The sequence below is a fragment of the uncultured Bacteroides sp. genome (genome assembly GCF_902491285.1).
GTDB lineage: Bacteria > Bacteroidota > Bacteroidia > Bacteroidales > Bacteroidaceae > Bacteroides.
In genome coordinates this window covers 1-40,917 of the sequence record NZ_CABUHK010000052.1, presented here as the reverse complement: position 1 = coordinate 40,917, position 40,917 = coordinate 1, and the positions used below count along the sequence as shown (strand labels likewise).

At 45.4% G+C, this 40,917-nt stretch carries 27 protein-coding genes; 16 read left to right on the top strand and 11 right to left on the bottom strand.

The window, feature by feature from the left end; all coding sequences use genetic code 11:
* Window positions 1-29 precede the first annotated feature (29 nt).
* The 14 genes from RDN93_RS14015 to RDN93_RS13950 all read left to right on the top strand — a co-directional run bounded on the left by RDN93_RS14015 (window position 30) and on the right by RDN93_RS13950 (window position 23,806).
* Entirely contained in the window at window positions 30-572 is a 543-nt protein-coding gene (locus tag RDN93_RS14015; RefSeq protein ID WP_167964127.1) for a 2-oxoacid:acceptor oxidoreductase family protein, read from the top strand.
* A gap of 122 nt (window positions 573-694) precedes the next feature.
* Window positions 695-2,749 (top strand): putative porin, encoded by a 2,055-nt coding sequence (locus tag RDN93_RS14010; protein ID WP_308746082.1) that lies wholly within the window; start codon window positions 695-697, stop codon window positions 2,747-2,749.
* 17 nt (window positions 2,750-2,766) lie between these two features.
* The gene (locus RDN93_RS14005; RefSeq protein WP_308746081.1) at window positions 2,767-3,606 is read left to right on the top strand and encodes a transporter substrate-binding domain-containing protein; all 840 of its coding nucleotides are present in this window, start codon (window positions 2,767-2,769) and stop codon (window positions 3,604-3,606) included.
* The gene (locus RDN93_RS14000) at window positions 3,593-7,771 is read left to right on the top strand and encodes a two-component regulator propeller domain-containing protein (RefSeq protein WP_308746080.1); all 4,179 of its coding nucleotides are present in this window, start codon (window positions 3,593-3,595) and stop codon (window positions 7,769-7,771) included. The genes RDN93_RS14005 and RDN93_RS14000 overlap by 14 nt, the downstream gene beginning before the upstream one ends.
* Window positions 7,772-7,932: 161 nt before the next feature.
* A complete protein-coding gene (locus tag RDN93_RS13995; protein WP_308746079.1) occupies window positions 7,933-9,189 on the top strand; it encodes a glycoside hydrolase family 88 protein in 1,257 nt (418 codons plus the stop codon).
* Between the two features lie 21 nt (window positions 9,190-9,210).
* Window positions 9,211-11,688, top strand: coding sequence for a glycoside hydrolase family 2 TIM barrel-domain containing protein (locus RDN93_RS13990; protein WP_308746078.1), 2,478 nt, complete (start codon window positions 9,211-9,213; stop codon window positions 11,686-11,688).
* Window positions 11,685-12,857 (top strand): alginate lyase family protein, encoded by a 1,173-nt coding sequence (locus RDN93_RS13985; RefSeq protein WP_308746077.1) that lies wholly within the window; start codon window positions 11,685-11,687, stop codon window positions 12,855-12,857. Before RDN93_RS13990 ends, RDN93_RS13985 begins: the two co-directional genes overlap by 4 nt.
* Before the next feature lie 22 nt (window positions 12,858-12,879).
* Entirely contained in the window at window positions 12,880-14,082 is a 1,203-nt protein-coding gene (locus tag RDN93_RS13980) for an alginate lyase family protein (protein ID WP_308746076.1), read from the top strand.
* Window positions 14,083-14,104: 22 nt separating this feature from the next.
* On the top strand, window positions 14,105-17,212 hold the full coding sequence (locus RDN93_RS13975) for a TonB-dependent receptor (protein WP_308746075.1): 3,108 nt from the start codon (window positions 14,105-14,107) through the stop codon (window positions 17,210-17,212).
* Window positions 17,213-17,232: 20 nt separating this feature from the next.
* Window positions 17,233-18,723 carry a RagB/SusD family nutrient uptake outer membrane protein gene (locus tag RDN93_RS13970; protein ID WP_308746074.1) on the top strand — a complete coding sequence of 497 codons (1,491 nt, stop codon included), beginning with the start codon at window positions 17,233-17,235 and terminating at the stop codon, window positions 18,721-18,723.
* A 19-nt stretch (window positions 18,724-18,742) separates the two neighbouring features.
* Entirely contained in the window at window positions 18,743-20,275 is a 1,533-nt protein-coding gene (locus tag RDN93_RS13965) for an IPT/TIG domain-containing protein (RefSeq protein ID WP_308746073.1), read from the top strand.
* Window positions 20,276-20,288: 13 nt separating this feature from the next.
* A complete protein-coding gene (locus RDN93_RS13960) occupies window positions 20,289-21,764 on the top strand; it encodes a hypothetical protein (RefSeq protein WP_308746072.1) in 1,476 nt (491 codons plus the stop codon).
* A 433-nt stretch (window positions 21,765-22,197) separates the two neighbouring features.
* Window positions 22,198-23,184 (top strand): Gfo/Idh/MocA family oxidoreductase, encoded by a 987-nt coding sequence (locus tag RDN93_RS13955; protein ID WP_308746071.1) that lies wholly within the window; start codon window positions 22,198-22,200, stop codon window positions 23,182-23,184.
* A gap of 151 nt (window positions 23,185-23,335) precedes the next feature.
* Complete coding sequence (locus tag RDN93_RS13950) at window positions 23,336-23,806, top strand: nucleoside deaminase (protein WP_308746070.1); 471 nt, start codon at window positions 23,336-23,338, stop codon at window positions 23,804-23,806.
* A gap of 181 nt (window positions 23,807-23,987) precedes the next feature.
* On the opposite strand, the gene RDN93_RS13945 is transcribed toward RDN93_RS13950, so the two are convergent.
* A complete protein-coding gene (locus tag RDN93_RS13945) occupies window positions 23,988-25,640 on the bottom strand; it encodes an outer membrane protein transport protein (RefSeq protein ID WP_308746069.1) in 1,653 nt (550 codons plus the stop codon).
* Window positions 25,641-25,679: 39 nt separating this feature from the next.
* Entirely contained in the window at window positions 25,680-27,005 is a 1,326-nt protein-coding gene (locus RDN93_RS13940) for a hypothetical protein (RefSeq protein WP_308746068.1), read from the bottom strand.
* 154 nt (window positions 27,006-27,159) lie between these two features.
* Here RDN93_RS13940 and prmA point away from each other — a divergent pair, with 154 nt between their 5' ends.
* Window positions 27,160-28,008, top strand: coding sequence for a 50S ribosomal protein L11 methyltransferase (prmA, locus tag RDN93_RS13935; RefSeq protein ID WP_308746067.1), 849 nt, complete (start codon window positions 27,160-27,162; stop codon window positions 28,006-28,008).
* Between the two features lie 93 nt (window positions 28,009-28,101).
* On the opposite strand, the gene RDN93_RS13930 is transcribed toward prmA, so the two are convergent.
* The 9 genes from RDN93_RS13930 to RDN93_RS13890 all read right to left on the bottom strand — a co-directional run bounded on the left by RDN93_RS13930 (window position 28,102) and on the right by RDN93_RS13890 (window position 39,532).
* The gene (locus RDN93_RS13930; protein ID WP_308746066.1) at window positions 28,102-28,608 is read right to left on the bottom strand and encodes a flavodoxin; all 507 of its coding nucleotides are present in this window, start codon (window positions 28,606-28,608) and stop codon (window positions 28,102-28,104) included.
* 13 nt (window positions 28,609-28,621) lie between these two features.
* A complete protein-coding gene (locus RDN93_RS13925) occupies window positions 28,622-30,655 on the bottom strand; it encodes a thiamine pyrophosphate-dependent enzyme (protein WP_308746065.1) in 2,034 nt (677 codons plus the stop codon).
* Window positions 30,656-30,693: 38 nt separating this feature from the next.
* Window positions 30,694-32,034 (bottom strand): dihydrolipoamide acetyltransferase family protein, encoded by a 1,341-nt coding sequence (locus tag RDN93_RS13920; protein ID WP_308746064.1) that lies wholly within the window; start codon window positions 32,032-32,034, stop codon window positions 30,694-30,696.
* 109 nt (window positions 32,035-32,143) lie between these two features.
* On the bottom strand, window positions 32,144-32,866 hold the full coding sequence (locus tag RDN93_RS13915; protein ID WP_308746063.1) for a lipoate--protein ligase family protein: 723 nt from the start codon (window positions 32,864-32,866) through the stop codon (window positions 32,144-32,146).
* Window positions 32,867-32,885: 19 nt separating this feature from the next.
* Window positions 32,886-34,229, bottom strand: coding sequence for a dihydrolipoyl dehydrogenase (lpdA, locus tag RDN93_RS13910; protein WP_308746062.1), 1,344 nt, complete (start codon window positions 34,227-34,229; stop codon window positions 32,886-32,888).
* 76 nt (window positions 34,230-34,305) lie between these two features.
* A complete protein-coding gene (locus RDN93_RS13905) occupies window positions 34,306-35,202 on the bottom strand; it encodes a GH25 family lysozyme (protein WP_308746061.1) in 897 nt (298 codons plus the stop codon).
* A gap of 84 nt (window positions 35,203-35,286) precedes the next feature.
* The gene (locus RDN93_RS13900; RefSeq protein WP_308746060.1) at window positions 35,287-36,933 is read right to left on the bottom strand and encodes a diphosphate--fructose-6-phosphate 1-phosphotransferase; all 1,647 of its coding nucleotides are present in this window, start codon (window positions 36,931-36,933) and stop codon (window positions 35,287-35,289) included.
* Window positions 36,934-37,124: 191 nt separating this feature from the next.
* Window positions 37,125-38,681: an ATP-binding protein gene (locus RDN93_RS13895; protein WP_308746059.1), complete on the bottom strand. Its 1,557-nt coding sequence runs from the start codon at window positions 38,679-38,681 to the stop codon at window positions 37,125-37,127.
* Between the two features lie 377 nt (window positions 38,682-39,058).
* Window positions 39,059-39,532, bottom strand: a complete 474-nt coding sequence (locus RDN93_RS13890) for an HU family DNA-binding protein (protein WP_308746058.1) — start codon at window positions 39,530-39,532, stop codon at window positions 39,059-39,061.
* A gap of 406 nt (window positions 39,533-39,938) precedes the next feature.
* Between RDN93_RS13890 and RDN93_RS13885 the strand changes: the two genes are divergently transcribed.
* Complete coding sequence (locus tag RDN93_RS13885; protein WP_308746057.1) at window positions 39,939-40,874, top strand: hypothetical protein; 936 nt, start codon at window positions 39,939-39,941, stop codon at window positions 40,872-40,874.
* Window positions 40,875-40,917: the final 43 nt, after the last annotated feature.

The window sequence follows — 40,917 nt, the reverse complement described above, 5'->3', positions numbered from 1 at the left end:
AAAGAATAACGCTAAAAGTCAACAGAACAATGAAAGAAGAAATAATTATAGCAGGCTTCGGTGGACAAGGCGTATTGTCTATGGGTAAGATTCTGGCTTATTCGGGTCTGATGGAAGGCAAGGAAGTGAGCTGGATGCCGGCATATGGTCCTGAACAACGCGGTGGAACAGCCAACGTTACAGTAATTGTAAGCGATGACAAAGTTTCTTCGCCTATCTTGAGCAAATATGACACTGCCATCATTCTGAACCAGCCTTCACTAGAGAAGTTTGAAAGCAAGGTGAAGCCCGGCGGCATCCTGATTTACGATGGTTACGGAATCATCAACCCGCCTACCCGCAAGGATATCAAAGTATACCGTATCGACGCGATGGACGCAGCCAATGAGATGAATAATGCCAAAGCATTCAACATGATTGTGCTCGGCGGTTTATTGAAGCTCCGCCCGATTGTAACATTGGAAAATGTCATCAAAGGACTGAAGAAAACCCTGCCGGAACGCCACCACCACTTGATTCCCATGAATGAGGAAGCCATCAAGAAAGGTATGGAATTAATCCGTGAGGTTTAATTAACAGATAACAGGCAATGGATAATTGATAATTATTAGCTACCATATAGTATGGTTGCAACATAATTTTCAATTATCCATTATCATTAAATCAATTAAAGTAAGTATCTTTGTCCCCAATTATGAGACGAATCTTACTATTATATATATTACTTTCCGTTATCGGTTTGACAACTGTCCATGCACAGTTCGATAATGGTCGACAAAGAGTAGACGAAAACGGATACGACCAATATGGTAATCAGGTAGACCCTGCCATGATTCCGGACAGACTGGATAGTGCAAACGTTGAAGTACAGGGCTTGCCGCCTACATTATATATGTGGCGTATCAAAAATCAGTTGGGCGACCGGAGTATCATCCCGGCAGATACAGCCTACCATCATTTCCAGAACACGAATCTTACAGACGGGCTGACCGGACATTACAATTATCTGGCCAATATGGGCTCTCCCCGTATGTCACGCATCTTCTTTGACCGGCGTGACCCGGAACCGACTATTTTCATGGAGCCTTTCTCCAGTTTCTTTATCCGTCCCACGGAATTCAATTTTACAAACAGTAATGTGCCCTACACCAATCTGACCTATCATAAGGCAGGTAATAAAGTGAACGGTGAAGAACGTTTCAAATCATACTTCTCCGTCAATGTCAACAAGAAACTGGCTTTCGGTTTTAATATAGACTACCTATACGGACGAGGATACTATAACAATCAGAATACGGCATACTTCAATGCCGCGTTTTTCGGTAGCTATATCGGTGACAAATATCAGATGCAAGCCATCTACAGCAATAATTATCTGAAAACAAACGAGAACGGCGGTATTGAGGACGACCGGTACATCACCGCTCCCGAAGAGATGGCACAAGGACAAAGGGAATACGAATCAACCAACATCCCGACCAAGCTAAGTGCTACGACCAACCGTAACCACGACTTCTACGTATTCCTTACCCAACGTTATAATTTAGGATTCAAACGTGATATACCACAGGCCGAAAATGACACGACTCCTGCCAAACAGGAATTCGTGCCGGTCACCAGCTTCATACACACGATTCAAGTAGAACGTGCACGGCACACGTTTAACTCTAATGACGATATGCGGGAAAAAAAAGGTTATTATCAGAATACTTATCTTGATCCCGACAATCCGATTGCCCACGATAGTACCACTTATGTAGGAATCAAGAACACCGTCGGCATCGCCCTGCTCGAAGGTTTCAACAAATATGCCAAGGCCGGTCTGACCGCATTTGCTTCTTATAAAATCAGTAAGTACACACTGATGAACATGAATGGCAGCCCGTCTCCCGACAAATATAATGAAAACGAGATATTCGTGGGCGGTGAACTTTCCAAACGCGAAGGAAACGTGCTTCATTATCATGCTATCGGTGAAGTGGGACTGGCAGGAAAAGCTATCGGTCAATTCAACGTGAAAGGGGATATCGACCTTAACTTCCCTTTGTGGAAAGACACGGTAAGCCTCATAGCCCGTGGTGAAGTCAGCAATAAGCTCGCACCTTTCTATATGCGCCATTACCACTCCAAACATTTCTTGTGGGACAACGACATGGATAAAGAATTCCGTACCCGCATCGAAGGGGAACTGAGCATTGCCCGTTGGAGAACACGGTTGAAAGCAGGAGTTGAGAACATCAAGAACTATACTTACTTCAACCAACAGGCAACGCCCGAACAGAAAGGCGGAAGCCTGCAAGTATTATCGGCAAGCCTTAACCAAGACTTCAAGCTCGGAATATTCCATCTGGACAACGAAGTGACCTGGCAGAAGTCCAGTGACCAGACGGTGCTTCCCTTGCCCGACCTTTCACTGTATCACAACTTCTACATGCAGTTCAAACTGGCGAAGAAAGTACTTAGCGTACAATTAGGTGCCGATGTACGATATTTCTCCAAGTACAATGCCCCTGCATATACACCTGCCATTCAGAACTTTCACCTGCAACCGACAGACGACCAGGTAGAGATTGGAGGTTATCCGATTGTGAATGTTTACGCGAACCTGCATTTAAAGCGTACACGTTTCTATGTGATGATGTACCACGTGAACCAAGGCATGAGCAGGCCGAATTACTTCCTGTCTCCTCACTACCCTATCAACCCACGTGTACTGAAATTCGGTCTTTCGTGGAATTTCTATGATTAACAAAACCTTTACGGCTTATGGAGACACGCCCCAGATTAAGACTGTTCAGATATTTAGTACCTGTCGTTATTGTACTGGCAATCCTCTTTTCCGTCCGCCAATGCGGCAAAAAGGAAAAGCCGTCGGGACATCCGCGTGACTATGCAGGCATTGCCAAAGAAGGAATATTACGCATAGCAACCGAATACAATTCCATCAGTTTCTACGTAGACGGTGACACCGTTTCCGGTTTTCATTATGAACTGATAGAAGCCTTTGCCCGTGACAAAGGACTGCAAGCCGAGATTATACCTCTCATGAGTTTTGAAGAACGGTTGAAAGGATTGGCGGAAGGACGTTTCGATGTTATCGCTTTCGGTATATTAGCCACCAGCGAACTCAAAGACTCCCTGCTTCTCACCACGCCTATCGTACTTAACAAACAAGTGCTGGTGCAAAGGAAAGCAACCGAAGAAAGCGACTCGCTCTATATCCACAGCCAACTGGACTTGGCGCAACGTACACTTCATGTCGTGAAAGGCTCCCCTTCCATACTACGCATCCAAAATCTGGGAAATGAAATCGGAGACACTATCTATATAAAGGAAATAGAGAAATACGGCCCCGAACAATTAATTTCACTGGTAGCTCACGGAGACATCGACTATGCCGTTTGTGACGAAAGTATCGCACGGGCGGTCGCAGACTCTTTGCCACAGATAGACATCAATACAGCAATCAGCTTTACGCAGTTCTACTCATGGGCAGTCAGCAAACAATCACCCGTTTTACTCGATAGTTTGAATACATGGCTGGATAAGTTCCAAAAGGAAACGGAATATCAAAAGATTTATAAAAAATACTATGATAAAAAATAACCTTATCGCCCTATATACTAAAAGAAAACAACAATTCATTTTTTACATCTTACATCTCATCTTCCTATTGTCTTTTGGTAACTCCCATCTGTCTGCGGAAGAAAATCGGGCATTCAACTTTTCGACACTTAATCTGAACAACGGATTATCCCAATTGTCGGTGCTTGACATCTGTCAGGACACCAAAGGATATATGTGGTTTGCTACACGCAACGGTCTCAATAAATATGACGGTGCACATTTCACTGTCTATAAGCACAGTAACCGGGATGATAATTCCCTAACGGACAACCATATCACCAAACTACTGCCAGACAATGTCCATGACGGGCTTTGGATTGGTACGAACAACGGACTGAACTATCTGAATCAAAAGACAAACCTTATCACCAGATACCAAATCGCGGATTACCCGTCACTTCCCAGCAACAGCATCCTCTCACTCTGTCTCGACAAATCAGGCGAGTTGTGGATAGGAACCCGCCTTGGGCTCTGCCGATGGATAGCGGAAAGCAATACGTTCCAACCGATAACCTTTGACGGGCAACTGGAACGGGAGCCCATCACCTCTTTATATATTGACAAAGCGGAACGGCTTTACATAGGCACGCATAACAAAGGTTTGCTAATATGCGACAAAAGCCTCAACATCCTGCAAAAGCTAAACAAAGAGAGCACCCCTGCCCTTTCCGACAATGCCATCAGTTGCATTTACGAGGATTCGCACCAACAGATATGGATAGGCACGAACATGAAAGGACTGAATAAATGGAACCCGGAACAGCAGAGCATCTCCATCTTCCTGGAAGATAACAGCGGACTGACAGATAATTATATCCGTTGCATCCAAGAGCAAAACCAACGGCTGGTTATCGGAACATTCGACGGTTTGAGTGTTCTCGACCTTACGGACGATTCTATCACCAAGTACAATACGTTTGAAGCAAACCGCAATAACCTGAGCCATTTCTCAGTCCGCAGCCTATGCGTAGACCGTGCCGGAACTTTATGGGTAGGAACCTACTCCGGCGGTGTCAATTACTACAATCCGCTCAATAACCGCTTCGTATTCTATCATCCTTTAGGAAACAGCGAACAAAAGTTATATAATATTTTCGGGCCGATGGTGTACAGCGCCGGCTCCCTTTGGATAGCGACGGAAGGCGGCGGACTGTTGCAATTCAATCCGGCTACCAAAGAATACGCCAATTATCTATTGGAAGAACGCCCTGTCGGGATGTATAACAAGAACATCATCAAATCCCTGATGGCGGAAGGAGACAATATCTGGTGCGGCACGAACAACGGCGGTCTGTACCGCTTCCATATCCCGACAAGAAGTTTCTCGATTATCTACCAATTCAATGAGAAGAACTTGGGAATTTACACGATTTACCGTGACAGCAATGAAGACATATGGCTGGGAACTACTTCCCGCCAAGGACTGGTGAGAATCACTAAAGACGGAAAAGTAACCCGCAAGTTCCCTGTCGGAGACAAAGAGGACGCTATCAGCTTCTCCAGTATCCGGGCATTCCTGCCGCTTCGTGAGAATGTATATCTGATAGGCACACGTTCGTTCGGTCTTTACGAATATGATGTAGAAAAAAGAACCCTCATCCGGTATTCGACGGAAGCAGATAAACCGTCCCATAAACTGGAAAACAACTATATCACTGGCATCTTGAGAAAAAAGAACGGTGAGATATGGATAGGGACTTTCGGAGCAGGGATTTATCAGTATCAGGAAGGCCAAGGAATCATCCGCCATATCGGTACGGAAGAAGGACTGACCAATGAAGAAGTATATACCCTGGTAGAATATAATCAGAACATATGGGCAAGCATAGACAACGGCATTGCCGAGATAAACACAAAGACAGGACAGGTACATACTTATGATTGCTTCGCCGGACTGGAAACTTTGGAGTTCACACCACAAGGCGGTATCTGCCTACCCAATGGAGAAGTCTATTTCAGCGGAAGCAACGGTTTCCTCTCTTTCGCTCCCCGCTCATTGATTAAGAACAATATGATGCCGCCGGTAGTACTCACCCAGTTGACGGTAAACAACAAAGTGATACAACCGGGCGACAAGAGCCGTTTGTTGGAAGCCAATCCGGACGATGCGGCAACCGTCACCCTGGCTTACAACCAGAACAACTTTTCTGTTGCGTATTGCGCCTTGAACTATATCCTGCACGAGCAGAACCAATACGCCTACAAACTGGTGGGGCATGACGAGGACTGGAATTATGTAGGAACCCGTAAGGAAGCCTTCTATACCAATATTGCCCCCGGCAAATATACATTCCATGTGATTGCCTCCAACAATGACGATGTATGGAATACCCAGGGAAAGACACTGGAAATCATCATCCTATCCCCCTGGTGGAAAACACCCTGGGCTTACATCATTTATGCACTGTTATTTATAGGAATCACCTATACCATCGGGTATTATATGTACAGCAAGCACAAGCTGGAACTGAACCTGCGGATGCGACAGATGGAAAAACAACGGATGGAAGAGTTTCATCAAACCAAAATCCGGCTCTTCACCAACTTCTCGCACGAACTGCGCACACCGTTGACCCTGATCATCAGCCCTATTGACGAGTTGGTACGCCAAGCAGAAGTCCCCCAATTTATCAAAACCAAACTGGACTTGGTCTTGAAGAATGCCCGCCGCCTGCTGTTACTGGTGAACCAACTAATGGACTTGCAAAAGAACCAAAGCGGAAGTCTCACACTACGTTTAACCCATTCGGATTTGAACGCCTTCCTTCTTGAAATCTACTATACCTTCAAACAAATAGCGGAAAGCAAACAGATAACTTTCGGATACGAAGCTCCGGAAGGAGAGATTCCCGCCTATTTCGACCCAAGCCTGCTGGAAAAGGCGGTATTCAACCTGCTCTCAAACGCTTTCAAATTTACTTCTCCGGGAGAAACGGTTTCTCTGAAACTGACGGCTGTTCCCGATAAAGAAGCACTACAACAGAAGTTCGGCACAACAATATCCGGTGATCCGGCTTTCACCCTTCCTGCGGATTCGGATAAATATTTCATCATCCAGGTGGCAGACACCGGAAAAGGAATCCCCGAAGCTGCCCGCGCACATATTTTCGACCCGTTCTATCAAGTCAACACTCCGCAGGCAGCCAATGACAACATGAACGGAACTGGTATCGGGTTGAGTTTGACACAATCTGTCGTGCACTTGCACCACGGAGCTATCCGTGTCGGTTCCAACCGACCGAAAGGAAGCATCTTCACCATCGTGCTGCCGGACAACGAACATTCTCAGCCGGTGGAAGAAAGCATGAAGAACATCATATCCGAAAACGAACGGGAAGAACAGGCAGTTGTCGGACAAGTCCCGGAATCTGCCGAAGAGCTTCCTTACCTGGAAGGCAAAACCATCCTGTTGGTAGAAGACAACAAAGACATACGAAGCTACGTGAAAGAACATCTGGAACGCCATTACCGGGTGCTCGAAGCGGACAACGGTACCGAAGCCTTTAATATCGTACTGAAAGAATTCCCCGATTTGGTGGTGACGGACATTATGATGCCGGGCGTAGACGGACTGGAACTCTGCTCGATGATAAAGAACGACTTGCAGACAGGACATATCCCAGTGATCCTGCTCACAGCCCGCACGATGGTAATGCACGTCAAAGAAGGTTTCCTTTCGGGAGCAGATGATTACGTAGTGAAACCTTTCAATGTGGATGTGCTGCTGGTACGCATCTATAACCTGTTGTTGCAACGCGACAAACTGAAATCCATGTATGGCAAGAACTTCTCGCTCCAGTCGATGGGTATCGAAGCCAGTTCCGCTGATGATAAATTCATGCAGAAGTTATTTGAGATTATAAAGAGCCATCTTGACAATCCCGACTTGAAAGTAGACATGATATGCGACGAGATGGGATTCAGCCGGAGTAACTTCTATCGCAAACTCAAGGCAGTAACGGATTTATCCCTGAACGACCTGATTCGCCACAAGCGTCTTGAAGTAGCTGCACAGTTGCTTAAAGAAACAGACATGAATGTGACGGAAGTTTCAATCGCTACCGGGTTCAGCACCCTTGCCTATTTTACCAAATGCTTCAAGTCGGGCTACGGGGTTTCACCCACCGAATACATAAAAGGGTAAGTTTACAAAATCATCCCATGTTATAAAAATCGTTCCATAAACGGTGTAGCAGCGATTGTCCCACACATTTTGGGATGATTTTGCAAACTTACGGTACAACCAGACAAACCAATTTCGCCCTGTTTCCATACATTTGCAGCATCACGCTTAGAAATAATAATATGGAAACAAATATGAAACATTATCTTTTAGCCCTTAGTATCGGGGCCGCCACTTTAGCCGGCTGCCAATCTTCCAAAGAGCAAAATCCGGTTGCTTCTAATTTCGCTTTTGCCGAACAACAACTCAGGTATGCTTTCCCTAAAATAGAAGAAGCACGCGCGAACGAATCACAAGAAAGCAGAGACAAAAGAATCGCCAGGCAGTGGGGTGAACTGACGAACCCACGCAACACGGAACCGGACGGTTCCTTACGCCTCGTACCTTCCAAAGACTGGACGAGCGGATTCTTCCCGGGCGAGCTATGGTATGTATATGAATATACGCACGACCCTTTCTGGAAAGAAAAAGCCGAGAAACATACCGAAATGCTGGAACGTGAAAAGAAGAACGGCACCACCCACGACATGGGATTCAAAATGTATTGCAGCTACGGCAACGGCTACCGCCTGACCGGCAACCCTACCTATAAAGACATACTCATCGAATCGGCACGCACCCTAATCACCCGTTTCAAACCGAACGTAGGCTGCATCCGCTCCTGGGATCATCATGCCGACCAATGGGAATGTCCCGTCATCATCGACAATATGCTGAACCTGGAATTACTGTTCTGGGCTTCGCGCGAGACGAACGATTCCACCTTTTATAATATAGCAGTCAGCCACGCACGCACCACACTGAAGAATCACTTCCGTGACGACTTCAGCACGTACCACGTAGTGAACTACGACACCATCACCGGAAGCCCGATTTGCAAAGTCACCCATCAGGGTTACTCCGATGATTCGGCATGGGCGCGCGGACAGGCATGGGCGCTCTACGGCTACACCATGTGTTACCGTGAAACCGGACTCCCGGAATTCCTGGAACAGGCTAAACATGTCGAAAGATACATCTTCACCCATCCCAATCTGCCGGAAGACCTAATTCCTTACTGGGACTTCAACGCTCCCGAAATTCCCAATGAACCACGGGATGCGTCCGCTGCTACCTGCATCGCTTCCGCGCTCTATGAACTGAGCACCTACGTACCGGAACAGAAAGATCTCTACAAACAGGAAGCAGACCGGATAATAGAGAACCTGACCGCCAACTATCGCGCACAACAAAATGGCGACAATGGCTTCCTGCTTCTCCATAGCACCGGTTCCAAACCTCACGACAGCGAAATAGACGTCCCCATCGTCTATGCCGACTATTATTTCCTCGAAGCCCTGCTTCGTAAAAACAAACTGGAAAAAGGAGAGAAACTTTAATCGTCACAACTCATACAGACCATGAAAAAGCCAATTATCTATATACTGACAGCCCTTATCGCGCTTGCCCTTCCGGCAAGTGCCAGGATTCCCGCCAACCAGAGAATCCGCCTGACCGACCATTGGGAATACCTCAAAGGTGACCTCGGAAGTGTTTGGGAAGCTGTACGCGCAGCAGCTCCCGGTTCTTCGGAAGCCGTCCCCATCTGGCAGCCGGTGACACTACCCCACTGCTTCAACGCGGAAGATGCCGTAGACCCGGACGTCAACTATTACCAGGGACCGGGATGGTACCGCACCCTGCTCGATATTCAGACTCCGGCAGCCAACGGGCGCATCATCCTCGAATTTGAAGGAGCCGGACAGAAAACGGAAGTATATATCTACACACAGAAAGTCGGCAGCCACACCGGCGGTTACGACGAATGGAGCATTGACATCACAGACGCTGTCCGCCAAGCATTGTCCAATCCCGACTGCCGGAAACGTTTCAACGGCAAAGTTCCCCTGTCCGTCCGTTGCGACAACTCAAGAGACACGGAGATGATTCCTTCGGATTTATCGGATTTCAACGTATACGGTGGTCTTTACCGTTACGTCAACCTGATTTATCAACCTGCCCTTTCTTTCAGCAGCTTCAAACTGGAAACTCCCGTACAGAAAGACCTTAAAAGCGCAGCCCTGAAAGTACAAGCAAACTTCTACAATCCTGACGATATCCGCCAGGCCACGGTTCACCTCACTCTGAAAGACCCGAACGGCAAAATTATAGCCGAACAGACAGCTACGGATATCCTGCCGTTGGGAGAAGTGCAGCTATTCAACATCACCGTCAAGAACCCGATGCTTTGGAGCCCCGGACAGCCTCAACTATACACCTGCGAGTTCACCCTCAAGACAGCCGATGGCGAACAGACCGTAACCGAGCAAACCGGCTTCCGCCATTTCGAATTCGTTGATTACGGCCCCTTCAAGCTGAACGGCAAACGCCTGCTGCTGAAAGGTACTCACCGCCACGAAGACCATGCCGGCACAGGTGCCGCCATGACAGAGGAACAAATGGTGACGGAAATGAAACTGATGAAAGAGATGGGTGTCAACTTCATCCGCCTGGGACATTACCAGCAGTCGGACATCATTCTCCGCCTGTGCGACAAACTGGGTATTCTCGTCTGGGAAGAAATTCCCTGGTGCCGTGGCGGCCTGGGTGGAGAAACCTACAAGGCACAAGCCCGCAGGATGCTTACAAACATGATTAACCAGCATCACAACCACCCATCCGTCATCCTTTGGGGATTGGGGAATGAGAATGACTGGCCGAATGATTTCCCCACTTTCGAACAGTCGCAGATACGCGCCTTTATGAAAGAGCTGAATGACCTGGCACACCGCCTCGACCCGTCGCGCGTCACTTCCATCCGCCGATGCGACTTCTGCAAGGATATTGTCGATGTATATTCCCCTTCTATCTGGGCTGGCTGGTATCGCGGACAGTTCACCGACTACAAAGCTGTATCGGAAAAAGAGATGAAACGCGTGAAACACTTTCTTCATGTAGAATGGGGCGGAGACTCCCACGCAAGACGTCATTCAGAAGACCCGTTCAAATCCTTGGGCGGTATTCCTACCGGAGCCGGAGCGGACGAACGTGCGGGCGATTTCTCTCTTGTCGGTGGCGATGCCCGTGCTTCAAGAGACGGAGACTGGTCGGAATCCTACATAGTGAAACTCGTGGACTGGCACTTGAAAGAGCAAGAAACCATGCCCTGGCTGACTGGAACGGCCTACTGGCCTTTCAAAGACTTCTCCACTCCCCTGCGCCCGGAGAATCCGGTTCCTTATGTAAACCAAAAAGGAGTCATCGAACGGGATTTCACCAAGAAAGAAGTATTCTACGTATTCCAGTCTTACTGGACAGAAAAACCGATGATACATATTTACGGTCACACATGGCCGACACGCTGGGGAGCGGAAAACGAACCAAAAGAAATACTGGTTTACTCCAACTGCCCGGCAGTAGAGCTGTTTGTCAACGGAGTGAGCCAAGGCATCAAGCAACGGAACAGCCAGGATTTCCCGGCAGCCGGACTTCACTGGAAAAGCGTACTGCGCGAAGGGAAAAACCATCTGAAAGCAGTAGCCGTGAAAAGCAAGGAGGCCGTTTCCGATGAAATTACCGTTATGTATCAGACAGCGCAATGGGGAGAACCGAAGCTGCTGAAAGTGACACACTATCCGGAAGGGAACAATATCATCCGCGTAGAAGCACAGTTGACGGACGACAAAGGGATTCCCTGCCTAGATGCAGCCAATCTGGTTTCATTTGAAATAGCCGGAGACGGAGAGCTTCTTCAGAACCTGGGCACTTCGACCGGTTCGCGCAAGGTACAAGCCTGCAACGGGAAAGCAATGATACGCGCCAAAGTGACCGATGCCTGCTGTGTAGCCGTGCAATCAAAAGGAATTAAAACAGTTTATACCCAATTGAATGTACAATGAAAACACTAAGAATTTCAATAGGATTATTTATAGCACTCTTTAGCCTCACTACGGTGACGGCTAAAGGAAACGTAGCCGGACAAGTGCGCCAACTTCTGCAAGCGGAAACCCTGCAACGGGCAGAAGCCGCACTGGACTCCGTACCTGTGACCGTCACCGCCACCCGTGCCGAAAGAAGTGCTGGGGGTATCCACGACTTTTACTCCGAAGGCGACTACTGGTGGGCGAACCCGCAAGACCCGGAAGGGCCGTTCGTCCGTCGCGACGGAGAAACCAACCCGGACAACTTCACCGCCCACCGCCATGCCATGATAAGGTTCAGCCAGTTGGTCGGCGACCTGACTTCCGCCTGGGTACTGACAGGAGACAAGAAATACACAGATGCCGCCATGCGCCATATCCGCGCCTGGTTTATCAATCAGGAAACGATGATGAATCCGAACCTGCTGTATGCGCAAGCCATCAAAGGAATAGCCACCGGACGCGGAATCGGAATCATCGACACCATTCACTTGATTGAAGTCGTGCAGTCACTCCGGTTGATGGAAGCCGGGGGAATCATCGAAGAGAAAGAACTGAAAGTCGTCCGCCTGTGGTTCTCCGACTACCTGACCTGGATTTCCACCCACCGCTACGGCATCAACGAAATGGAAGCGAAGAACAATCACGGTACATGCTGGGCTATGCAAGCCGCTGCCTTCGCTTTATTCACACAGAACGAAGAAATGCTCCGTTTCTGCCGCGAACGCTACCGGACAGTCCTGCTACCCGGTCAGATGGCTACCGACGGCAGCTTTCCTCTGGAACTGGAACGCACCAAGCCTTACGGTTATTCTCTCTTTAACCTCGATGCCATGAGTACCCTCTGCCATCTGCTGACAACTCCCAAAGAAAACCTTTGGGACTACACAACGACAGACGGACGGAATATAGAGAAAGGAATCGCCTGGCTATTCCCCTTTGTAAAAGACAAAGATTCGTGGAAACGCCAACCGGACATTATGTTTTGGGAAGAATGGCCTGTGGCACACCCGTTCCTGCTATTCGGCAGCATGTATCACTACCGGAAAGATTATTTCCGAACATGGAAACAGTTGGAACATTTCCCCACCAATGGGGAAGTGATACGCAATCTTCCCATCCGTCATCCTTTATTATGGTTAAACTAATTTGCTTAAATACAGAATCATTATGAGAAACTTATTATTGAGTGCTTTTGCACTGGTCTGCCTACTTCCGATGAACGCACAGACCATCAACACCCGCATCTATCCGGCAGAAAAGCTGGCTAAAGTGAAGGCTAAAGCCAATACCCCGACATACGCCCCTGCCATCAAATCCTTAATGAGAGAGGCTGACAAAGCGATGAACCTCACCCCACCGTCAGTGATGGACAAGAGCATGGTAGCATCCAGCGGTGACAAACATGACTATATGAGCATGGGGCCTTACTGGTGGCCCGACCCTTCCAAACCGGACGGACTGCCTTATATCCGCAAGGACGGTCAACGGAACCCCGAACTGTCGAAGCTCGACCGCAACCGGTTGGGAGACATGGCAAAAGCCGTTACAACTTTGGGAATCGCCTACTATTTCTCCGGCAACGAGCAATATGCGAGAAAGGCTGCCGATTTCCTGAAAGTATGGTTCCTCGACGCAAAGACAAAGATGAACCCGAACTTGAATTACGGTCAGACCATTCCCGGACGCAGAAACGGGCTGGGACGTGGGACAGGCATGATTGACACCTACTGTTTCGTGGAAATGCTGGATGCCCTCGCTTTGCTGGATAACTCAAAGGCGATGACTCCCGCCATTAAGAAAGGGATGAAAGAATGGTTCACGCAGTTCGTAGAATGGATACAGACCAGTCCGGTAGCCGCCGAAGAGAAGGCTGCCAAGAACAATCACGGTCTGGCATACGACGTACAGTTGACCGCTTATGCACTGTACATCGGTAATAAGGAACTGGCAACGCAGATATTGAAAGAATTTCCGGAAAAACGCCTGTTCCCACAGATTGAGCCGGACGGCAAACAACCGCTGGAACTGGAACGCACTACCGCTTTCGGTTATACCCTCTTTAATCTGACCCATATGCTGGATATGTCGTTCATCGCAACTACGGAAGGAATGGATATTTATAACGCTGCCAGCAGAGACGGACGTTCCATCACCGCCGCGCTGAAATTCGTGATTCCCTACATCGGCAAGCCTCAGAGCGAATGGCCTTACCAGCAAATCAAGGAATGGGACAAGAAACAGGATGAAGCCTGTTGGTTGCTCCGCAAAGCCTCTTTCTTCGCTCCCGAAGCCGGATACGAAGCTATCGGCGCCAAGCACCGCACGACTTCCGCTTCCAGCCGCCTGAATTTAATGTATAGTTTAGAATAATCCTTTATTAAATCTTAATATCATGAGGAACAAATCATTTTATTATCCTTTAATGATAGCTCTATTGCTATTGTTATGTACCCCGTTCGTAACGGTTGTCTATGCACAATCATTTACTGTCACCGGTACAGTCGCCGATAGCCAGGGCGGTGTGCCCGGAGTAAATGTGAAGGTGAAAGGAAGTACCACCGGTACTATCACCGATATGGACGGTAAATTTACGCTGAGTGTCCCCTCTTCCAAGTCTGTCCTTATTATCTCGTACATCGGATATACGACACAGGAAGTGCCCGTCAATAATCAAAAAACTCTGGCTATCACCCTAAAAGAAGACACAAAAGCACTGGATGAAGTAGTAGTGGTAGGTTACGGTGTACAGAAGAAATCACACTTGACGGGGTCGGTGTCCAAGATGGACGTCAACAACCTGACCGACATTCCCGTGACGCAGGTAGACCAACTGCTGCAAGGGAAGATTGCCGGTGTCAACATCCAGAACTCCACCTCCGAAGCCGGAGCCGCCCCACAAATCCGCGTCCGCGGTATGGGCTCTATCAGTGCCGACAGTTCTCCGTTGATTGTTATCGACGGATACCCTGTCCCCGAAGGACTTTCCACACTCGACATGGCAGATATCTCCTCTATCGAAGTGCTGAAAGATGCCGCTTCCGCTGCCATCTACGGTTCGCGTGCCGCCAACGGCGTTATCCTTGTGACTACCAAAGAGGGAAATGCCAGCAAAGCAAGATATACCGTGAAAGCCTCTACCGGATTGAAGTGGGCGTACAAGCTGCACCCTATCATGAGCTCCAAAGACTATTATAACATGATGGGATACGAAGCCGCCCTGCAAAACAAGTCCATAGCCGCCAATGACGAAGCCTTCGGACTCATCAACAACTACACTGACTGGCAACGCGAAGGGTTACAGGATACTCCGCAGATTCATCAGGTACAACTCTCCGTATCGGGCGGCAAAAAGGATATCACTTACTATATCTCAGGCAATTATGCGCAGGAAGACGGTATTATGATTAACAGCAACTACAAACGCCTGAATCTCCGTTCACGCATCAACGCGAAGTTATCCAAACGGGTAGACCTCAGCCTGAACATCGCCCCGTCTTATACCAAGACGGAAACGCCATCGACCAACTTTATCGACTTCTACCGTACTCCGTCCTTTATGCCGGTACGCCATACGGAAGAAACAGCCGCCCTTACCGGAAAAGCCATCGGTTCCTGGGCACGCGGCAGCGACTTCAGCAACATCATGTACACACGCGAAGACGGCACACAGGTAAAAGCCAGCCCTTTCAATACCAGCAACAACAACCCGAAATCGCTAATGGATACCGAAGAACGATTCAAGGAAGACTATAACCTGCAAGCCAATTCCTCCATTAACGTGCAGATAATGAAAGGGCTTACCTTTACCACTTCCAACGGTTTCTACATCAAATACCGCCAGAACAATGAGTATCGCAACTACGAATCGCGCAAAGACGAGGAATCGGCTATGGGCACGTACAAGAATCGTCTCTACGTCGACCTGTTGAGCGAAAACACCTTGAATTATATCGGCAAGAAAGGAAAACATGACTATGCCGCCTTATTAGGTTATACCGCACAGACTACATCGGAAACCACCGCAAACATTGTAGGACTGGGCTTCCCGACCGACTATGTCCATACACTTAACGCAGCGACTTCTTTTGACGTCAGCCAGACGAATACCGTGAAATTCCGTACGGCTATGATGTCTGCCCTCGCCCGCGTCAATTACAGTTATGCCGACAAATATCTGATTTCCGCCAGCCTACGTACAGACGGCAGTTCTCTTTTCGCCGACGGGCATCAATGGGGATGGTTCCCTTCCGTATCCCTCGGATGGCGTGCTTCAGAAGAATCTTTCCTGAAAGGTGTGAACTGGCTGAATATGCTGAAACTGCGTGCCAGCTTTGGTGTGACGGGTAACAACAATATCCCCGCCAACTCTTACTACAACCTGCTCTATGCCAGCAATTATGCCCTGGGCAGCGGAACAGGCGCCCTCATCCCCGGATTGGGCAAAACAACCTCTACGAAAGGTAACTACGACATTACCTGGGAGCAGACCTACGAATACAATGCCGGCATCGACTTCAGCGCACTGGACAACCGTATCAGCCTGACCCTGGAAGGTTACTACTCTATCACCAAGCAACTTCTGTTCAAGCAACCGGTCGTTTCCTTCATGGGTTACAGCGATTACTGGAACAACATCGGACGTATCCGCAACAGCGGTATCGAAATCGAATTGAACACGCACAACATCCGCACCAAGAACTTTGAATGGACTACCTCGTTCAATATCTCGTCCAACCTCAACAAACTGCTCGAACTCTCCGGCGAAGAACGGTTGATTTCTACGGGAGAACGTAACGAGACATACTTGGCACAGGTAGGACACCGAGCCATCTCTTTCTTCGGCTACAAGACAGACGGTGTTTATCTCAACCAGGCAGACCTGGATACTTCACCACACCTGGCAAGCGCGACACCGGGCAGTCTCAAGATTGTAGATATCAACGACGACGGTGTCATCAACGACAAAGACCGTACCGTCATCGGAAACCCGTTCCCGAAAGCGACCTGGGGTATCTCCAACACCTTCAAATGGAAAGGATTCGACCTCTATTTCCTGATTCAGGGTGTCAGCGGACTGGACGTATTCAACGGCGACGGTTACTACACCGAGTCCAAGAAATTCAACCGCAACTACGTGAAAGACCGCTGGATTAGTGCCGAATATCCGGGCGACGGGCGCACACCGACAGTCGGTTCTGCCGGAATCTCGTGGGAATTCACTGATTATATGATTGAGAACGGTTCATTCGTTGCCCTGCGCGACGTGGTTTTAGGCTATACATTTGATAAGAAGAAACTGAAAAAGGCAGGACTCAACTCGCTCCGCCTTTATGCTTCCGGTCAGAACTTGCTCTACTTTTGGGGAAAGAGTTACCGGGGCATCAATCCGGAAGCCCGTGTGACAAGTGGCTCGTACGCTTCGCCGTTGGTAAACGGATACCAGCGCGGCGGATTCCCGATACAGTCTACCGTCAACTTCGGTTTCGAACTTAATTTCTAATCCTCTTAAAACGTACAGAAATGAAACTAAAACATACATTTATTACTAGCTTGTCCGCTTGCCTGCTGGGGCTTTCTTCCTGCGACCTCAACATTACACCGGACTCCTATATCCCCGACGGTTCGTTCTATAAGAATGAAGCTGAGATGAATACTGCCGTTATCGGTTGCTACGGCGGCATGCAAGCCCCGTTGAATATCGAATGGACACTGACCGAACTGCGTGCGGACAACACCCGCATGAACAGCAACAGTTCCACCAACGATGCGTTCTTGCAACAACAGGCACTAGACCTCGGAACAATGGACGCGAGCAATGCCAACATACGCACTTACTGGGAAGCGACATACAGCAACATCAACAGTTGCAATAATGTACTCGCTCCTGAGAATCTGGCTGTTGTAGCCAATGAGAAGAAGCGGGCACAATTTGAAGGAGAAGTGCGTTTCATCCGTGCTTATCATTATTTCAACCTGGTACGTCTTTTCGGCCCTACTTTCATCGTGACGGAAGAGTTGAGCGTAGCAGAAGCCATGAAGAAAGACCGTAGCAGCGTGGAAGCTACCTACAAACAGATTATCAACGACCTTCAGACAGCCGTCGACAACTTGGAAGGTGTGACATATGACGTTGCCGATTTGGGACGTGTCACTCAGGTAGCAGCTCAATCCCTGCTAGCCAAAGTCTATCTGACTATCGGAAAATATACGGAAGCCAAGGGATTGCTCAAATCAGTAGTAGATGCAAAGGGGGACCGGTTAACCGTCAGTTATTCCGACGTATTCGACATCTCCAAGGAAATGAATGACGAGATTATCTTCGCTGTCCGCTATAAATCGGGAAGTTTGGGCATCGGTTCTCCTTTCGCCAACACTTTCGCTCCTACGAAGAGCGGAGCCAATGTAGTGACAGGCGACGGTGACGGACGCAATTATCCGACTACCGAAGTGTTGGGTATTTATCCGGAGGGCGACTTGCGGAAGGATGTCAGCGTAACCGACCATTACATCGACCCAAGCAAAAAAGACCCGGTGGTCGTTTCAGACCAGTCGGCGTATATCAAGAAGTTTGTTTCTCCTGTCAGCGTACGCTATGACGCTGAAAACGACTGGCCTGTTATTCGTCATGCAGACGTACTGTTGATGTATGCCGAAGTACTGAACGAAACGGATGGCCCTGCCACCGGACTGCCTTATCTCAACGAAGTGCGCCGACGTGCCGGATTGGATGCTATTGATGCTTCCGAAGTACCTGTCCGCTCCGCTTTCCGCGAGAGACTGGAAAAAGAACGCCGCCTGGAACTGGCTTTCGAAAATCAGCGGTGGTTTGACCTCGTACGTTGGGGAAAGGCTCTGGAAACTATCAATAAGCAAATCACGGAAACTGAAGGTTTTTATGATAAATATGCTTTCACCGTTAATCCGATGGCCGAATGGCAATTATTGCTTCCTATCCCACAAAGTGTGATAGATAATAATCCGAGCATTGTTACCCAGAATCCGAATTACTAATCCATCAAACGAAAACAGTATGAAAAATAAACTATATAATCTATTGGTTCTCTTTGTACTTGTCACGCTGACGAGTTGCAACGAAAAGTTAAATATTGAGACCGAACCACAGGGCGCACCGGAAATCAGCGAGTTTGCTCCTGCAAGCGGGAAAGCCGGTACGGAGGTGACTGTCAAAGGTAGTAACTTGCGTGATATAGTGTCCGCCACCGTCGGTGGTGTGGAAGCACAGATACTTTATAAGCTGTCACAGCAGGAGATTGTTATTGTAGTGCCACGTGAAGGCACAAAGAGCGGAAAGATTGTCCTTTCTACTTCTCGTAAAGACGACTCCAGCCAAGGCGCACGTGCGGAGAGCACACAATCGTTCACTGTGACTTATCCGACTCCAAGTGTGACGAGTTTCCCGAAAAGCGGAAGAGTGGGCAACAATGTTGAAATTCTAGGTAGCAATCTTGATATTATCTCCAAAGTCCTTATGGGCGGAGAAGAGGGAGAAATTATCTATCAGAGTGAAAAAGAGATTGCTGTAAAAGTGCCTTTTATCATTGATGATAATGCAACCGTTGCTTTGAAATATACGAATCAGACAGGTGGTGAATCTGAAGTTAAAGGGGAATCCGACGACTTCGCCGTAGAAAAAGACGAACCGGAAATAGAGAAGATAGACCAGGCAAGCCTGATGGAAAGAAGCCTGCTCACATTGAGCGGTAAATATCTCAACCTGATTGAGTATATTTATTTCGGAGAAGAAAAGTGTGCACCGGTCAGCCAGGAAGAGAATGTGATTGTATTCAGAGTACCGACTCTGGCGGAGACAAGCACAGTGAAAATCAAAGTGACGTATTATAAGGAGACGAAAGAAATTACTCTGTCCGATGCTTGCCAGGTGATTCGCATGAAGAATTTGTTCAGCGCCAATCAGGCGATAGGGACACGTAACAGCAAGTACGGTTATGGAAGTATGCTGAATGGTAATTCTGCCGACGGGAATGTGGTATGTACTCCTTGCGTATTAAAAGATAAGGGAAACCATGATAAGATAGACTTCGGTGCTTATGTAAACAACGGACTTGAGATACAATTGGGATCACCCGATGCCATATTAACCCCTGACAAAGACAATCTCAAGAATTATTGGTGCGGAACATCTTCTTTACCTGATACGGGTAAATACAGCGAATACGAATCTTTCGCAGCCGTACAGACTCGTTTTTATGTGCTTAATTCCACGACTCATGCAACACTCATCGAACAAATCAGAACCGGAAGAGATCAATTTGACATTATTTCTGAGCTCTTCACTAGTTTGAATATCTCTAAAACGACAGCCCGTACCCGCAAAAAGACAGAAGCACCGGGTACCGTAAGCGAACAGATATTCGAAAAAGGCAGTGTGGTCGTTTTCTATAATAGCCACAAGGATAAATACGGTATTCTCGACATTTTGGATGTTTATGTAGACTACGATCAAGCCAGTAACATAAATAATGGTGATAAGAACAACCAAGGTATTGCTTATATCCTATTCGACCTTTACTATCAACGCTAAAAAAGAAAGAACAATGAAAAGAAATAATACACTAACCATCGCATTGACGGCAGCCTTGTGCTGCCTGACATGCCTGCTGACAGGATGTACCCGGGATAATGACATCACCATTCCACAGACATCTGTCCAAAAGTTGGAAGCAACTACCGTACAACCGGGCGAGACAATCACTCTGACGGGTGAAAATATGCACCTTATCTCCAAGGTTTATTTCGGAGATGAAACAACGCTGGATATCAAAACCCCGCAAGCCGACCGCGACCACGAGTCACTCACCTTTTCTGTACCTACGGATGTATTCGAAGACACAAAGATGGTAACCCTCTCCATCCTTTATAATTCAGTTCATCGTCTTATCGTATGCGAGGAGTTGACTGTCTACATCGCACCCATTATCCCTACAACTTCCACTACCCTATCCGGAGAAATGAAACCGGCAGATATTATCACTATTACAGGAACAGACCTGAATGTGATTAAAGGGGTTCAAGCCAATGAAGAATCAATTACAATCACCAAAAAGACTGCTACTGAACTGACTTTCAAAACACCGGAAGTAGATGCAGACACGGAGTACACAATAACGCTTGTTTATGACAACTCATTGGGGAACGACCAAAAATTGGTAGTACCGGGCAAAATAACGGTGAAAGAAATTGTTCCTGCCGGTAGCATCACCAGCGAAACGCAAGAGGTGGAAACCGGAAAGGATATCACGATTGAAGGGACGAACCTGAATGTCGTGAAAGCAGTCCGCTTGACACAGGCAGGTGACGCATCATCTGACATAGCAATAACAAATCCCGAAGCAGCAGGATTTACCTTCAAAGCCCCGGAAGTGGATGCGGATACAGAGTTTACTGTGACGCTAATTTATGGAAAGAGTGGTAAAGAGACGGCTTCTATCGGTACGGTGAAAGTGAAGAAAGCGACAGTAGTACTACCATATTATTATTGGGAAAATGTCATAATGGGAGCACAAGGAACTGACCATGCTCTTTTTGATGCCATAACCGGAAGAACTGTTTCACCATGCGATTATGCAACAGATATGAATATAGACTTCGCTCTGCTTGGAAACGGTTCCAACCAACCGGCTCGGCTCTCCGGACCTTCTAAAATAACTTCTGTTTTCAAGAATGGATATAAATGCCAAGCCACAGAACAGCCCATATCAAACGATGATTATGCAGTATTAATGACAACGATTCTCTCATTTAAGAAACTAGCAACCACAAACTCTACCGAGAACGCCTTAATTGAAAAAATGAAAAACAATCAGATTACTGACATAATCGATGATATCGGGAGTATAAACCTTAATTCTTCGGTCCTGGATATAGTCGCTAATAATGAGTTAGCCATAGAATATGTTGCATTCAACAATACAACGACCGGGAAAAAAGGACTCATACGGATAAAAGAGTATAAGCAGGGGGCAAGTGAAGCTCTAAACGAAATTGTCATGGATGTCTATTACGAAAAATAAACTCCCAAAGACTTGACTTTCGCTTCCGAATGTCGTATCTTTACAGAGCTAATGATAAAGTAGCTTCAATTAAACTACACGTAAAGGCGGGAATTGCCATTCCCGCCTTTCTTTTTGAAAAAAAGGAATAAATCTCCCCTCACCCCGGCTTTCTGCCTTGCTTTCCCCCCGGACTTATCGCTTCTCACCCCTGGGTTTACCTCTATTCACCTTCCTTTTTACCACCAATAGAGTGTGTATTCCCCTCAAACAGACGCTCTGTTCACCCGAAACGGAGCGTCTATTCTACCAAAACAGAACATCTGTTTTAGTAAAATGAAACTTTCATTTTCCAAACTTCTCTTCTAAGTTAATAATCAATAAAGTTGCTCTTGACAAAAAATAGCTTTATCTTTGGGGTTCGTTTAAAACAGGCACAATAGGTAATAACATTATGAGTGAAAAGATTATCAAATGGGGCTTCATCGGTTGCGGAGAAGTAACCAAGACGAAAAGTGGCCCCGCTTTCCAGAAAGTAGAACATTCGGAAGTCGTGGCAGTAATGAGCCGTGACGGTGCGAAAGCAAAAGCTTATGCCAAAGAAAGAGGTATCAAGAAATGGTATGATGATGCACAGGAGCTGATAGACGACCCGGAAGTAAATGCTATATATATCGCTACTCCCCCTTCTTCACATGCCACTTATGCCATCATGTCCATGAAAGCAGGCAAGCCTGCCTATATTGAGAAGCCGATGGCCGTCACTTACGAAGAGTGTACCCGCATCAACCGTATATCCAACGAAACGGGGGTTCCCTGCTTTGTTGCTTATTACCGCCGTTACCTTCCATACTTTCAGAAAGTAAAGGAACTGGTAGAGAACGGGACTATCGGTAATGTTATCAATGTGCAGATTCGTTTTGCCCAGCCGCCGCGCGATTTGGATTACAATCGTGATAATCTTCCCTGGCGTGTGCAAGCGGATATTGCCGGAGGCGGTTACTTCTATGACCTTGCTCCGCATCAAATTGATTTATTACAGGATATGTTCGGTTGCATCCTCGAAGCAAGCGGATACAAAAGCAACCGCGGCGGGCTTTATCCTGCCGAAGATACTCTGAGTGCCTGTTTCCAGTTCGATAACGGACTGGTGGGTAGCGGTTCCTGGTGTTTCGTCGCTCATGATTCTGCCCGCGAAGACCGCATAGAGATTATCGGTGACAAGGGAATGATTTGTTTCTCTGTCTTTACTTACGAGCCTATCGGACTACATACCGAACGTGGACGCGAAGAAATTTGCATCGGTAACCCGGAACATGTGCAGCAACCGCTTATCCAGGCGGTGGTAGACCACTTGCTTGGTAAATCCATTTGTTCTTGTAACGGTGAAAGCGCAACACTGACCAACTGGGTGATGGATAAGATTCTCGGAAAACTCTAAAAGAGCGTTCCCCGGATCTTTATTCCTTCTCTTTCAGTGTCTGCCGATACCGGTAAAAAATAAATAGAAGCACTTCATTGTATATTGTTAGTTTTTTCTATCTTTGTAGGACTAGAGATTAGAATAAAACTAACAATATATTTTTTGTGCTATGACGAAAGAAGAATTAATGCGGAAAGCTATCGAGCTTTCTAAAGAAAATATTGAAAATGGTGGAGGTCCGTTTGGTGCTGTGATTGCTACCAAAGAGGGGGAAATAGTTGCAACGGGTGTGAACCGTGTTACGGCATCCTGTGATCCTACTGCCCATGCTGAAGTGAGCGCCATACGTGCCGCTGCCGCGAAGCTCGGGACATTCAACCTTAGCGGATACGAAATCTATACTTCCTGCGAACCTTGTCCGATGTGTTTGGGCGCTATCTATTGGGCACGACTGGATAAGATGTATTACGGCAACAATAAAACCGATGCCAAGAATATCGGCTTTGACGATTCTTTTATTTATGACGAACTGGAACTTAAACCGGAAGACAGAAAACTACCCTCAGAAATCTTACTACACAATGAAGCCCTTACTGCCTTCAAAGCCTGGGCAGATAAAGAAGACAAAATAGAATATTAAATGTAAACCTCTCATAATTATTAACCTATTTAATTACCCCTCATATAAAGATAAGTTGTCTCTTTTTATAGTGACGACAGATACTAATAAAAATCCCCGGAACCGCCGTAGACACTCAGCATTCCAGGGATTTTTTACACACAAAAGTTATTATTGAAATTGAAAACTGTCTTTATCAGGATTAGAAGCGCATACCTAATGTTAATAGCACTTGACTACGGGTATTGGTTACTTTGGTAGCTTGCGGAGTCACTATTTCCCAAACTCCCGGTGAAGTTTCCAAGTCATTATAGAATGGATAGAACTTCTCTTTATACATAGAATATTGATAAGCTAAATCAGCATAAAAAGCCTTTCCACGATATCCTATTCCGATTGTATAATTACTATGCGACTGGGAATTTGCAAAGTCTGTATCTGTCAAAGTAGAGTTAACCGGTATCCATTTATAAGCATCATTTTCTTTGAAAGCAGTAGTACTGTAATTATAACCTAAACGGAAGGCAAACTCAGGTATTACTTTATACTCAGCACCGATACGGAATGTATGAACACCTTTCATAAATTCTTTAATTGTAGTATTCTGATCTACCATTTCGTCTCCTTCAGGGTACTTAAACTTCATAGATGAATAATCTTCATATTCATACTCTGCTCCCAATGCTAAAGAAGTTCCAACAGTATAACCCAGACTCGCATTAAATCTCCACGGAGTAGACAGGCGGAAATCCTGTTCTATTCTTCTTCCACCATTTGCATCAAAAGACTCTCTTGTTGTAACAGCATCTTTACCAGGTTTATCGTCACGTACATAAAAAGGCTTATTACCATCTTGTACTTCTTTCAAGTAAACATCCGACGTCATACTTGCACCATTCTCGTATGTCAAATTATAAAATGTAGGCGTATGTATCGCAAAACCAATACGGAAAGGAGAAGACTCGAACGGACGGAAAATAGCACCAAACTTAACATCTACTCCCGAACCTTTAATACGATTGAATGAAGCCAATTCATAACCTTCACCATTTCCATAATCTTCATCATATAGAGTGGTCTTCTTATAATTCACATCGTATGCACCAATCGTCAATCCTAAATAGACACGATCATTCACATTCAACGCAACATTGAAGTCATACTGACTGATCCCCCCTCGTTCATTGGAGTTGAAATAAGCCTCAGCCTCATCCGGGACTACCGGATCGTATCGATCATAACCTTTATCCAAAACTGAATTTGTGAGATAACCTTGATACCCCATAATGCCTAACCAACCAAGTCGATTGTTACTATAGGCATCAGCACCATTAAAGTCATAATTATCTTTATCATACCATACAGCATCTGTAGCCTGTTGTCCCATCTGATTAACCTGAGATACAAAAATCTTATCATCTACGACTCCCATCAATCCGCCCATTGTCATATTCTTATAGAAAGACTTGGTGCGCTTATAATTAAAACCGAAGTTCACATAACGCAATGCTGTCTGATTTCCAATCTTGGAAGCGAACACAAAACCTATGTTATCAAACGACCACTGATTCTTATCATTATTAAAAGTCTGCCCCAAATATTTGCTCTCCGTACCGTAAGCAGAATAGCTAAAAGATGTCATGATGTCATTACTACGATAAATACCGATACCGGCAGGGTTAGTTCCCATTGTAGAAATATCACCACCCAAAGCGCCCATTGCCCCACCCATACCTACAAAACGGGCGGTTCCATTCAAGTCTCGCTCCGCTAACTTCGCTGCATCATATATTGTCTGTGCGCTGACACCTGCGACAAAACACAAGGCACAAGCAACTGCGATTATCTTTTTCATAACGTTGTCTTATATTACAGAGTTAATATATAGTGTTTATTACCTTCTTCCACTTCTGCTAGATCCGCCACCACCGCCACTTGAGCGTGAAGATCCACCACCTGAATAGCTGCCACTGGAACGAGAGCTACTACTGCTACTTGGTGAATAGCTGCTACGAGAAGAAGAACGGCTAGAACTATCATAAGAATGGCTAGAACTTCTACTACTGCTTCTAGTAGACGGGCTACTAGTCGAAGTACCTCTATTGTAAGTAGAAGAAGATCTTCTTGTAGTTCCATATGATGAAGACGATGATGATCGTGAAGGAGACGAAGCGCTACGACGAACGGAGCTTTCACGATTACTATTGTAAGTTGAGGAACTACGTGTACTGCTCGGACGTGTGTAGTTACTACTTCTACGAGTAGAAGAAGCATCACTGCGGGTAGTTACTCCGGTACGTCCAGTACTAACACGAGTTGCTTCACGTCTTGTACCAACAGTTCTGCCGGTATAAGAACCTGAAGAACTACGGCGTTCTGTACCTATTGCCGATCTACGGTCTGAATATGTTCCACTTCTCCGTGAAGAAGAGAAATTATTGTAGCCATAAGAACGACGATTCGTATAGGTGTTGCGTGCCCAATGGTTTCCACCGCCACCCCAGCCCCAGCTAGGACCACCGTGCCAATGGTGATGATGTCCCCAGTAGCCACCGCCACCATACCAGCCACCCCAGTAGCCGCCATACCAGCCGCCCCAATAACCCGGAGCGTATCCCCAAGCATAGTAAGGACGATTCCACCCCCAACCATAATTCCAGCCCCAGCCGTAAGAGCCGTAGCGCCAATCCCACCACATCGGATTACTGAACGTTGGGAATGCGTAAGCATACATACCGTCAGTATATACGTTCCAGTCCCAGGAGTTCGGTCCGTAAACGACATCCCAATAGAGCGGGCTGCTAATACTGATTGCGAAACGCGGATTACGGAAACGGATAATACGTTCTGCATATTCATAGTCGTCTTGCGTACCATTAAATTCGCCGGTCACCCATTCTCCGTCCAAATCCGGTTTAGATTTTTCTTTTATGTATAAGGTATCATTATCCATTACGAACTCATTTTCACGTGCATCGTAACGGCGGTTATATTCATCCACGTCCCGTGTTCTACCCTTGCGGTCCTGAACAACTACGGTAGTACCCGGTGAAGTATAGATGTTGGTCACCTGTTTCTTCGGTTCCTTCTTAACCGGAGCTTCTTTCTTCTCCTGTTTGTCTTTGGAAGGGACGAAGTAAAGGTCGTCATCAACGCTTTGTGCCATCAGGCCTATCGGGAGGCACAAGGCAAATAGCAAGAAGTAAACAATCTTTTTCATATCATCTCGGTTTATGTAATTACTTAAACTTATTCACGTTACAAAGATAAGGAAGAGATTTTTTATCCTTGGGAGATTTTCCCGAAAGAGAAGTAGGGAAATCCCTAAAAAGTCTATTATCTTTGCACATTATTTATTAGAAAAGAAAACAACTATGAAGTATTTTGAATTCACATTCCATACCCATCCTTGCACTGAAACAGTTAATGACGTACTGGCTGCTGTGCTCGGTGAAGTCGGTTTCGAGAGTTTTGTTGAATGTGAAAGCGGGTTGACCGCATATATCCAACAATCATTATATGACGAAACCGCCATTAAGACTGCAATCACAGAGTTTCCCCTACCCGATACGGAAATCACATTTACCTATGTAGAAGCAGAAGATAAAGACTGGAATGAGGAATGGGAAAAGAATTTCTTCCAGCCGATTATTATCGGCAACCGATGCGTGATTCACAGCACTTTCCATCAAGACGTTCCCAAAGCGGAATATGATATTGTTATCAACCCGCAAATGGCTTTCGGAACAGGACACCACGAGACGACAAGCCTTATCATTGAAGAACTGCTGGATAGCGAACTGAAAGATAAATCCTTGCTCGATATGGGTTGTGGGACTTCTATTCTCGCCATCCTCGCACGGATGAGAGGTGCACGCCCGTGTACAGCTATCGACATTGACGAATGGTGTGTACGAAACTCTATTGAGAATATTGAATTAAATCGTGTAGATGACATTGCCGTTTCACAGGGAGACGCTTCGTCTCTTATCGGGAAAGGGCCGTTCGACGTTATTATTGCCAATATCAACCGGAATATTCTGTTGAATGACATGAAACAATATGTCGCTTGTATGCATTCGGGGTCTGAACTATATATGAGCGGATTCTATGTAGATGATATTGCGGTTATCCGTAAGGAAGCGGAAAAGCACGGATTGACCTATGTCCATTATAAAGAGAAGAATCGCTGGGCGGAGGTGAAGTTCATTTATAAAGCCTGATAATTCTTTGAATGATAGAATATAAAAAACAAGAGGGTGTCAGAAAGGAAAAGTTTCCCTTTTGACACCCTCATTACATATAATATAACGAGATTATTTAAACTCTTTTTTTACCTGTTCGCACCAGTCCTTGATTTTCTTTTTTGCCTGTTCCGATTGATTATCCAAGTCAATGACCAGTCCGCACCAATGGTCGCCACGCAATGCCCTGGAGCGTTCGAAAGTATATCCTTCGGAAGAAGTGAAACCGACCAAGGTGGCTCCATCCCCTTCGAAGACTTCCGCCAGCAACCCGATGCCGTCCGCAAAGTTTTCGGGATAGCGTATCTGGTCGCCCAAGCCGAAGATAGCGACTTTCTTTCCCTTTAAATCCATTGTCCGAAGTTCCGGCAACAGTTCATCCCAATAAGTAGGAAGCTCACCGTCAAACCAGGTGGATGCACCGACAATAAAGCAATCATAAGCGGCAAAATCATTCTGCCAGGCTTGTTCTATCGGTACTACCGCTATCTTGTCTTCACCAAATTCCTGCTGAATTTTCTCTGCTACCCAACTTGTCTTTTCAGCCTTAGCTGCATAAAATAAACCTATCTTTTTCATAATCTACTACTATTTAATATTCCAATAATTTCCTGGCAGCTTCATAGATTTTAGCCTCATCCGGCAGAATCTCTTTTTCAAGAATCGGATTGAAACCGACAGGAGTAAATGTAGAACCTACACGCTGCACAGGTGCGTCCAGATAACGGAACATCTCTCCGCCAATCATAGCGGCAAGCTCCGCGCCAAAACCGGAGAATACTTTATCTTCATGGACAACCAGCGCCTTACTTGTTTTCTTCACTGACTCGAAAATTGCTTCCTTATCTAATGGAATCAAAGAACGGATGTCGATAACTTCCACTTTCCAGCCGCCCTCTTTCTCCAACCGCTCTGCTGCGTGCAGACAGAAATGAGTCGTATTCCCATAAGTAATGATACTCAAATCCGTTCCTTCGCGACGAATGCGCGCCTTGCCGAAAGGAACTTCAAAATCTTCCGGTACAACAGTAGCCGCTTCTACGGAGTTATACAATGCTTTCGGTTCGAGAAACAGAGTAAACCCTTTGGAGCGCATACTGGTACGGAGCAATCCGGCAGCATCATCCGCAAAGGAAGGACAGACAATACGTGCTCCCGGCAAAGTTGTCAAAGCGCCTTCTATGTTTTGGGAATGATATAACCCGCCACCGATATAACCGCCGGAAGCCAGACGCAAGGTTATGTTCGGAGCAAATTTCCCATTGCTACGCCAGTACTCATGCGTACACTCCACATATTGTTCGACGGCAGGCCAGAAGTAATCAGCAAACTCCGCCCCTTCTATCACGACATGAATCTTAGGGTCAAAGCGGCTCATTCCGTTGGCTGTACCTACAATGTAATCTTCGGCTATCGGCGCGCTGAATACACGTGCATCGCCAAACTCCTGCTGCATACCTTTCGTCACATTAAACACACCGCCTTTTTCCTTGTTTGCCACATCCTGCCCCCAAATAAAGGTGTCGGGATTATGGCGGAACTCCGCTTTCAATGTTTCGTTAATGGCGTTGACCATGAAAGTCTTCTCACCTTCTTCCTCATGAGTACCTTCCTTATATTTCTGCGGCTGATAAGGTTCGGGCATTACAAAATCATAGATGCTCTTGGGGTCAGGATCAGGGGCAGCCAACGCTTTCCGGTTGGCAGCGGATAATTCTTTTTTTGCTGCCGCCTCTATTTCTTGCAGTTCTTCTTCAGTCAGCCGTTTGTAACGGAGTAACATTCGGCGAAATTTCAACAACGGGTCGGCTTCCTTTACATATTCCAGTTCGTTTTCATCCCGGTATAAGGTATGCTTGTCCGAGTTGGAATGGGAACCGATGCGGACACAGTTGGCTTGCACAATCACTGGATTACGGGTAGCGATGGCGTATTCGCGGGCTTCGGTCATGGCGTTCATCGAGTCGAATACATCTTTTCCATTACAATAGATGATTTTCAGGTTCTTGAAGCCGGAGAAGTTTTCCGCAACTTTACGGTTGGCGGTCTGTTCCGATTTGGGGACAGAGATGCCGTAGCCGTTATCCTGAATCACAAAAATCACAGGGAGACGTTCGAGGCTGGCGCCATTGATAGCTTCATAGACAAAACCTTCCGATGTAGCCGATTCTCCATGAGAGGTAATGGCAACTCCTTTATGCCCGTAATACACCATCGCCCTGGCTACGCCTGCCGCATGAAGGTCATGCGTACCCGTTGCGGAAGAAATGTTTTCGATGTGCCATTCCGGTTTGGCGAAATGGTTCGACATATGACGTCCACCGCTTCCGGGATCGGTCGCTTTTGATATACCGTTCAGGATAATTTCTTCTGCGGTCATTCCGGCGGATAACACGGTCAGCATATCCCGGTAGTAGGGAAACAGGAAGTCTTCTCCAAGAGTAAAGACCTGCCCGACAGCCAGTTGGATGCCATCATGCCCCGCATAGGGAGCATGGTAAGACCATCCTAAGGATTGCAACAGGTAAGACGGCGCCTTTTCGTCCAAGGCACGTCCCAATGTCATCAGATGATACCACTTCTTCAGTGTTTCGACATCTGTATTTTTTATATCATACTTTTTCATAGTTAATGAAGTTCTTAATGAATGAAACAATCAGTTTATCAACCTTGCCAGTTCTCCAAGTAATCAGCAATGAAATGCAGGAAGTTACCGCCCAACATTCCGTCTACTACCCGATGGTCATAAGACAAAGAGAGGTACATCTTATGACGAATAGCAATCGTGTCGCCTTCCGGAGTTTCTATGACAGCAGGTTTCTTTTCAATATAGCCTACTCCCAGGATAGCTACCTGTGGCTGATTGATAATCGGTGTACCGAACAGGCTCTTGAACGTACCGAAGTTGGTTATGGTAAATGTACCACCGTCAATATCTTCGGGCATCAATTTGTTATCTCTTGCTTTCAGAGCCAAGGAGTCGATGGCAACAGCCAATCCATTCAGGTTCAGACGGTCGGCATCATGCACTACGGGCACAATCAGATTTCCATCATTCAAAGAGACGGCAATCCCCACATTGATATGTTTCTTGAAGAGAACATTGTATCCATCTACGGATACATTCACTTGCGGATAGGTTGCCAATGCTTTCGCTACAGCTTCCGTTATCACAGGCATATAAGTCAGCTTGACACCTTCGCGACGGAAGAAAGCATCCTTATTCTTTTCACGCCAACGCACCAGTTTAGTGACATCTACCTCCACCACATTAGTGACATGCGGAGATACTTTCTTAGACATAACCATATGGTCGGCAATAATCCGGCGGACACGATCCATCTCTTTCACTTCCACCCCCGGCATAGTGACAGGAGCGGATGATTTGGATTCAACCGGAGAAGCCGGAGAAGATTTCGGGCTTACCGGTGCGGAAGCAGCAACCGATGGTTTGCTTGCAGCCGGAGCAGCAACGGGTGCTGACGGTTTGGAATCCCCACTGACTCCTCTTTTCTTCTTATCAATATAATCTTTTATATCTTTCTTGCTCAATCGACCTTCGTAGCCGGTTCCCTGTATGGAATCCAGTTCTTCTTTCGGAATCTTCGCTTCTCTCGCCAACTGAATCACCACAGGCGAATACCAGCGTTCTTCCTCAGCAACCACCTGTTTGGCAACTTCTTTCTGAGGTTGCGACTGCTTCTCCGAAGCATCCGCTTTTACGGCTTCTTCACCGACAGGCTGCGCATCGGAAGCACCTTCGCCATCCAAATCTATAATGGCTACAACTGTGCCTACCGCAATGGTATCTCCTTCCTTATATAAAATTTCAACTACTTTCCCCTCTACCGGAGAAGGTATTTCGGCACTTACTTTAGCAGTATTCACTTCAAAAAGAACATCGTCTTCCTGAACCATATCGCCCACTTTTACAGACCAGGAGACAATCGTTCCCTCTGTTATACTCTCGCCCAACTTAGGCATTTTTATTTCGAATCTTGACATAGACAGTAAATTTATTTATTCAACCTTGATATAATAGAACAATGGGTTGAAATAGAAAGTTTTATGTTAAGGTATTTTTAACCGGATTATGATGAACGAAGCTCAGATTTCAACGGCTATATATCCACTCTTTCCCAATATACTTTTCGTTCCGGAGCTGATTGGCAGCCACTATTTCTTCCTCACTGAAAGAACTGACCCTTTGCGATTGGCTGAAATACTGAAAAGCATTCTCTTTGAAATCATCCACAGTTCCCACTGAAAAGTGCTTACGGATATTAGTGACTTCACTCCGAACGGACGGAACAGCATATACAGAAGATAAGGTTTCGTCATCAGCCAACGATGACGGATTCAATACTTTATTCAGCACCGTAAGATTTGTATCATAAAGCAAAGTGCAATGATACAGCACCCTGTCTTTATGTACACACTGCGCACTCCCTGATATTTTCAACCCATCCAGATAGATGCCGAGCCTTTCGTCTCCTTCTGCCATTACACCTATGGATGCCAAAAAGTCCAACGTCCGTTGAAGATAGGTGATAAACTCAGGAAGACGCGAAACCGTTTCAATAAAAGTCAGATTGACATTACCCAAATCATGATACACCGTTCCTCCGCCCGAAAAGCGACGGGCGATATGTATCCGCTCCCGTTCCGCCCATTCCGTATCCACTTCCGACTGTAAACGCTGATGTTTTCCTATCACAACAGAGGGAGTATCCTGCCAAAGCATAAAAACGTCATCGTTCCCCTGCTTCAGCAAATACTCCTCTGCCGCCAGATGAAAATAAATATCAGTATAAGGACTATATATACATCGAATCATAGACTTGGCGGAATAAGAATTAAAACATTATCTCATGATAAATCTCTCCGACCGTAGGATGCGGAAATACAGTTTTCTGGAACTCTTCCACCGTGTATCCTCTCTGAATGGCAATACCGGCCACCACAATCAGTTCCGATGCAGGATTTCCCAACATATGGCAACCGATGATTTTCCCTTCTTCATCCTGAATCAACTTGCAAAGCCCGTTGCCTTGCTCATTCTCCGCAACAAATCGTCCGGAATAAGCCATAGGTAATTTTGAGACACGGTAAGGAAGTCCTTGTTTTATCAGTTCTTCTTCAGTCTTTCCTACGCCTGCCACTTCGGGATTGGTGTAGACTACCCCCGGAACACAATTGTAATTCATCCGGTCTTCCACTCCCAAAATATGATTGACAGCAACTTCCGCTTCACGAATGGCAGTATGCGCCAACAAAGAATATCCCGTAATATCTCCGCAGGCATATACATTGGGGTGGGAAGTCTGTAGATGTTCATCCACCTTTACCCCGTTCCGCAAAAGTTCAATGTTCAATTTATCCAGTCCGACGCCGGATAGGTTTGCCTTTCGACCTACACTGAGCAGTATCTTATCCGCCTCAATCGTTGAGTTTTTCCCGTCTTTCTCTATTACAACTCCATTCGGTTTCACTTCCACCACTTTCGTATTCAGATAGAAAGTGACTCCCCGTTTGGCATATTCGGCACGGAGCATGCCACTCGTTTCCTTATCCATCGCTCCTAGTATCTCAGACATCATTTCGACTACATGAACCTTTACGCCCATGCTATTGAAGAAAGAGGCAAACTCCATCCCGATCACTCCGCCACCGATAATAACCAGATTTTTAGGCAGTTCCTTTATTTCCAATGCTTCTCTAGAAGTCCAGTAACTGACTTCCGACAACCCCGGTATCGGGGGAATCACCGTATCAGAGCCGGTACAGACCAGCAGATATTTTGTAGAGTACGTCTCGCCGTCACAAGCTATGCGAATCACCCCGTCCTTCTCTCCCTCAATGAAAGCCTCTTTCTCTACGACGGTCACCCCATAAGAGTTGACAGTCATCTTCACACCCCCTGTCAGCATTTTCACCGTTTTATCTTTACGGCTCATGATTTTAGACAAATCAAAAGAAGGCGATTCGGCAGAAACACCATATTTGGAAGCAGTCTTGATGCTATCCAGTATTTTAGCAGAATATAACAAAGTTTTAGTAGGAATACACCCTTCATTGAGACATACTCCACCTATCGCTTTCTTCTCGAAAAGAACGGCTTTCAATCCGTTTGCACCTGCCCTTTCGGCGGCTGTATAACCGGCAGGACCACCACCAATAATAGCTATATCAAAATTCATAATCGTATTTTTTTAAGTAATAATACGATTATAACAAATAACAGAAGAGATAAGTTGTTCAGCGAAGAAATACCCGCTATTTAATTGTCAGATTTTTAAGTTCTTCCAACGTGCCGTTAAATACATTCAAGTCGACGTCTTCCTTGATTCCAGGCACATTCCCCACATCTGTATGTTGCCAAAAGTCCCATTTACCCTGATACTTCACAGAATCGACATAATAATGGGCAATCCAATAAGGATAGGCGTTGAAAATGGAGTCGTCCAGATAACGTGTCTTAAATTTATAGGAAGTATAAAGAATCGGCTTCACCCCATAATGGGATTCCACACGGTCGAGCCAGCGTTTAATACCTTGTTGCAATTCCGCCTTATCCTTTCGTCCGGTCACTTCCACGTCAAGTACAGGAGGTAAATCGCCCGTATCCAGCTTTACTGTGCGGATAAAGAAGTCGGCTTGCTTCAAAGCATCCGTGCTTGGAATATAAAAATGATAAGCTCCCCGGATAAATCCGTGATTACGGGCATTGGCAAAGTTTGCCGAGAAAGTAGTATCACCATGATCCCCGCCTTCTGTCGCTTTCATGAATACAAAGTGCAAAGGAGTCACAGTTTCTTTGTTCTGCCGGAGCTTCGGCCAGTCTATTTTTCCCTGATAGTGGGAAATATCAATTCCATGAATATCGTATCCCGCCGGAATGCAGACTCCATATTCTTTTAGTCCGTGACAGGGTTTCCAGCGGTAAGCATACGGACGGATAAAGAAATAATAGAAAACAATAGAAAAACAACCGACAATCATCACTGCCAGGACATTACGAAGCCAAACAGGCATGGCATGACTATGCTTCGCTTGTACCTTTTTCGGAGTACGGGAAGATTTGGAAGAAGAAGCCGTTCCCTTCTTTCGTGTAGTAGCGGAAACAGTTTTTTTCTTCTGTACAGCAGACATCGGGTTGTTGCGTGGCGGCATTTACTTAATGGAAAGAAGCGGTGAACAGAAGCCATACAGATGTTCTGCATGGCACTTACCGTTCACCGCTTGTTTATTTATCTTTTATTTAGCTTGTTCCAACTGCAAAGTCTTAGTTGCCTGGTCGCAAACTTCGGTAGGACCAAAGTACTGGATCGGACCCGGATATACATAATCCGTCTCAACAGCCCAACGGTCACGTTGTGCAGCGAATGCCTTGAAAGGAGCACCGTCCAGTTTCACCAATGCTTTCTGGATAACCGGCTTCATTTCACCGTGACGACGTTCCATGTTCATCATCATTGTGATAGGCACACCACCCGCAATCCATTCGGCAGCAGGAGCAGTTGTGTTGCGTACAGAAGACATATAACCAGTCTTGCCGTTAGCAATCAACATAGAAGCTGTGTAACCCAAAGAGTAGCAGTAGTCAGCATCGAAGTTTGACGGAGCAGCGCAACGTCCTTCATAACCGAAGAAGTGATGTTGAGCAGCAAACTTACCTACATACTTGCCTTCCTCTTTCCATGCAGCCAGTTTAGTAGCTACCATTTCAGACAACAGCTTTTCTGTTTCAATCAGTGATACCTGTACGTTTCCGTGCGGGTCACGATCCAAAGTCAACTGACGGGCAACACCTTCCGGCAGACTTGCATAGATAGCAGAGTTTTCCGGAGAAAGTTTGCGGATGATATAGTCACGTTGGTGAGACTTCTTGATTTGAGCAAATTCTTCTGCGTTAGCAGCCAGGAAGTCGTTCAATTCAGCGATCAGACGTTTCATAGCCGGGATGAATTCCACCAATCCTTCAGGAATTAATACAGTACCGAAGTTATGTCCCTGGGCAGCACGGTCTGCTACTACTTTAGCGATATATGTCACTACATCATCCAAAGACATATCTTTAGCTTCCACTTCTTCAGAAACGATACATACGTTAGGTTGTACCTGCAAAGCACATTCCAGTGCGATGTGAGAAGCCGAACGACCCATCAATTTGATGAAGTGCCAGTATTTACGGGCAGAGTTACAGTCACGTTGGATATTACCGATTACTTCTGCGTAAGTCTTGCAAGCAGTATCGAAACCGAAAGAAGTTTCAATCATATCGTTCTTCAAGTCACCGTCGATAGTCTTCGGGCAACCGATTACCTGTACACCATACTTCTTGGCAGCATAGTATTCAGCCAATACGCAAGCATTTGTGTTGGAGTCGTCACCACCAATGATAACCAGTGCTTTGATGCCCAGTTCTTTGATGATTTCAAGTCCTTTTTCGAACTGTTCTTCTTTCTCCAACTTCGTACGGCCGGAACCGATAATATCGAAACCACCCGTGTTACGGTATTCGTCGATGATATCAGCAGTCAGTTCCATATAGTTATGGTCTACCAAACCACCAGGACCCAAAATAAAGCCATACAGCTTGCTATCCGGATTCAGTTTCTTGATACCGTCGAACAAACCGGAAATCACATTGTGTCCACCGGGAGCCTGTCCACCAGAAAGGATTACACCCACATTCATAGCAGGAAGAGTTACAGCTTCACCGGCTTCGAATGTAATTAACGGCATTCCATACGTGTTAGGGAATAATGCTTTGATAGCTTCCTGGTCAGCTACAGACTGAGTAGCAGCACCTGCTACAGCTTTAACGGCTCCTGACGCCAATGCTTTCGGAAGTTTGGGCTGATAAGCAGCCCTTGCAATTTGCAATGCACTTTTAGTCATTTTCTTTAATTTTTTATTTAAAGGTGTTAGTAAGTTTCTTGTCTAACTTGAAAAGCGTTGCAAATTTCGCACTTTTTTCCGAATTATGAAAGAAGGCAGTGAACTTTTATTTCCGACGCAAAAAATACAAAGAGGTTAATATTCCGCACATATCATTAAATGCTAACAAAAGATATGGTACTTTTTACTATCTATTTTTCTTCTACTATCCATTTCTCGATATTACGGGTTTCCGCACTGAAGTTTACGCCGATTTTAAAGAGCTTTCGTCCGTCCATTTCGAAAGGAAGGGCATAATGCTTGTCGTTAATCTGCTGCAAAGCATCTTCCGCCGTGCCATTCAGTTTAAATTCCATGATATAAATGAACTTATCAGTCTGCAAGACAAGGTCGATGCGTCCTTCATTCGTATGATATTCCACGTTGACGTAGAAACCAACCAGTTTAAAAACGATGAAAAGCACGTTTTCGTAATGCAATTCCTGGTCACGAATCACTTCGTAAGTGGTATCCGCAAAGAAACTCTGTAAGCGACGGAAGAAAGAATTATAATCTCCCGATTCCACTTCACGGACAAACTTCTGAATCTCAAAAGGGGATTCTACCTTATTTACATTCGCATAAAAAGGAAGCAGAAAACGAATAAAACCCTCTTCCACTTCACGGTTGGGAAAACCTAAACGATACATGCCAAAACGTTCATCATATCCCTTAATAGTGAGGTATCCGCTCTGATAAATCACCGGAATAGGATTGGTGGATTCAGAGTCTATGCTGTTCAATACCTGGGCGTCAGTTTCTTCATGTGCCATCCGTTCCAGGTCATAATGATGTTTTTTTAGTAACTTCACCAAATAGGTAGGCGTGCCCGTCTCAAACCAATAACTGCCGAATTCCTTACGTTTGAAAGCATTAAGCAGACTGAACGGATTGTACATGCCGATTGAATTGTGCGTAAAGTGATAGCCGTCATAGCACTCTCTCAATTCTTCACAAAGTTTGTCATACGTTATTCCTCGCGCTGCGGCAAATTCATGAAGTTCCGTTTCCAGATTTTCGTGGATTTCACGCTCGCTGACACCACATATTTCGATGTACTCATTCCACATTGAAATATCATCCAGATTGTTCAAGTCACTGAACACACTGACTTTGCCAAACTTTGTCACACCAGTGAGCAGAGCAAACTTGATGCAACCGTCCTTAGTCTTCAAAGCTCCATAGAATGTTTTTAGGGTATCTCGGAATTGTTTCTGTAATTCCTCATTACCTATAGCTTGCAGCATAGGCTTGTCATATTCATCAACCAAAATAACTACCCGCTGTCCCGTCTTCTCGCAAGCACGTTGAATGATACCTGCAAAACGTAGAGAAAAAGAAGTCTCGGACGGACGGCTGCCATATTGGCTTTCCCAATATTCCAGATTATCATTCAATATCTTATCCAAACTTTCCTGTGTATCATATTTCTCGATATTAAGATCCAGATGCAATATAGGATATTTTATCCAGTCCTTTTCCAACTTTTCTATTGCTAATCCTTCAAACAAGTCTTTTTTTCCTTGAAAGTAGGCTTCTAAGGTAGAGATGAGCAGACTCTTTCCGAAACGGCGCGGACGACTCAAGAAATAATAACTTCCCGTCTTGACCATTTGATACATCAATGCCGTTTTATCAACATAGAAATAACCGTCATTACGGATCTTTTCAAAATTCTGAATACCGATAGGATATATTTTATTGCTCATATTCGCTTCCTTGTATAAATCAACATCTGTCTCGCAAAGATATATATTTTTAATAGAACTCTTTATCATGGCAAGTTAAAAGATTATTTTCCGCAATTTGTATCCTACAATTTCCTCATAGAAACCTCACTGACAAATCGGTTAATATCCTATACATATCATTAAAAGCCAACAAGATATATTATGTCACCAATTTTGATAATAAATAGCCATTATCCACAAAATCATGGTTGGGCAACGGTAAATTCACTGTTGGGCAACCGTGATTTCACCATTGCCCAACAGCGTTTTGAAAGGTTTCGGACGAATATGACAAAAAAAATGAGGGAATCTTTTCAGTTTCCCTCATTCGTTTAGCTTAGAATAAATAAAAAAGATTAAACAGAAGGATCTGGCGTTTCATCTTCGGAACCACCACCCGGATTATCGGGTTTCCCTTTGTCTTCCTCTCCATCTTTCGACGTATTAGAGAAAGATTCTTTACTCACTCCACCCAGCATCTGCTGAAATTTGTTTCCCGGAGTAAAAACAATCTTTACTCTAGATATTGTGTCCGAGTCTACATCTTCTTCTTTATCCTGGCTTTTGGCTTGAATGGACGGACGGAATGAACCGAACTCTCCCAACTTTACCGAAAAGCCTTCTTCTAAAAAAGAAATCATAGTGTCTTGAACACCCTTTAATACAACATCTACTATGCCCCGATGCATCCCAGTACGCTGGTTTACTTCATCACAGAGTTTGTTGTAACCGATACTACCAATAACTACATTAGTAGCAACGTACTTTGACAACGGACTCTCCTTGTCGAATTGAAGTACGATTTTTCTTTTTCTATATTTAACGCTCATAGCGCATAATATATTAAATGAAATTGCTCACTTGCAACTCCGATGACAAAGATACGATAATATTTTGAGTCTCCAATAAAGACTTTACATTTTATTTGCTTCTTAGAAAAAATATGGCTATTTTTGCGAAATGAAAGTATGTATAGCGATACATTTGTTTTTAGAAAAGTTATTGTAAGAAGCGTTGTGCTTTATTCTTGTCATTGAGAACCTAGGAAATTTTCAAGAGAACACGAGAATAGCATGGTTGTTTCCTGCGTTGGTTTCCAGCGCGGGTCTGCTGTCCATCTATTTGTGTTTTCGGGTTTTCCTAGGACCTTCAATGATAAATAGTGGCACGCAGTTCCGCGCTTTCTTTTTTTTGAATACTCCTATGGTAACTGGGGAGAATAAAAAAACAAAAAGTATGAATCTAATAAAATTTGTATTGTTCATTGGTTTATTATTGGGTATTACCGAGAAGGGGTTAACACAAGAGCATGATTGGAAAAAAGATAACTTGAAAGGCATAGTAGTATCTGTAAAAGAGATTGAATATGAAACAGAGACTAAGTTCGGAGAACATATTAAAAAAGGCATTAAAAATACTAATCAGATATTTTACAACGAACGAGGAATTATTCGTAAAAAGATCAATGAATACACACATGACACATATAGTACTTATTATATTTATAATGAAGCCCAGAAACTAATTAAAGAAATAACAGTAAAATTAGACTCCATAGAAACGATGAATACAGAAAGAATGATGGTCAAGGTAGCCCAAATAGATACAATAAAAATCAATGAATATATTTATGCTTCAAATGGGAAATTAGTCGAAATAAATCGTTACAGAAGATCTTTTCGGGACGGGGGAGTCAGTTTAAAAGAAAAAATCAAACACTCGTATTCTCTTACAGAAGAAAAAATTCTAACCTATAATGCTGACGGAAGATTGACAGATCGAGTAATTATTCCTATCAATGTTAAAACAAATTCTCAACTTAAAAAAACAGGTTGTCAGTATAATAAATATGGGGATATAATGAAAGATGGCAATATTTCCTATGAGTACACATACGATAATCACCAGAACTGGACTACTCAAAAAACTTATGTTTATTATAATGAAGAACCTAACGTACGGCAGTGGACAGAACGAGAATATACATACGCCAACACGTTAGAAGACTTGGCAAACATCGTACGGAAAGAACAAATCGAAGAACAAAAGCAACAACAGTCAGCACAACGTCAACAACAAGCATCAAGGATGTTGAGAGAAGGCACAGCAAGCACTGGTGCAAGAGAAGCAATAAAAGTAGAAAAAGGGGTTCTTCGTCAAATTTGGTGGTAATCTCTTTTTTATTTCGATGGTTTTCCTCTTCTTCTTCCTTAAT

Bases quoted from the DNA above. Each gene is read 5' to 3' on its own strand.
- RDN93_RS13990 (WP_308746078.1), top strand. From the start codon at position 9,211: ATGAAAAAGCCAATTATCTATATACTGACAGCCCTTATCGCGCTTGCC.
- RDN93_RS13915 (WP_308746063.1), bottom strand. From the start codon at position 32,866: ATGATTCGATGTATATATAGTCCTTATACTGATATTTATTTTCATCTG.
- RDN93_RS13975 (WP_308746075.1), top strand. From the start codon at position 14,105: ATGAGGAACAAATCATTTTATTATCCTTTAATGATAGCTCTATTGCTA.
- RDN93_RS13900 (WP_308746060.1), bottom strand. From the start codon at position 36,933: ATGACTAAAAGTGCATTGCAAATTGCAAGGGCTGCTTATCAGCCCAAA.
- RDN93_RS13985 (WP_308746077.1), top strand. From the start codon at position 11,685: ATGAAAACACTAAGAATTTCAATAGGATTATTTATAGCACTCTTTAGC.
- prmA (WP_308746067.1), top strand. From the start codon at position 27,160: ATGAAGTATTTTGAATTCACATTCCATACCCATCCTTGCACTGAAACA.
- RDN93_RS13940 (WP_308746068.1), bottom strand. From the start codon at position 27,005: ATGAAAAAGATTGTTTACTTCTTGCTATTTGCCTTGTGCCTCCCGATA.
- RDN93_RS13965 (WP_308746073.1), top strand. From the start codon at position 18,743: ATGAAAAATAAACTATATAATCTATTGGTTCTCTTTGTACTTGTCACG.
- RDN93_RS13980 (WP_308746076.1), top strand. From the start codon at position 12,880: ATGAGAAACTTATTATTGAGTGCTTTTGCACTGGTCTGCCTACTTCCG.
- RDN93_RS13995 (WP_308746079.1), top strand. From the start codon at position 7,933: ATGGAAACAAATATGAAACATTATCTTTTAGCCCTTAGTATCGGGGCC.
- RDN93_RS13930 (WP_308746066.1), bottom strand. From the start codon at position 28,608: ATGAAAAAGATAGGTTTATTTTATGCAGCTAAGGCTGAAAAGACAAGT.
- RDN93_RS13955 (WP_308746071.1), top strand. From the start codon at position 22,198: ATGAGTGAAAAGATTATCAAATGGGGCTTCATCGGTTGCGGAGAAGTA.
- RDN93_RS13925 (WP_308746065.1), bottom strand. From the start codon at position 30,655: ATGAAAAAGTATGATATAAAAAATACAGATGTCGAAACACTGAAGAAG.
- RDN93_RS14005 (WP_308746081.1), top strand. From the start codon at position 2,767: ATGGAGACACGCCCCAGATTAAGACTGTTCAGATATTTAGTACCTGTC.
- RDN93_RS13960 (WP_308746072.1), top strand. From the start codon at position 20,289: ATGAAAAGAAATAATACACTAACCATCGCATTGACGGCAGCCTTGTGC.
- RDN93_RS13895 (WP_308746059.1), bottom strand. From the start codon at position 38,681: ATGAGCAATAAAATATATCCTATCGGTATTCAGAATTTTGAAAAGATC.
- RDN93_RS13945 (WP_308746069.1), bottom strand. From the start codon at position 25,640: ATGAAAAAGATAATCGCAGTTGCTTGTGCCTTGTGTTTTGTCGCAGGT.
- RDN93_RS14015 (WP_167964127.1), top strand. From the start codon at position 30: ATGAAAGAAGAAATAATTATAGCAGGCTTCGGTGGACAAGGCGTATTG.
- RDN93_RS13920 (WP_308746064.1), bottom strand. From the start codon at position 32,034: ATGTCAAGATTCGAAATAAAAATGCCTAAGTTGGGCGAGAGTATAACA.
- RDN93_RS13890 (WP_308746058.1), bottom strand. From the start codon at position 39,532: ATGAGCGTTAAATATAGAAAAAGAAAAATCGTACTTCAATTCGACAAG.
- RDN93_RS13970 (WP_308746074.1), top strand. From the start codon at position 17,233: ATGAAACTAAAACATACATTTATTACTAGCTTGTCCGCTTGCCTGCTG.
- RDN93_RS13950 (WP_308746070.1), top strand. From the start codon at position 23,336: ATGACGAAAGAAGAATTAATGCGGAAAGCTATCGAGCTTTCTAAAGAA.
- lpdA (WP_308746062.1), bottom strand. From the start codon at position 34,229: ATGAATTTTGATATAGCTATTATTGGTGGTGGTCCTGCCGGTTATACA.
- RDN93_RS14010 (WP_308746082.1), top strand. From the start codon at position 695: ATGAGACGAATCTTACTATTATATATATTACTTTCCGTTATCGGTTTG.
- RDN93_RS14000 (WP_308746080.1), top strand. From the start codon at position 3,593: ATGATAAAAAATAACCTTATCGCCCTATATACTAAAAGAAAACAACAA.
- RDN93_RS13905 (WP_308746061.1), bottom strand. From the start codon at position 35,202: ATGCCGCCACGCAACAACCCGATGTCTGCTGTACAGAAGAAAAAAACT.
- RDN93_RS13885 (WP_308746057.1), top strand. From the start codon at position 39,939: ATGAATCTAATAAAATTTGTATTGTTCATTGGTTTATTATTGGGTATT.